We start from the raw sequence: 57,671 nt of genomic DNA on the forward strand, positions 1-57,671 counted from the left end.
GAGGATTATCAATTCACCCCGTTGGGGCGTGTAGCGCGGCCAGCGGGGCAGGGCGCGGCAGTTGGGGTTACCCGTGCGCATGAATTGCAGCAGGGCGTCGGCCATTTTGCGGGAGAGCTTGCGGGGGGCGCTGCCGCCGCCCGTATGTGTGACCATGCGGTCGGTGTTGAGCAGCCAGAACCCGATGTCTATGCAATGGAAAGCCCGGTGGCGTCCGTTGAAAAGCGGCGATTCCCAGCCGAACCACGCCATGTAGACCGGCGACTGCTGATTGCATTTGGCGTTGGCCGTCCGTATTATTCCCTGCCGGTTCGAGGCAATCATCGCCCAGATTTCGATGGGACGGCAGGCCGGGAAGGCTTCGGCATATGCACGGACGATTCTGGCGGTACGCGCTCCGTATTGGGGCGTGAGCCGCTCTATGACCCCTTCGAAAGAGATGCTTTCCAGTTCCGGGTTGTCCCGGTCGGGGTTCCATTCGTGGAACGTCGAGCAGAGCAGCAGCGGGACGTCCGAGCCCGTCGTGCGGTTTTCCCCCTCGAAGAAGATACCCTTCGGGATGTCTATGCCGTCGGCCACGGGAGCGAATCCGCTTCGGGAGCCCGGGTCTTCGGCCGCCATCCGCTGCCGCGCCCGGTTCGCCAGTTCCAGGTATTGTTCCCAGGGAACCGACTGGAGCGAGTCGACCTGCGAGGTATCCAGCCCGGCTTCGTGCAGGATGGCATTGCCCAGCCGTTCGGCATAGTCGGCATTGTTGGCTTTTACGGTATTGCCGCTTAAGGCTACTGCTTTGTGGAACAGTCCTTTGGCTGCGGGCATTGCGCACAGCAGGCAGACCTTCGAACCGCCGCCGGACTGGCCCATGACGGTGACGTTCGAAGGGTCGCCGCCGAAGTTCGCGATATTGGCCTGTATCCATTTCAAAGCCGCCACGATGTCCAGCATCCCGGCGTTGCCCGAGTGGCGGTACTTTTCACCGCCGGCGCCGGCCAGGTCGGAAAAACCCAACGCTCCGAGGCGATGATTTACCGAGCAGAACACAATGTCGCCGTAGCGGGCGATATTCTCCCCGTCGTAGCTGTCCTGTTCGATGCCGTTACCCTGCGTGAAACCCCCGCCGTGGAGCCATACCAGTACCGGACGGCGTTTGCCGTCGGCAAGGCCCGGCGTCCAGATGTTGAGCCGCAGGCAGTCTTCGCCCATCAGGTCGTAGTTCCAATGGTCGACAAACATCGAGTAGGATTCGGGCCGCCGGTCGTAGAAGGGTTGAGGTGATGAGGCCCCGAAAGCTACCGCAGGCCGGATTTCCTGCCATGCGTGCGGCGGTTGCGGCGGCATGAAGCGGTTTTCTCCGCCGGTGTCGTCTCCGTAGGGAATGCCACGGAAGGAGTAGATGTTGCGCAGGAGGAATCCCCGGACGGGGCCGTATTCGGTGTCGGCTTCGGCGATTCCTTCGCCGATGAAGAGCTGCTGCTCCGATGCGGCGGGGGGTCTGTTTTTGGCTTGCGCATAAGCTGCTGCAAGCAGGCAGATGGCCGTGACGAGAACCTGGGTTCTCCGGGAAATGGAAGAGGAAGGGTTCATTTTTGGTTAAAATAATATAAGTGGGTCGGCAGAAAAACACAAACGGATCGGCCGGTTTTCAAAATTACATATTAAGAATACTATTTTCTTGTACTATTTTAATTGAATATAATCTTATTTTGCGGTTTCTGGATTGCCGGACGGCTTGCGTCGTTAAAAAAAGAGAGTTGCATTAGATTATGAATTAATGAATTATGAATTCATGACCGGTTTTATATATAATACATAGGTGTTGGTAAATTTAGTGTTTTTTTGCGAATTGTGAGAATTATTTAATTTTGTAACCGGAACCCTCTTAAAAGTCCGACATATGGAAATACTGCGCGAGAGCACACCGCTCACCGACAACGACTGTTTCATGATTTTTTCGCGGAAGAAGAGCTGCTTCGACTTCCCCCTCCACACGCACAAGGAGATGGAACTCAATCTGGTAATCAATGCCGCGGGAGCTTCGCGCGTAATCGGCAACCATGTGGGGACGATCGGGGATATGGAACTGGTGCTGGTGAGCGGCGATACGCCCCATGCCTGGTTTACGGATCGCTGCAAATCGGAGGAAATCCATGAAATAACGCTCCAGTTCAGTCCTGATTTGCTCGATGACAAGTTCCTGAACCGCAATCCGATGGGAGCGCTCAAACAGCTTTTCGATGAGGCCCGCCGGGGCGTGCTTTTTTCCCGCGAGACGACCGAGTTGCTCGCTCCCCGCATCCGTGAATTGTACGAACAGGGGTCGTCGGGCGGCATGAAGCCCGTGCTGGACATGCTGATGATTCTCAACAGCCTCTCCCTTTGCCAGGAGCGCCGCCTGCTTTCGGACACGACCTTTATCCAGAAGAAAATGAAGTCCCACTCAGCACGCCTGGAGACGGTTTTCGCCTATATGAACCAGAATTTCAACCGGCAGATCTCCCTCTCCGAAGTCGCGTCCGTGGTCAGCATGTCCGACGTGGCATTCAGCCGTTTCATCAAGAAAGTCACCGGGCAGAGCTTCGTCGATACGCTGACCGAGATCCGCCTGGGGCACGTGGCGCGCATGCTGATAGACACCGATATGACCATCGCCGAGATCGCTTACTGCTGCGGATTCAACAACATGGCTAACTTCAACCGCATTTTCAAACGCAAGAAAGGCATGCCGCCTCATAAGTTCCGTATCTTGTTCATTCCGAAAAAGATTTACGTCTGATACCGTCGGGCCCGGAAATGTTCCGTTAAGGTGCTATATGCATCGGATTTGGTTAAAAACGTATTAAACGGGCGTGTGGGTTTTGTATAAATTTGCATTAGTGAATGGTGCGACCTTTTTCCGGCGGAATCCGACTGCCGGAGCGGTTCGCGGCCGGACATGGCAAACTAACCTAACAACCAAAATCCTATGCAAAAATCTATCCTTCTTTTCCTGTGTGCCGTGTCGGGGACTCTTCTTGCCGGATGCTACGAAAACGATTCGTCCGGCCCCGATATGGTCGATCCCTGGTTACGCGAACGTACGCCGTTGGGCTTTCGCGTGGAGAGCCAGGTCGGGGAAGCGGTCATTACCGACGACTGGCGCCACGACGAAACCGGTACGATCCGTTTCCAACTGGTCACGGGCGGAATAGCCGACATGACTAAAGTCAAAGTCGAAGAAATCACCTTGCAATACAATGCGAAGGCCTCGGTTCAGGCCGGCTCGACGATCGATTTGAGCTCGGGTTCCTGCGACATCGTGGTGACGGCCGAAACGGGTGAAACCCGAACCTATACGGTCTCCTACGACCCCTTCGTGGAGCCCTTCGAAGGGGTTTACGACATGGACTACGACGTCAATAACCATGACGAATCGCAGTATGAGAACGGCAACGCCTTCGCCCTGTGGTTTTTCGGCGGCAGCAACGACGGATGCTACTGCCAGTCGCTGATGTGGAAACACTGGAACTGGAACGGCGGTTACAAGCCGATGGTCGAGGATGACAACGTGTTGACCATCACGCTTACGAGCGTCGATTCGCAGACGGGCGACACCTACGGCACCTGTTACAACGATGCCGGCCCCGATGGCAAATATGCCGATTTCAAATGGAATTCGAACGGGGGCCATGACCTGAAAAAATTCTACCGCTGCATTCCCGAAGGGGAGAGCACGTGGCGGAAAGACGGAAAGACGGGGCTGGTTACCTTCACGGCCTCCGACGGCACGGCCCATACGGCGACTTTCTACAGCGAGCCCACGACATTGACCTACGAGCAGAGCGGAAAGTCCTTCTCTTGTCAGATCATGAACCAGGGCCTGGAGTTTCCCGTTGCCGGAACCCCCATGCCGGGTTGGTCGGACTATTCGGATTTCGACAAGTATGTGCAGAATCCGCAGCGGTTCATCGTAAAGATGAAAAAGCGCCAGCAGTAACCCGGGGATCGCCATGAACCGCTTATTCCTGTTGTTTGCAAAGGCATTCTGCTGCATTGCCTTGTGCTGTATTGTTCCCGTCTCGTGCGGCGGCGGAGACGTCGAAATTCCGCCCCCTCCCTCCACGGCTCCGGGCGGGGGCGATGATAATCCCGATGACGATGAACCGAAGCCCGATCCCAATCCCGATCCGGACGAACCGACCCGGCTGAAAATCGTCGACCCGCAGGCGACGGATCAGACCAAAGCACTCTATTCGAACCTGTGGGCGGTCGCTTCCAGGGGATTCATGTTCGGACACCACGACGATCTGTGGTACGGCCGTTACTGGTACGATGTGCCGGGCGGTTCGGATACTAGGGCTGTTTGCGGGGACTATCCTGCTGTCTTCAGCGTCGATCTGGCGCCTATCATGGACAATCGCTCCGACTATGAGAGCGACCGGAAGGAGAATGCCATCCGCCGGCGTGTCATGCTTGAAGCCTACGGCCGCGGCGAGGTAATCGTTGCCTGCTGCCACCTGAACAATCCGCTCACGGGCGGGGATTCGTGGGACAACGGCAACACGGGTGTCGTTCGGGCGATTCTCGATCCGCAAAGCCCTCAGCATGCCCTTTACCAGCAATGGCTCGACCGGCTGGCAGACTTTGCGCTCAATCTCAAAGGTGCCGACGGGAATTTGGTTCCCTTTATTTTCCGCCCTTATCACGAACACACCCAGGAGTGGCCCTGGTGGGGTTCGAAATGCACGACCGAGCAGGAGTTCATTGATTTCTGGCGGATGACCGTGCGATACCTCCGCGATACCAGGGGGGTGCACAATCTCATCTATGCGATCTCACCCCAGATGGACTCGGAATATTCCGATGCGCGGGGACGTCTGTCGTTCCGCTGGCCGGGCGACGAATGGGTTGACTTCATCGGTATGGATTGCTACCACGGGCTCAACACGGCGGCCTTTACTTCGAACCTGAAGGCGTTGACGCAATTTTCCCGTGAAAAGTTGAAGCCCTGCGGCGTCACCGAAACGGGTCAGGAATCCTTCACTAAGGCCGATTACTGGACACAATGTATCCTTGCCCCGCTGACTACCCAACGTGTTTCGATGGTGGTCATGTGGCGTAACAAGTATGTCTCCGACGAATCCGATAAACATTATTACTCGGTCTATCCGGGGCATGTATCGGAGGCGGATTTCAAGATTATGTACGACCGTCCTCGATCCTTGTTCAGCTCCGATCTCCCTGCGATGTACCGGCAGGCCGAGGGGGTCGTCGTCGAATGATATCAAACTGCAAAACCTAAAACAACTTTAATCTTATGGTAAAATTCTTCAAAACGTCCCTGCTGTACGGTTTGCTGATTGTCCTGAGCAGTGCCCTTCCGCAATGGGCGGCGGCGCAGTCCCGGGTTGTCTCCGGAACCGTAAAAGATGAGAAGGGAACCGGTTTGCCGGGAGTTACGATCATCGTGAAGGGTACCGCGGGCGGTACTACGTCGATGGCCGACGGCCAGTATTCGGTCAAGGTGTCGACCGGGGATGAGCTCGAATTTTCATTTATCGGCTACGCATCCCAAACGGTCAGAATCGGCGCGCAAAGCGTGGTGGACATTACCTTGCAGGAGCAGTCGCTTCTTGCGGAAGAGGTGGTGGTTACGGCTTATGCTGTCCAGAAAAAGGTGAATGTCACGGGTTCGATTTCCCAGGTGAAGGGTACGGATCTGGTGGCCACGCCCGTGGCGAACATCTCCAATGCGCTGATCGGCAACACGCCCGGTGTAAGCGGGCTGCAGACTTCGGGCGAACCGGGGCATAACGCTGCGAACATCCGCATCCGGGGTATCTCGACCTACGGATCGGCCAGCCCGCTCATCGTCATCGACGGCGTGGAGCAACCTTCCGAGCAGGCCATGTCCGAGCTCAATGCGATGGACGCCAATGAAATCCAGGGTATCAGTGTCCTCAAGGATGCGTCTTCGACTGCCGTTTACGGTATCCGCGGTGCCAACGGTGTGATTATCGTCACTACGCGACGCGGCAACACGGGAGCCCCGACAGTGAATTTTTCGATGAACTACGGCTTTACGCGGGCTTCGAATTTCCAGAAGGGCACCTCTTCCTATGAGTATGCCCTGCTGCGCAACGAAGCCATCCGCAACGAGCAGCGCAGCTTCGCAGGAACGGAGAGCCTTTCAACCTACATTTTCGACGATTACGATCTCTGGAAGTTCAAGAACAACCGCGATTATACGCCCGTAGAGGTCGATGCCAAGACAAACCTTTCGGCCGAAAAACGGGAGCTGCTCAAGAAGCAACCCGCACTTTACTATGCCAACCGCGACCTGTATAAGGAGATGTTCGACCGCAATGCCCCTCAGATGCAGGTCAACCTCAACGTGGCGGGCGGCACACAGCGCGTAAAGTATTTCGTATCGTTCGGCTATTTCTCGCAGGCCGGCATCACGCGGGACGTGCACTACCATGACGCCAATACGGGTTCGAAGTTCAACCGCTATAATTTCCGGTCGAATTTCGACATCTCGGTGGCCAAGAACTGGAAGATCTCGATCAATACGGCGGGGCAGTTCGGTGAAACGCAGGGACTGGGCAGCGGAAGCGACCCCTATGACCTGTCGTCGCGTTACAAAAGCATCATGCAGTATATTTACGAGGGCAACCCCTTCATCTCTCCGGGTATGATCGACGGCCGCCTGGTAAACGGGTTTGCCGGCACGGCGGGTTCCGAACAGAATCCCCTGGCCGTGAAGACGGGCAGCCAGCTCGGTTCGCAGAACGCTATCGTAAGCCTGCTGACGGCTGGGACGAACAGTATTTTCAACTCGTTGCTCGACAATACCATCAAGTTGGAACATACGATGGACTACCTGCTGGATGGCCTGCGTATCTACGGCACGGTCAATTACCAGGACAACTACAACCGTATCGTCAAATATAAACCCTCGATCCCGACCTACTCGGTGCAGCGCAATCCCAATGACCCGACCGTGCTCGATTTCTTCGGCGGCGGCATGGGTGCCGGTTCCTTCGAGTCGTGGGGATACAGCAACTGGAACAAGCTTTACCTCGATGCGGGCATCGACTGGCATGGCAGTTTCAACGGGCATAATGTTTCCGGGCTGGTGCTCGCCAAGGCTTCCCGCTATACCATGCCGGGCGATTCGTACAATGTGGCTTCGGGCGTCATGGGCTTCGTGGGTCGTGTGACCTACAACTATAAGGATCGTTACATGGCCGAGGTCAACGTAGGTTATAACGGAACCGAACAGTTTGCCAGGGGACGCCGTTTCGGCTGGTTCCCGGCCTATTCGATCGGTTGGGTTCCCTCTTCGGAAAAATTCTTCCCCGAGAACGACATTCTGACGTTCCTCAAAATCCGCGCGTCGTATGGCGAGGTCGGTAACGACCAGTTGGGAGGCAATCGGCGGTTCTACTACCTGCCGAATACTTATAACCTCAATCAGGGCGGCTACTGGCTGGGCAACTCCGACGGTTCGTCGCAGAATCCCTATTGGGTCGGCGCTACGGAAGGGGTGATCGGCAATCCCGACATTACCTGGGAGCGGGCCAAGAAATACGACGTGGGTATCGAGGCGCGGTTCTTCCGCAATCGCCTCTCGCTGGTGGCTGACTGGTTCCGCGAAGACCGCCGCAACATCCTCACCACGCTGGGAACCATTCCGATCATCTACGGCGTAAGTTCCGACAAGGTTCCCCCGGTAAATGTCGGTATTACCAAAAACCAAGGCTATGAACTCCTCCTTTCGTGGGAAGACCAGATCGGCAACTGGCGTTATTCGCTCAGCGGCGACGTGAGCTATTCGCGCAACAAGATCGTCTACAAGGCCGAAGCCGAGAACCCCTATCCCTGGATGAACCAGACCGGATTCTCGATCGGACAACGCTTCGGACTGGTCAGCGACGGCTTTTTCAATACCAACGAGGAGCTTGCCAATCGTCCCTACAATACCTATACGGCCAACCGGGCTACGCTGGGAGACATCCGTTACGTAGACCTCAACGGCGACGGCCTGATCGACAATAAGGACATCGCGCCGATCGGTTATCCCAACTATCCCGAGTACCATTTCAACGTCAAAGCGTCGGTCGGGTGGAAAGGCTTCGACCTGCGCGTGCTCTTCATCGGTACGGCCAACGGCTCCTATTACCTGAACAGCGGCTACACGATGCCGTTCTTCAAGCGGGCGGGCAACGCCTGGAAATGGATGTACGACGGCCGTTGGACTGCCGAGCGTTATGCTGCCGGCAAGAAGATCACCTTCCCGCGGATGACGTTCGATACGACGAGCAGCGACAACAATTACCTGACGAGCGATTTCTGGATGAAGTCGAGCAATTTCTTCAAGATCAAGAATATCGAATTGGGCTATACGTTCGATATGACGCGCGGCCGGCTGGCTCGCAGCCGTATCCGTGCCTTGCGCGTCTACTTCAATGCCAACAATGTCTATACATTCAAGAACGAACTGACGGATATTGGCATCGACCCCGAAACTACCGACGGAAGCACCTATATCTATCCGCTGACGAGCGTTTTCAGCTTCGGTATAAACCTGAAATTCTAATCCGCACCGAACTATGAAAAAGATAATCGTTACTTTACTGATATCGGCATCGCTGGGCCTTTCCGCCTGCCAGGATACCTTCCTGCAGATGCCGGACACGACCGGAACGGTCGACCTGAACGAGGTTTACGGGTCGGCTAAAAATGCCAAGAGTGCCCTGATGACCTGTTACCGCGAAGCCCTGATCCACGGTCTTCCCGGCGGTTGGGGCGTCGGTCACGGCACCTTGGGAGCCATCAGCGGCGAGATTTCGCGCGGCTATTCGTGGCACGGAACCTATACGATCTCCCAGTCGGGGCTCGACGTGAACGGGACGGACGGCTCGGATGCCGGCTCCGACCACTTCGGTAACAACTGGGCGTATATCCGCCACTGCTTCACCGTGCGGGAGAATATCGACCGGGTTCCCGACATGAGTGACCAGGAGAAGAATTACGTCAAGGCCGAAGCTACGGCGCTGGTGGCCTACCGTTACATGGGCATGTTTTACCGCTACGGGGGCCTTCCCATCGTCCGCGGGTCGTTTTCTAATCCTGCCGACCCGGGGGTTTTCGCCGGCCGGGCATCGCTCCAAGAGACGCTGGAGTATATTCTCGAACTATGCCAGCAGGCCTACGACGGGCTTCCCGAAGGCGACTGGGGTGCTGCCGACCAGGGGCGGATGACGCGCGGCGCCGTGCTGGCCATCAAGGCCCGTACGCTGCTGTTCGCAGCCCGGCCGCTTTTCAACTCGGCGACTCCCTACCTGAGCGGAGGACATGACGACCTGGTGTGTTTCGGCTCAAAGTCGGACGACCGTTGGCAGGATGCCATCGAGGCCAACGAGGCCGTGCTGACCTGGGCTGCCGCCAATAACTACGCCCTGCTCAATACCGGCGGTGCCGGTGAGGGCAACCCTAACCCCAAGGCCTTCGAAGACTATGCTACGGCAACTTCGACGCCTGCCAACCGGGAGGTGCTGCTGGCCTACAAATGCGACGAGACCGGTCAGTGGACGTGGCCCGGAAGCGCCATCTTCTACTACAATAACTACTCTCCGGTTTGGACGAACAACCGTTGGGATACCGATGTGAGCGGTGTATTGACCAACTTTCTGAAGCTCTATTACAAAGCCGACGGATCGGAATTCACGAACTGGCCTGGTGTGAACGAAGCCGCTCCGCGGGATGCTTCGGAGTGGATTCAGAATATCGGGGACATCGAGCCGCGCGCCAAGGCCGATAATATGTTCGTAGGCTTCGACGCCTTCAATAACCCGGGCCATTCGAGCTGGTCGGCCAACAACTGGGGCCGTCAGGTGTCGAATGCCGGCAAGAAGACCAATTTCCCGGCCGCCATCGAGGCCGGTAAGGGGTGCGCCGCGCCGGTCAAATTTTACTATAAGGCTGGAACGCGCGTCTGGTTCGAGTTCCCGCTCTTCCGCCTGGCAGAAACTTACCTCAACCTTGCCGAAGCCTATAATGAGAAGGGCATTGCCGCCAAGGCGCTCGAGAATCTGAACAAGGTGCATAACCGGGCAGGCCTGCCGAAGGTCACCGAGACCGACCAGGATGCCCTGCGCAAGATTATCCGCCGGGAGCGTGCCATCGAGCTGTACCGCGAGAACAACCGGTATTATGATGTCAAGCACTGGAAGGACGAGAATATCGGTAACGGTATCATCGGTGGCAACATGCACGAGTTGCAGTTCAAGATCAAGGAGAGCCATTCGGGCAGCTTCAACCTCGCTTCTGGCCTCGAATCATACTGGGATGCAGTGGTTTACACCTCGTACTGGAATCCGAAAATGTATCTCGAACCCATTCCGCAGTCGGAGATCAATAAAGGCACGCTGGTGCAGAACCCCGGCTACTAATTTCCGCAGGTTTTTCCGCTAAAAACAAATACGATTATGAATAAATTCATCATTATACCATTGCTTCTTACGGGAGTCGTTTCGCTGACCGCCGCAACGGCCGCCGGGACGATCCAGGAGCCGGCGCCTGCCGATTCGGCTTACGCGGCGGAGCCTGCGGTTCCGGGGGCATTCTTCGGGACATCCCAGGCTCGCACGACGGGGGCCGTTTCGACCGTCGACGGGGTTTCCCTCGGCAAGACGACCGCACCCAACCTGACCAACAGTTTTGCCGGGCAGTTTTCGGGTCTGACACTTTTTCAGGGGTCGGGCGAGCCGGGTAACGATACGGCCAGCTGGCTGATCCGCGGTATCGGGTCGTATGGTAATGCCGGTTACAATACGGCTAAAATCTTTGTCGACGGCTTCGAAGTGAATGCCAGCTATATTGCCTACCTCTCGCCGGCGGAGGTCGAACGCGTGTCGATCCTCAAGGACGGTGCTGCGTTGTCCGTTTTCGGCGAACGGGGTGCCAACGGCGTGATTTGGATTGAAACCAAACGCGGCAGGATTGCCCCGGCAACCGTCAGTGCCTCGGTGCGTTTCGGGCTTCAGCAGGCCACGACCCTCGCCAAGCCGCTCGATTCGTACGGTTATGCGTCGCTTTACAACCAGGCCGTCAGCAACGACCAGGGGCGTTGGTCGCCTGCCTATAACGACGAGCAACTGGAGGCTTACCGGAATGGGACGGGTACCGATGTCGATTGGTACGACGAGGCATTGCGCAATGCCGGTTATACCATCGACGGCGATGTCTCCTTTCGCGGCGGTACCGAGGTCGCCCGCTACAACGTGATGTTGGATTACCTCAATCAGCAGGGTCTTTACGATGTGAAGAACAGCGATTCCCGGTCGAACCGTACCTACGAGCGCTACAATCTGCGTGCGAACCTCGACTTTACGATCTTCAAGTTCATCGAGGCGCGTGTCGACCTGGGCGGGCGGATCGAGCGTGGCAAGCGGCCCAATATCGCGACCGACGACCTGTTCTATAACATGGCACGCTATCCCTCGAACATTTACGAGATATGGGACGATGCCGAGCGGACGCACTATTCCGGAACTTCGGTCTACAACAGCAATCCCGTGGCGTCGCTCAATGCCCTGGGGTGGCGCCAGACCCAGTCGCGCGTATTGCAGGGCAATTTCCAACTGGTCGAGAAACTCGATTTCATCACCGAGGGGCTCTACCTGCGCGAAGCCTTCTCGTTTAACACCTATACCAAGAGCGGCTATTCGAAGACCCGTAACTACGCCCGCTATCACAACGGCGAGCGTACTACCACCGACGAAGATACATCGCTGCAGGCCAGCGGCTACGGCTCGGACGGCATGGAGGACTGGAAGCAGGGCCAGATTTCGCTGGGCTACAACCGTACGTTCGGCCGCCACGCCCTCGACGGTGCCGTGAATTTCCACATATCGGGCTATAACGGCGACGGCTATTTTTCCTATAAGTACCACTATGCGAATCTCAACGGCCGCATCAATTACAGCTATGACGACCGCTATGTCGCCGAGTTCGGGTTCTCCTATTTTGGTAACGATGCCTATGCCAAAGGCAACCAGTGGGCGTTCTACCCTTCTGTTTCCGCAGCTTGGGTGCTTTCCAACGAGGCTTTCCTGAAGGATTCCAAGGTCGTCGACCTGCTTAAGCTGCGTCTTTCGTACGGCCGTAGCGGCTTCGCCGATTCGGGTGCTACCGGCGTATTGTCGAACTACTCTTCCAATGGACGCTATCTGTTCAAGGACTATTACACCAATTCCTATGTCGGCTCCTTTTACATGGGCTCCGGCGAAGGAGTCTGGCAGAGTTCGCTGGTGCACATGTTCCTTGCGAACGCCGGCGTGCATGCCGAAAAAAGCAGCAAGTACAACGTCGGTATCGACGCCGAACTTTTCGGGAAACTGCATCTGTCGGCCGATGCCTTCATCGATAAACGCACTGACATCCTGACCCTCGATAATTCGATGATGGGCTATTACGGCAAAAATTATTATTTCGACAACATCGGCAAGATGACCAACAAAGGGGTCGAGCTCTCCGCCGTGTGGAACGACCAGCGCGCCAACTGGGGATACAGCATCAACGGGTCGGTGTCGTTTAACCGCAACAAAATCGATTACATGGCCGAGGTGGCCCCGGCGTACAGCTACAACGCCCAGACGGGTCGTCCGTACGGGACGCTGATCGGGTTGGTCGCCGACGGTTTTTACGATGTGGACGATTTCAATGCCGACGGTTCGCTCAAGGCCGACCTGCCGCAGCCGATGTTCGGCGCGGTGCAGCCGGGTGACATCAAGTACCGCGACCTGGATCGGAGCGGTTTTGTCGACCAGAACGACGTGACCAAGGTCGGCAAATCGCCCTATCCGGAGTGGACGTACTCGCTCGGTGCCGCCTTCAACTACCGGGGTTTCGATTTCAGCTTCCTGTTGCAGGGTATCGCCGGCGCATCGTTCAATCTGCTCGACAATGCGGTACAAACCCGGGCCTTCGTTGACAACGGCAATGTTTACCCCATCGCCCGCGGTGCCTGGGCCTACTATCCCGAACAAGGGATAGATACCCGGGCCACGGCGACCTATCCGCGCCTGACTACCCAAAGCAACGAAAACAACTACCAGCTGAGTTCGTTTTGGGTGAAGAGCCGTAACTTCATGCGCGTGCGCAATATCGAGGTGGGTTATAACTTCAGGCACCACGCCAAATTCCGCGCGGCGGGTATCTCCAACTTCCGGATCTACCTGAATGTAACCAACCCGTTTACCGTCAGCAAACTGATGTCGGATTACGACCTGGATCCCGAGTTGCTCTCCTACCGTTATCCGGTGCTTAAGTCCTATAACATCGGTGTAAGCCTTACTTTCTAATTAAACTATCGAAGCCATTATGAAATTCAGACTCATATCCAAGACGTTCCTGCTGTCGGCTGCTGTCGCGGCCGGTGCCGGATGCAGCGATTTCCTCGACACCAGTCTCGACCAGAACGAAACGGGGGAGTCGATCGAGACGACACTCGGTACGTTGTGGAAATTCGGCAATGCTTTCTACACCCCGATTGCTTCCGGTTATACTACGCTCGACTCCAATCTTTTCGCAGCGGCGACCGACGAGGCACAGCAAACCAAAGTGCAGTGCAATGCCAGCTATTTCAACAAGGGGGTCATCAACGCCAACCTCAACCCGATTTCGAATCTTTATACCGACTGCTACGAAGGGATCCGTGCCGCCAATTTTTTCCTTGACTACACAGCCAACGGCAAAGGCGAGTACATGGTGGGCATGAACCGCGATACGATCAACGACCGCCCCAACTATGAACGGGACTTGGCCTCGCTGCACTGGTACCAGGCCGAAGCGCACATCGCACGGGCTTATTACTATGCCGAACTGATCAAGCAGTACGGCGGCGTTCCCATCGTCGAGAGCCAGTATGCCGCGAACAAGTTCATCCCGCGTTCCTCCTACGACCAGGTAGTCGAGTACATTGTCAAGGAGATCGATGACCATAAGGGAAAACTGGCTGTCGACTGGGCGAGTTTCTCCGAGCGCAACGGCCGCTTTACGCTGGGCGCCGCGCTGGCCATCAAGGCGCGTGTGCTGCTCTATGCCGCCTCGCCGCTCCACAATCCCGACAACGATGTCGAGAAGTGGAAAAAAGCCGCCGCGGCTGCCTACGATATTATCAGCAACCCGGATTTGAACTACTCCCTCGACAGCGATTACGGGGCTTATTTCCAAGGTAACCGCAGCCTTTCCAGCCCGGAAACCATCTATGTCGTACGCCGCGAACAGTCCAATGCGATGGAGAGCAACAACTATCCGATCGCTACGCCGGGCGGTGCGTCGGGCGTGACGCCGACGCAGAACTTGGTCGAGGCCTATGAGTGGGTCGGCGATCCCGTTGCCGGGGATCCCTATGCCAACCGCGACCCGCGTCTGGCGGCAAGCGTCGTGACCAACGGCAGCACCTGGAACGGTCATGTGATCGACCAGTCACCGGGCGGTAGGCACGACATGTCCGCCCCGAATGCAAGCAAGACGGGATATTACCTTAAAAAGTTTTTGACCGACAACCTCGACCTGACGCAGGGCGCCAAGGTGCAGCATAACTGGGTGTCCTACCGCTATGCCGAGGTGCTGCTCAACTATGCCGAAGCGATGAATGAGGCCTATGGCCCCGACCAGGCTCCCGGCGACTATGCGCTCACGGCGCTCGATGCCCTGCAACTGGTGCGCGACCGTGCCAGTCTGCAGCTTCCGATTGTCACGGCGGCGACCCGCGACGAATTCCGCGAGGCCGTTAAGCACGAACGCCGCATCGAACTGGCCTTCGAGGATCATCGTTACTGGGATCTGCTGCGGTGGAAGGATGCGATGGAGGTACTCAACAAACCCGTCCGCGGTGTGAAGGTAACGAAAACAGGAGAAGGCAAGTGGTCGTATACGCAGACCGAAGTGGCTACGCGCACTTTCCTCGAACGCAACTATTATATGCCTTTCACCCGTTCCGAGGTTGAAAATTCGAATCATACTCTCGAACAGAACCCCGGTTATTAGTTCCGGGATGCAAAAGAACAATGAATTATGAAAAACAAGTTGATCCTGCTCATCGCATTTCTTTGCACATGTGCCTTTGCAGCCTGCGAGGGCGACGGCGACGCCGATTACGGATTCGGTAAAGTATATATGCCCCAGGCCGTTTCGACCGGCGGCCTGAACAACTCCTATGCCGTACCTTCGGGCGGTGGTGACTATACCTACAATTTCCGTGTTGAAAACGGTACGGTTCGAATAATCCTGGGTGTCATACGCTCGGGAAAGCTCTCCGATAAGAAAGGGTATACCGTCGATGTCTACACTTCTGCGGAGGACACGGCGGCCGCCGTGTCCGCATTCGGCGGCGAAGCCATGCCCGAGGGACTTTATTCGCTGCCTTCGACGGTCGTGGTGCCAGACGGGAAAACCGGTGGGACATTCTACCTCGATATTCCCGTGCTGGCGATTTCGAGGAGCGAATACGCCGGCAAGAAACTGGTGCTTTCCGTCGGAATCCGGAATCCGTCGGCATACGAACTTTCCGATGCGGCGACCAAAACCGCCGTTATCGTGAATATCGATGCCCTGAAGGCCTTGCTCTAAACATCTTAACCTGTGAGAACGATATGCCTCTTGTCGGAGAGGCATATCGTTTCTCAAAATCATGACGACCTATGAAAAAAGCCATTCTGATCCTCTTTGTACTCCTCTCCGCGGCCGGGATACGGGCGCAGATCCGTTCCGTGGAATGCACTGCGCCCAGGCCCGGCCTTTACGAGCGTACCGATTTCACGATCCGCTTGACGGCCCGTTACGACAATGCCTATCTGCAGGAGCAGGTTGCTCTCGACATGCTGATTACCACGCCTTCGGGCGCCGAACGGATGCTGCCTTGTTACTGGGTCGAGGGGGCGTCGGGTGCCGAGTCGCGCTGGGAAGCCCGTTTCACGCCTCAGGAAGAGGGACGCTATGCCTGCCGCTTCCGCCTGAGCGAACAGGGCCGTGAAACCTCCCGCTCGAAAACCGTACACCTCGATGTCGGCCCTGCCGCGGATTCCCGGGGTATTCTGCATGTGCGCGATTACTGGACGTTGGTTTACGACGACGGAACGCCGTTCCGGGGTGTTGCTGAAAACATCTGCTGGGAATCGCGTGCCAACGACGATTCGCGCTTTTTCAAGGCCCTGCACGAACAGCACGACAAATATAACTACGACTACATGCTGCCGCTCTTCGCCCGCAACGGCGGTAATTTTATTCGCGTTTGGATGTGCGGGTTCAATTTCCCGATCGACCAGCAAGACCATTTCAACAACATACGCTACGAGGCATCCGATGCATACTATAATCCCAGCGCCATCGCCCGTCTCGACCATTTCGTCGGGCTTTGCGAACGGCTGGGGATACACGCGATGCTCTGCATGGGACAGGGTGCCGTGCATGCCGACCGGGCGTTTTTCACCGGGGAGCCGCAGGCCCGCCGCTACATGAACCGCCTGCGCTATATCGTCGCACGCTGGGGTTACAGTCCGGCGATCGGTATGTGGGAGTTCTTCAACGAGATCGACAACATCCAGTTCCGCGATGCGAAGAACCCGATCCCGGCCGAAGAGATCGTCGCCTGGCATGCCCGCATGGCCAGGTACCTGAAAAGTATCGACCCTTACGGACACCCCGTCACCACGTCGATTTCCCACCGGGATCTCGAAGGGCTCAATTCGGTGCCCGGGATCGACGTCAACCAGAAGCATATCTATTGCAATACGGGCATTATTCCGGCCGAGATACTCCGCTATGAAAACCGTTTCGGCAAACCCTACGTTATCGGCGAGTTCGGCTATGAGTGGGACTGGTCGAAGAACTTCGATGATTTTGGCGCGGATATGGATCGCGATTTCCGCCGGGGACTTTGGTACGGCATTTTCTCGCCCACGCCTCTGACGCCGATGAGCTGGTGGTGGGAGTATTTCGAGAACCGCGGTATGATGGCCTATTTCAGGGGAGTGCGGCAAATATCCGACCGGATGCTCGCCGACGGCAAGGGCTCTTTTGAACAGATGACCGTAGCGTGCAACCCGGCAGAAGCAATGGGCATCCGGTGTGGCGACGTGGTCTATGTTTACCTTTATAACAATTCTGCCGAGCACATCAGGGAGGCAGGACTCACCGTCAATCTGGGCTGTAATGGCAGCTATGCGGTCGAAGCGTTCGATCCCGCGACGTGCATTAGCACGGCGCAGGGCAACCTTCCGACCCCGGGGCGTTTCGTACTCGAAAAAATCACGCTCGCGCCATATGCCGAGCGGATCTACATCTTTACTCCCGAATCCGTTAAATGACCGGTTTATGCGTCTTAAAACAATTGCCATGATGCTGACGCTGGGCATCGCTGCGGGCGGGGAGGCCCCGGCCCAGCAGGCTGCGCCCCTCAATCCTACCAATTTCGGGCTCGTGAGCCCGCAGCCGCAGTCCGAATTGCCGCACTCCGCGACACCGCCCCAACAGGCCGTGCGTAAACCGAAGCGACCTGCCCAAGCCCGTCTGGTGCCGTCCGGCGCGGATTCGTGGGTGCTCTCCGACGGCTGGGAACTGGCCCAAACGGATCGGTTGGTCGGAAGCGACGGTTCGCTTTTCGATTCCGCCTACGATACTTCGGCCTGGTACAATGCCGTCGTTCCCGGAACGGTGCTGACTTCGCTGGTCGAAGCGGGCGTTTACCCCGACCCCTATTACGGGCTCAACAACCTCTCCATCCCCGATAGCCTCTGCCGCACGGAGTGGTGGTACCGGATACGTTTCCCACAGCCGCGGGACGTCGCGGGACACCGTGTCTGGCTGCGTTTCGATGGAATCAACTACCGCGCCGACGTGTGGCTGAACGGCCGGAAGGCAGGTACGGTCGATGGGGCGTTTACCCGGGGCGTGTTCGATGTGACCGGGTTTTTCTCGGCCGAAAACGTCCTTGCCGTGAAGATCCGCCCGCCGCACAACCCGGGGATTCCCCACGAGCAGTCGAAAGCCGCGGGGCGGGGCCCCAACGGAGGACAGTTGTGCCTCGACGGGCCGACTTTCATCAGTTCCGAAGGCTGGGACTGGATTCCCGGCATCCGCGACCGTAATATCGGCATCTGGCAGGATGTGACGCTCGAATTTACAGGCGATGTGACGCTTGCCGACCCGCAGGTAATCACCGACCTGCCGTTGCCCGATACGTCGTATGCCGACCTGACGATCCGTGCAGAGGTTACGAACCACGCTGACGAACCATGCCGGGCGGTGCTGCGCGGCACTTTGGACGGCGGTATCGGTTTCTCGCTGCCGGTCGATCTCGCTGCCGGGGAGACCCGCACGGTGAACTGCACGCCGGCCGAGTGCCCGGCCCTGCGGATTGAGGAGCCCCGCCTGTGGTGGCCCAACGGCTACGGGCCGCAGGAACTCTATACGTTGCAGTTGGCGGTCGAGCAGGACGGAGTCCGTTCCGATGCGGAGCAGGTTCGTTTCGGCATCCGGGAACTTACCTATGAGTTGAGCGTGGATACGCCTTCCGGGGAGGAGTTGCGCATCGACTTCGCCCCGACGAACGACCTGTGCGGTGGTGAAATGCCTTTCGACAGCTTCCATCGCCGTTCGGCGGGTGACGGGGTCGTTGTCCCGGCCCTGAAGGCGGGGGTCGATGTTTCGCGCTTGCGCCGCATCGAAAAAGACGGTGCCGCGCCGTTTCTGGTACTTCGGTGCAACGGGGTGCGGATCTTCTGCCGCGGCGGTAACTGGGGCATGGACGACGGGATGAAACGGGTTTCGCGCGAACGGCTCGAACCCGCTTTCCGCCTCCACCGCGAGGAGGGTTTCAACATGGTGCGCAACTGGACGGGCGAATCGACCGAGGAGCTTTTCTATACGCTTTGCGACGAATACGGTTTGCTGGTGTGGAACGACTTTTGGCTCTCGACCGAGGGATATAACCAGAATGTCAACGATGAGGAGTTATTCATGGCCAATGCCCGTGAGACGGTGCGTCGCTTCCGCAACCATCCGTCGCTGGCCGTGTGGTGTCCGCGCAACGAAGGCTATGCTACCCCGACGCTCGAACCGCGGTTGGCCGCGCTGATAGCCCGGGAGGACGGCACACGCTTTTACAGTCCCAATTCCCGCTATATGAACCTGCGCACGAGCGGCCCGTGGCATTACCTGGCCGATGAGTCGGAATATTTCCTCCGCCATGCCTTCGGGTTCTCCACCGAGTTGGGAACTCCGTCGGTGCCGACCGCCGAGTCGATGCGCAAGTTCATTCCCGAGGCGGACAGGTGGCCTATCAGCGATACGTGGTACTACCATGACCTGCATTTCGGGCTGCCGGAGTACTGCGGGGCTGTCGATGCACTCTACGGGAAGGCCGAATCGCTCGATGATTTCTGCCGCAAGGTACAGCTGATCAACTATGATAGCCACCGGGCCATGCTCGAGGCGTGGAACAGCCGTATGTGGAACTCCACTTCGGGCGTGCTGCTGTGGATGAGCCATCCTGCATGGCCCAGCCTCGAATGGCAGACCTATTCGTGGGATTTCGAGACCCACGGCTCCTTCTACGGCTGCCGCAAGGCCTGCGAATCGCTGCACGTGCAGATGAACCCTCATGACGGACAGGTGTTGGTTGTCAATACGACCCGCGACGCCCTTACGCACGGCCGGGTGATTGCGACATACTACACACCGGCCGGAAAACGCCTCGGCCGGCAGCGTGTTGTGCTGGAGGAAATTGCCGCCAATGCCGTGACGCCGGCCATGTCGGCCGCCCTACCCGAGAACCGGGACTGCTACATGGTGCGGCTCGAACTGTATGTCGGTGGCAGGCGGGTTAGCGTGAACGATTACCTGCGCAGTCCCGGCCGGGATTTCACGGCGTTGAACCGGTTGGCACAGGTTCGGCTCCGGGCGCGCCGCGTAGCGCGGCAGGACGACGGACGTGCCACGACGGTGCGATTTGAAGTGTCGAATCCCTCGGCCACAACCGCCCTTGCGGTGAAATTCAACGTCCGCGACGGGCGGACGGGCGAAGCGATCCTCCCGGCCTATATTTCCGAAGGGTATATCCATTTGCTTCCGGGTGAAAAACGGACGGTCGAAGCCGAATACGTTTCATGCGGCGGAGCCGTTCTTTCGGCCGAGGGTTATAATCTGGAACGGCATACATTGTTGGAACTCTGAATACCGCAAATGCGAAAGGAGCCGTGAAACTGATGTTTCACGGCTCCTTTTTTGTGTCTGCCTGTCGCTCCGAACCGAAGGTCGGGGATGCTTGCGGAGCAGCCGGCGTGCCGTAAGGCGGAGAAGTCCGGTCGTGCCCCCGGCTACATGAGAAAACTCCCTCGGGCACTGCAAAGCCCTGTTTTTATCGTGCGGAAGAGGTTTCGTTGTCCGGAATATGCGCGGCGATCTCCATGCACATGCGGCCGTTGTGATAGGGGCATTTCCAGAATCCGGCCTTGTCGTCCGTTCGGTTGACGCTGCCGTCGGGGAGAATGCTCCACCACCATTCGCCTCCCGTGCGGTCGATGAGGTGTGTCTTGATGTAATCCCATGTTTTCAGGGCGGGCTCCAGGGCCTCCTTGCGGCCGTGGAGCCGGTAGAGATAGAAAAGCCCGATGACGCACTCCGCCTGCACCCACCAATGACGTTCGAGATTCCGGGTGCCGTCGGGGTGCCGTTCGTAAATCATGCTCCAGTCACCCATATAGCCTTCGAGGGCCGCATTGGCGATGGCGTAGCAGCTGGTGCGGGTGCGCTCGTACAATGCTTCGTCGCCGAGCGTCGCTGCGGTTTCGAGCAGCAGCCACGAAGCCTCGATGTCGTGGCCGTAGGAGAAGCAACCGGCGCTTTTCAACTGCCATCGGTCGTCGAAAAATAGTCCCAAGTGGCCGTTTTGCGGCTGCACGATCCGCGAGAGGAAGATTTCCAGCAGGTTGCGGGTCTGCCTGCGCAGCCCCTCGTCGGGCCAGATGCGGAGCAGGTTGGTATAGGCCTCCAGGATGTGGAGGTGGGTATTCATCGTCTTTTTCTCGTTGGCGTCCTTGTCGCTCAGGCGCACGTCGTCGATCGGTGACCAGTCGCGGGCCGCCGCCTCTTCATAGCCGTTGTTAACGGCGTCGTAGGAGTGCTCTTCGATAGCCCGGAAGAGTCCGATTGCCTCCCGAAGCGCCCGCTCGTCGCCTGTCGCCCGGGCGTATTCGCTCAGTCCGTAGATGGCGAACCCGAGGGCGTAAAATTGTTTTTTCGTGTCTGCAGGGTTGCCCGCAGCGTCCACCGACCAGTAGACGCCGCCGTAGGTTTTGTCGAGGAATTTGTCGAGCAGGTAGTCCCGTGCGGCTGTGGCTGTTGCCAGGTATTGCTCGCAACCCGATGTCCGGTAGGCTGCCGAGAAAGTCCACAGGATGCGGCCGCAAAGGATTGCACTCCGCCCGGCGTTGGCTATCAGTTCGCCCGTTCCGGTCATGCGGCCGAAAAATCCTCCTCCCGGGTCAACCATTTGCCGCGCCCAGAACGGGAGGATATTATTGCGGAGCTCTTCGGTGAGCTCGCGCTTGAATTGTTGTTCGCGGTTCATGTTCATTTGTTTGCGGCCCTGCGCAGGGCCAGTTTTTCTCCGATTTCGCTTATGCGGGTTTCGTTGAGCGGATAGATTGCAACCAGCAGCACGGCCAGCGCGCACCCTGCCGCCGGCAGCCAGCTCATCAGCATCCGCAGTCCGAAGATTGCCTCGCCGTTCTGCACCGCGGCGCCCGAGGTGTCGTATCCGTAGGAAGCCAGCAGCCAGAGGATCAGTGCACTGCCGAATGCGCCGCCGAATTTCTGGGCCATCGACGACGACGAGAATATCAGCCCCGTCGAACCGTGGCCGTGCTTCAGCTCCGAATAGTCCGCCACGTCGGCATACATGCTCCAGAGTAACGGGAAGGTGATGCCGGCTGCGGCTGAAATCACGATTTGCAGTACGACCATCGCCCAGCATCCGGCAACGGTGGCCGGCATGAAAAAGAAGACGATGCTCAACAGGCCCGATACGGCCATGGCCCAGATGTAGGTCATCCGCTTACCGATGCGCAGCGAGATGGGTACGGCCAGTACGACCCCGAGCATGTTGGCGATTTCGCCGATGGCGAGGAACGCTCCGCAGGAGAGTATCATACTGCCGCCCAACAGGTTGTCCTCCCCGATGAAATCCTTGAAGTAATAAGCTGCCGCCCCGCCGCGGATCGAGTTGAAGAGCAGCGCGGCCACCGCCACGCCCAGCAGTATCCACCACGGCCCGTTGCCGGCGAGCGATTTCATGTCGGACAGAATCGACTGTCCGCCCGCAGACGGGCTTTCGACCGGGGCGACGCGTTCGCGCGTCAGGCGGAAGCAGAGCAGGAAAAGCAGCGCGCAGATTGTCCCGACGACGATCATGGCCGCCTGCCATCCGTCGGCCTGCGCGGCGACGGCCCGCGCGGCGTCCATGTCCCCGGTGTCGGGGGTGAAGAGGTCGCACAGGGGTTCGAAAATCGCCAGTGCCAGGAAGCTGCCCCCGTAGGCGAAAAACATCCGGTAGGAGGAGAATACCGTCCGTTCGCGCGAATCGTCGGTCACCACGCCCAGCATCGCCCCATAGGGGACGTTGATGGCGGTGTAGACGGTCATCATCAGCAAGTAGGTGGCGTAGGCCCATATCAGTTTGGCCGAATAGCTCCACGTGGGTGTCGTAAAGGTGAGGATGCCGGCCACGGCGAAAGGAACGGCGACCCAGAGCAGGTAAGGTCGATAACGTCCCCAGCGGGAAGTCGTACGGTCGGCGATCAGGCCCATGACGGGATCGGATACCGCGTCCCAGAGTTTGGTGACGAGCAACAGTACGGCGGCATGTTCCAGGCTCAACCCGAAAATGTTGGAGTAGAAAAACGGAAGATAATAGGAGAATATTTTCCAGAACATGCTCGACGACATGTCGCCCAGCCCGTACCCGATTTTTTCCGACCGTGCAGCTGCCATTTTAGCGTTTGAGGTTTTTGTCGATGAGTTTTTTGAGCGTTTCGACGCTGTGCCCGGTCGTAAACCCGTCGGCAGGCGTGTGCAGGCAGTAGTCGACCAGCTGCCCGACGGTCGAGGTCGCTACATGCATGCGGGTATCGCACGAGGCGTAATAGATGCAGACCCGTCCGTCGGGATCGGCGATCCAGCCGTTCGAGAAAAGCACGTTCGACACATCGCCCGTGCGTTCTTCGCCGAGGGGGCCGAGCAGCATGCCCGCGGGCTCGGCCAGGGGTATCCAGGGGCGTTCGAGCTCGGTCATGTAGAGGTAGAGCACATAGCGCAGCCCCGCGGCGCAGGTTCGTACGCCGTGTGCCAGGTGCAGCCATCCCCGGGGTGTTTTGATCGGATGGGGGCCTTCGCCGTTTTTCGTCTCTTTGATCGTATGGTAGTAACGCCGGTTGATGATCGACTCGCCCGTGACTTGGGCGTGCGTGATGTCGTCGATGAGCGCCCAGCCGATGCCGCCGCCGTTGCCCGTGTCGATAAACCCGTCCTGCGGCCGGGTGTAGAGGGCATATTTCCCGTCCACGAATTCCGGGTGTAGAACCACGTTGCGCTGCTGGCTGGAGCTTTTCAGGTCGGGGAGCCGCTCCCAGTCCACCAGATTTTTCGTGCGTGCGATGCCAGCCGCTGCAACGGCGGACGACAGGTCGCCCGGAGCCGCTGCCGGGTCTTTCCGTTCGACGCAGAAAATCCCGTAGATCCAGCCGTCCTCGTGTGCCGTCAGACGCATGTCGTAAATGTTGGTTGCCGGTTCCCCGTATTCGGGCATGGTGACGGGATAGTCCCGGAAACGGAAATTGTCGATGCCGTTAGGCGACTCCGCCACGGCGAAAAACGATTTGCGGTCGGCACCTTCCACGCGAACCACCAGGAGGTATTTGCCGCCGAATTTGATGGCTCCCGAGTTCATCACGGCATTTATCCCTATCCGTTCCATGCAGTAGGGATTGGTCGCAGGGTCGAGGTCGTAGCGCCAGAAAAGCGGCGTGTGCGCTGCCGTGAGTATCGGATGGCGGTATCGGGTGAAGATACCGTTGTAGGCATCGGTTGGCATATTTTTGCGTGTCAGGAGCTGCTCGTGCTGCAACTGCAACCGGTGCATCGTTTCCTCAAAGTTGGTCATTGTCGAAAATTGAGTCTATATTGTTTGTTATTGAAAGGCGTTGGCTGCATCGGCCGCGAATAACGTCCGTGGCGAAGCATAGAACCGGTTGAAGTCGGCCTGCGAGACCTGTCCGGGATAGGGTGCGTAAAAATGCCCGGGTTTTAGCGTCTGTAAGGCATTCCTCCATACCAGTACGTATGCGGGACGCTGCTCCCCGATGCCCTGCATCAGTACCCCCGTCCACCAGTCGGCACGCGGAATACCCTCCATGCCGGTTTCCGATACGGCATAGGGTTTCCGGTGGTCTCGGGCGATCTGATCCATGATCCCGAGCGATGCCCCGAGCCGCGTGACGAATGCCCCGGCATCGCTGCTGTGGTAGGCATCCAGCCCCAGTATGTCGACCCATGCATCCCCCGGATAACGCTCGAGGTATTCCAGTCCTGTGACGCACGGGTTGGGCGAATAGACGGTGAGCATACGTACGCCCCTGTCGCGCATGCGTTCGACGGTCATTTTCCAAAGTGCTTCGTATTCGGCGGCCGAACAGAGCCGTTGTCCCCACCAGAACCAGCTCCCGGTGTGCTCGTGCCAGGGACGAAACAACACCGGAACGGTCGTGCCGTCGTTCGTGGACAGGGAGTTGAGAAAATCGGCCGCAAGATCCACCCATCCGAGGAATTTCGCATGGTTTCTGCCGCCCGGCAGTACCGAACGTACGGTGCCGGGGTCGCTCACATCCCATGCGTCGCCGCCTGTTAACGGGTTGCGGGGATGCCAGCTGACGGTCGTCAGCCCGCCGCGTTCGTATTGCCGGACAATTTCGCGGCGCATCGTGTCGAAGGGTACGCCGTCGAGATTATGCCCCGTCCCGAGCTCGATTTCCCCGAGGTCGCAGCCCAGCACGGCCGGATAATCCCCACAGCATGCCTTCACGTCGCAACAGCCGGGCCGGTAGGCCCAGTCGCAGCCGTAAAAGGGGAAGTCCTGCTGCCCGAACAACAGCCGGTTCCGGGCGGATGTTTCCCGCAGGAGCCGGAGCAGGGCCGCCGGGGTTCCGTTGCCGGGTGTCGCCGTAAGCGCTTGTGCATGGAGGCCCAGCGTGCGATTTGCCGCCGTGATCTCCCGCAAGGTAGTATGGTCGTTGTCGAAGACCGAATTAAGCCCCTGCTCTTCCTGTGCCGGGTCGCCGCAGTAATCGTCGCCGGCTTGCCAGCTGAGGTGTACGGGGCGTGCCGCGCCGCCCCAGCCCCAGAAATTGCATCCTGCCACGATGTCGCCGGCCGCTGCACTGCGTATGACCTGCTCGAAGATATGGCGGTAGTAGGCGTCGCGGGCCGTCGTAGGAGAGCCGGGCTCGAAGGCGAAGCTGTCGCGCGGGTAGCCGAACTCCTCGATGACGAGCGGTTTGCCCAGCTCCCGTGCGATTTCCGCATGGCGGCGGATGTATTCGGTCGTTTTTTCGCAGGCCACCGTGAGGTCTCCCCCGACATTTTCCTGGCTGATCCACCGCCAGTTGTAGGGCCAGATGTGTATGTTGGCGTAGTCGATCTCCGGCAGGGCGTGGATGCGCCGCCATAGCCCGATGTCCCCTTCGCATCCCATTTCCCCTTCGCTGCCGGTCGAAACCATGTGGTTGGGGTCGAGTTGCTTGATGAGTTTCGCCGTGCGGGCGACCCAGGCGAAGAAGCGTTCCTTGTTGTCATCCGAGAAGGCCCGCGGCTCGTTGGCGATCTGCCAGGAGAAGATGGCCGGGTCTTCCCGGTAGGGGCGTCCCGTATAACGGTTCGTACGGGTGACGATATGGCGTATGTGTTTTTCCAACAGTATTTTACAGCTGTCGGTGGCCTCTGCTTCGTGGAACTGCCGCACGTAAGCCATGAAGGTGTCCCATCCGGTTAGTCCCGGAACGGGATAGGTGCCCCGGCCGCTCCATTCGAGGTACTGGCTGTATCCGCCGCTCCATTCCCAGGCATTGGTGAGGTAGAGCACCGCCTGCATGTCCCGCTTTCCCAGTTCGGACATCAGGAAATCCAGCCCGTCGAGTGCGCGGTCATCGTAAACTCCGGGTGCGGTTTGCAGGATCGGTTCGACTTTCGATATGACTCCCGTGTTGCCTTCCGACCCGACCAGGACACGCAGGTTGCCGATACCCGATGCCTTCAGCCTGTCGAGTTCGCGGCACAGGCGGTCACGGTCGCGCCCCGGCCCTTCGGTGGCCAGCAGAGCCCCGTACCAGAAGTTGGCTCCGACGAAATAGCCTGAATTGGCGCTTCCGCCGACGAAACGTCCGTTTTCCACACGGATGAACTGGGGCTGGGGCTTGTCCTGACATCCGGACAAGCTTAGCGTAAGGGCTCCGAGCAGCGGCGTAAGCAGGTGTTTCATGGATTCGGGTTTAGTCGGTTTTCAGTTATGCAAATATACGAACGGAGGCGACTGTGAAAAGAGTAGTATTTTAACAGATATTTATACTTTTTTGTTTTTTATGTAACTTCCGGGGTTGCTTCCCGGTAGTGCTTGTGCCGATTGTCGGCAAACGATCTGTTTCTGTTAAAAAAGTATTACATGCGAAAGCTTTGGGCGGCTTATCTTTATCTTCGTAACCGAAAATATCCGGACGATGGAAAAAAGAATTGTGCGATATGCTTTATTTGCAGTTGTTTGTGCGGCTGGAACCGCATGGGCCTGTGCGCGGGGCAACGCTTCCCCGCCGGAGGGGACGTCGCCTGCTCGGGGCGTGCTGACATTGAGCGGCAGGGTGATCGACGACGCCTATATCGGCAATGGCGTCCAGTGGGATCCTTACGAGGTGCATGACGTCGACGGCCGGTTTTCTGCGGCCGACCGAAAACGCCTTACCGACAGGCTGGAGTACATGCAGCCCCGTTTCATCCGCGTGATGGGCGGTATCCGGTCGTATCTCACGGACGGGCGGTTCGACCCGTCGCGGAACATGGAGGATTTGCACATGATTCTCGGGTTCTGCAATACGCATGGCGTGACGGTATTGCTCGGCGACTGGGGCGGAAGCTTGGTCGATCGGCAGGCGCAGACCGTCGACCAGGCGCTGATCGACAGTAGCGGAGAGATGGTGCGCTACTTGGTCGAAGAGTGCGGTTACGATTGCATCCGTTACTACAATATCGTCAACGAACCTAACGGCTCGTGGGCTTCGACCCGGGGCGACTATGCCCTCTGGCTCCGCGCCGCACGCGCCATGGATGCTTCCCTGCGGCGGCACGGCATGGCCGGCCGGGTGAAGCTGGTCGCTCCCGACGCGGCGGTATGGACGACCCTCGAAACACACTGGGTAAGTAATTCCGTCCGGGATCTCGGCGACGCCGTGGGGCTTTACGACATCCATACGTATCCTTCCAAGGCCCAGGTCAATACGGGGGAGTATTCGGCGATGATTTCGGCTTACCGTGCTGCGGCTCCTGCGGGGACGAAGATGATCCTCGGCGAGCTGGGGTTGAAATTCATCGACGAACGCGATGTCGCCTATGCCGCCGAGAACGAGCGGCGGATTGCTGCCGACCCCGATGCATCGCCCGGCGATTCGCAGATGTTCGTCTTCGACCACATGTACGGTATCGACGTTGCCGATGCCGTCATGCAAACGGCCGCATGCGGCTATTCGGGCTGCGTGGTCTGGATGCTCGACGATGCGATGCACATGAACGAACCCGGGAAACTGAAAATATGGGGGTTCTGGAACATCCTCGGCGAAGAGCGCTACGGCGCCGGCAAGGAACGGATCCGCCCCTGGTACTATGCCATGTCGCTGCTGTGCCGCTATTTTCCGCAAGGTGCGCAGATTCTCGCCTCCGGAGTGTCGGGCGTCGGTGGAGTCCGTTCGATGTTCGGACGCACCGAGAAGGGCGTGACGTTGGCTGTGGTCAATACGGATTCGGAGCGGACGGTGGAGTTGACGCTGGAAAATCCTCAGCCCGGACTTTCCGATCTCGCGCTTTATGTCTACGCCCCGGGGCGGCTCAGGCTCGGGGGCGAACGGTTGCTTCCCGTGGAGCGCGGGGTGGCGCTTGCGCCCGGAAGCCGGATCAGCCTGGCCCCCGAGACGATGCTCGTCTACACCTCGATGGAATGACCGGGCATTTTTCCCTGAACCGGAAAAACGAATCCCGCCTCTTTCGGGGAAGCGGGATTCTGCCTTTTCGGACGGGGATTACTCTTCCGGTTTTTGGCCGATGTAGAAGACGTAACCGTAGTACGCTTTATATTTTTCGTAATGGGCGATCTCGTTTTTCTGCATTTCGGCCAGCAGGAGTGCTTTTTCACTGTGCCCGTATTGCTCGAGGAATCCCGGGATGCGTGCGCTTGCATGGGCGAAGTAGTTTTCCGTCCAGCAATGCTCGGGCAGCGCGAAATGCGCCAGCGGTGCATATCCGGCCTCTTCGAGGATGCGCAGTTTCCCCGACGGGCTGTCAATGTCGGGGAAATAGTCCGAGATGAACTTCGACGTCAGGCGTGCGCCCGAGAGCCACGAGCACTCGGTCACGGCGATTATGCCGCCCGGTTTGAGGTATTGCCGCCACTCCCTCAGCCCGCGTTCGAACCCGATGTTGTAGATCGAGCCTTCGGCCCAGATCACGTCGAATTCCCCGGGGCTGAAGGGCAGTGCGTCCATCGAGCCCTGTATGGCCGTGACGCGGTTTTCCAGCCCGGCCTTTTTTATCCGGGTGCGGAATTCTTCCAACAGTTCCGGCAGCAGGTCGACGGCCGTTATCGTACAATCCCTGTTCCGGGCGATCGTGATGGTCTGCCCGCCGGTGCCGCATCCGATGTCGGCGATCCGCAACCCCGGCCTGTCGGGCACGAATTCCAGGGCGCGGAGCGTCTGCTCCACGCCGCCGGGCCCCTGCCTGTCGAGTTCCCTGAAGAAATCGGCGATCATTTTTAAATCGAAATCGAAGATCTGTTTATTTTCCTGTTCCATGGTTGTTTGTAGTTGAGGCCGCGCGCGGGATGGATTGGGAAATCCCGTGCATGGCGAATTTTTTAAAATAAGACAAAATGAATATCCGCCCGGGCAGAATGCCCCCGGGAGGGAAGAATGGGACGGAATCCGTGCTGAGGGACGGATTCCTACAATGCCGAATCCAAATTAAACATCCAATGGTTTTAGTCGTTGTAAAGGTAGGTACAATTTCCCGAACCTGCAAATCCGCCCAGGGAAAGGGCTCCCGGGAAAAGGGAACCCCGATCCCTTTTCAGGAACCGGGGCACTCCACAAGAGGCGCTTTCCCACTCTGCGTCAGAATGATATACCGACGCGTATGCCGAAATTATTGAGGTTGTTGACCGAGTAAGTCAGGACGTCGCCGCTGTTGGTGGCATAGCTGTAATAGAGTGCCACATGGAACCCGAAACGGTAGTCGGGGCGCGGGAAGATGCTCACGCCGATTTCGGGCGAGAGGTAGAATCCCCACGTGTCGTTGTACTGCTTGACGACGTAGTAATAGGACGAAAGCTCGGCGTAGTTGGCACCCAGCTTCAGGCCCGCATAAGGCTGGAATACGCTGTCCGTAAGCCAGGTGTAACGGCTGGTGACGCCGAACGGCAGCTGGAATACGGAGTGCTTCTGGTTGACCGTGAGGGCCGAACCGTTGCCCAGGTCGAGTGTCTGGCGCGGGATCGTTTCGAGGTTGGTCTGGTACGAGATGAACGGGCCCACGGCGATGGCCGGCGTGATGAAATAGCCGCCTTCGAAGTTCATGCCCCAGCCCGAGGCTTTGTCGGCCAGGCTGCTGCCCAGGGGCACGCCTACCTGCCAGTCGACGTTGATGTAGCTGTTCGGGAAGACCTGTGCTTTGCCCGTGCGCGCGGCGGCGAGCAGGACGACACAGAGTGCGATGGTTTTTAGAACCTGGTATTTCGATGTTTTCATAATCGGACGTGTTTTTACGGTTAAATTATTTTTTCAGATAAGGCGACTGGTCGAACGCCTGTTCTACGGCGTCCACCGTGCGCTGCTGGTTGAGGCTTTCCGACGAGGTGAGCAGGCCGCCGATGTAGCTGTCCCAGATGACGGGAAGTTTCTTGCCGCTCTGCTGGTCGGCTTCCAGATCCAGCATCTCGATCAGCAGCGAACCGGCCGTATAACCGTAATATACGCGGTAGGGATAGTGCCATCCCAGCCAGTCGCCCCAGTATCCGGGCGTCCAGTAGTAGGGGTAATACCACCACCAGTAGGGATAGTCGTAACCCACGAAATAGGTCACTTTCTGCACGTAGCTCAATTGCAGTCCGACATTGGCCGCCTCCTTGTCATCGGTGCGGGTGTAGCCGGCGGCGTTCATGCGGCCGGCGACCGTGTTGACGATCTCCAGCGCATTGTCGTCTTTCCAGTATTCCGTCTTGTCTGCGGCGCCGATCAGCAGGATGCTGTCGGGGAGGTAGTAGGTGTCCAGCGCACCGAAGTCGGCTTCGGTGTCGTAAGCGGTGTAGACCAGATAGTCTTTGTGGAGGCCCGATGTCGAGGGCTCTTTCTGGCACGCGCAAAACGCAACTGCAACGAGTGCGTATGCGAGGTAACGTAATTTTTTGACGGTCATGATTTTGATTTTTTAGTTTGCTGTCTCGGAGCATGTTCAAAATTCGTTCCTTCCACACCCTTTTTGCGCATGGAAACCCGATCGGGGTATAAAAAAGCGGTTTTGCGATACGGGAGGGTGCCGACGGAGTGTTTTATGGTCGGGCACAGGAATTTACCCCTGTGTGAAACGGCCCTTAAAGGGTCTCTCGATACATCCTCGGGCTGAAAGAGCGTCTTTGCGGGCTTTTCCTGCGCCATTTTTGAAAGGTAATCGCGCCGCATTGCGGCCTGAAGTCATCCTTCCGAACGGGATCGTTGCCGTGCCGGTCGTAATCGTTGGGGGTACGGCGCCGATTTCGGCCGGAAAATGGTTCGTCATTCGGAAAATATATTACTTTTGTAACTATCTATGCATAATGATCACAAGGTATGAGCCGATACGATAACTGTTCCCGTGAGGAGCTTCTCCGCAGGATCGAAGAGCTCGAAGCACAACTCGATACGCCGAAGGGTTCCGGGAGCCGGTTCCGGGAGCGTTATGCCTGTAAGATTCTCGATTCGATACCCGACATGCTGACCGTGCTCGATCGCGACGGGACGCTGGTCGAACTGGTTTCCGCGGATGAGACCAACCATGTCGGGGTTCCGGGCGGAGAGCTCGCCGGGCAGAACATCCGCACGATGCTTTCGCCTGCGGCCTGCCGCAATGTGAAGAACAACCTCGACAATGTTTTTGCGACGGGGTGCGGCTCTTCGTCCCACCACGACATTACGCTCGACGGCCGAACCCGCAACTACGAAAACCGGATTTTCCCGCTCGACGGGGAGCATGCCCTCTGCATCTGCCGTGACATCACCGAGGCCGAAGCTGCCAAGCATGAACTGGAGATGGTCAAATATGCACTGAACAATGTCGACGAGGAGATCTACGCCTGCAGCCTGGACGGTACGATGGAATATGCCAACGAGCAGTTCAGGGTGCGGCACGATGTCGAAGGCGACCTTTCGCAACACAAGGTTTACGATTTCTGGTCGTACGAAGGTTCCCGTTTGCAGTGGGAAGCCCGGCTGGCGAAAATACGCCGCGATAACGGCTCGCACAAATACACCGTCCGCTTCAAGAACGAGCAGGGACGTATCGTGGCGTGGGACATCGTGGCCTACATCATCTACGACTATTTTCAGGAGCGCGAGATCGTCTGGTTCTTCGGCCGGGACGTGACGCAGCGCATCGAACACGAGAACAAGGTCAAGGAGATGAACTCCATCCTGGAGTGCATCCTCAACAACATTCCGGTCTATCTGTTTGTGAAAGACCCGGGCAACGAGTTCCGCTACCTCTACTGGAACCGGGCGTTCGAGGAATATTCGCGGATTCCGGCCTCCAGGGCGCTCGGGCATACCGATTACGAGATTTTCCCCAGCCCGAAGGATGCGGAGCATTTCCGCCAGGACGACCTGACGCTGCTGCGTACGGGTGAACGCCAGACCTTCATCGAGGAGTACGTCTCGGCCACGGGCGAGACCCGTATCGTCAATACTTCCAAGTCGCTGGTGCCGGTCGAAAACCGCCTTCCGCTCATCATCGGCGTCTCGTGGGACATCACCGACATGAAGAATGCCGAACTGGAGATCGTCGAGGCGCGTATCCGCGCCGAGGAGTCCGACCGTCTCAAATCTGCCTTCCTGGCCAACATGAGCCACGAGATTCGCACGCCGCTCAATGCCATCGTGGGTTTTGCCAAGCTCATCGGCGAGGTGGAAACCGAGGAGGAGAAACAGCAGTTCATCGACATCATCGATGTCAATTCGGAGTTGTTGCTGCAACTGATAAACGATATCCTCGACATTTCGAAGATCGAAGCCGGGACGCTCGAATTCCGCTTCAGGCCGATGAACCTCAACGACCTCTGCCGCTCGGAGCTGGAAGTCCACAAACCCCGCGTCAAGCCGGGCGTGGAACTGGTCTTCGAGGAACGGGTCGCGAACGTGGAGATCGTCTGCGACCAGAACCGCCTGGCACAGGTCATTTCCAACCTGCTGAACAACGCCGGCAAGTTTACCGAAGAGGGGGAGATCCGCTTCGGGTTCGACCTGAAGGACGGGTGTGTGGAGTTCTTCGTCCAGGATACGGGCATGGGCATACCGCCCGAGAAGGCGCGCAATATCTTCGACCGGTTCGTCAAACTCAACGATTTCGTGTCCGGCACGGGACTCGGGCTGGCCATTTCGAAGATGATCGTCGAAAAACTCGACGGAACGATCGGCGTGGATTCCGAACCCGGGAAGGGCACGCGGTTCCATTTCTCGATCCCCGTCGTCCACCGGGACGGCAGCAAAAACGACGAGCAGCTTTGTGCCGCCCCGGGCCGGGACGACGGCAAGTCGTGGGTGCTGCTGGTCGCCGAGGATTCGGACACCAATTTCAGACTCATCGAAGCCGTCCTCAGCCGCCGCTTTAGCCTCGTGCGTGCCCATACGGGAGCCGAGGCCGTGGACATGTTCGGGACGGTACAGCCCGATGCCGTGCTGATGGACATCCGCATGCCCGTGATGGACGGCCTTGAGGCTACGCGGCGTATCCGCAGCGTTTCGGCGGACGTCCCCATCATTGCCATGTCGGCCTATTCATCCGGCAGCGAGATCGAGAGCGCCCGCAATGCGGGGTGCAACGAATTTCTCGTCAAACCACTCTCGCAGTATTCGCTCCACCGGGCGCTGAATGCCGCCCTGGTGGAGTTCAAGGGTAAGGGCAAATCATAACCGGGTCGCCCCCGGAAACGGAACGTCCCGCAAGCCGTGTGCTGCGGGACGTTCCGTTTTATCGTGCGGCGGGTCTACCGGTACCGGTGCGAGATCAGGGTCATGAATTCTTCGCGCGTGCGGTGGTCGGAGAGGAAAATCCCGGTGAAGGCCGAGGTCGTCGTCGCCGACTGTTGCTTTTCGATGCCGCGCATCTGCATGCACATGTGGCTCGCTTCGATCACGACGGCCACGCCCATGGGGTTCAGCGCCTCCTGGATGCAGTCGCGGATCTGCACCGTCAGCCTTTCCTGTACCTGCAGGCGGCGGGCGAAGCACTCCACCACACGGGCTATTTTGGAAAGCCCCGTGATATGGCCGTTGGGGATGTAGGCGACATGCGCCTTGCCGTAGAACGGCAGCATATGGTGCTCGCAGAGCGAATAAAGTTCGATGTCCTTCACCAGCACCATCTGCTTGTACTCTTCGCGGAACGTCGCCGAGCGGATGATCTCCAACGGGTTTTCGTCATAGCCTTTCGTCAGGAACGACATTGCCTTGGCCACCCGTTCGGGGGTCTTCTGCAACCCTTCGCGTGCGGGATCCTCGCCCAGCAACCGCAGTATTTCGGTGTAGTGGTGCTTCAGCCCTTCGATGGCCTTGGCGTCGAAACGCTCCTCCTTGTTGTAATTTCTCTCTTCCATAGGAACGGCAAAGATAGTGCAAGCCGAGGGCAAAAGCAAGTTTACTTGCAATTTGCCGAGGCGCCGCCTGTCTAAAACAGGGTTAAAGACGATGCAAGCCGGGCGCAATGCCGAATTTATTCGGACATTGCCGGGGCGCCGCCTGTTTTTCGTAAAGACGCTTATTTCTCGACGGAATGCAAATACGCGGCGAGTTTGCGTACGGCACGGGCCCGGTGCGACACTTCGTTTTTCTCCCCGGTGGTCATCTGCGCGAAGGTTCGGTCGTATCCGTCGGGGATGAACAGCGGGTCGAACCCGAATCCCTCGTGCCCCGTTTCCCGGTCGATGATGCGCCCCTCGACGATCCCTTCGAAAAGGTGCTCTTCGCCGTCCAGGAGCAGCGATATCACCGTGCGGAACCGTGCCCGGCGGTTGGCCTGCCCTTTGAGGTTTTTCAGCAGCAGCCGGTTGTTGGCCGCGAAGTCGTGCCCGTCGGTGGCGTAGCGTGCCGAGTGTACGCCCGGGGCCCCGCCCAGCGCTTCGACTTCGAGCCCCGTGTCGTCGGCGAAGCAATCCATTCCGGTGCGTTCGTGCAGGTAATGCGCCTTCTGCGAGGCGTTGCCTTCGAGGGTATCCTGTTCCTCGGGGATCTCCTCCGTCACGCCGCAGTCGCGGGGTGTCAGCAACTTGTATCCGGGCCCCAGTACGGCCTGTACCTCGGTGAGCTTGTGTGCGTTGTTGGTTGCGAAAATAATGTCCATATTCTCTTTTTCCGATGCTTGAATCTTTCGTCGGGATGCCCGGCTTTCCTCGCTGCCCGTCTCCGGGGGCGTCCCGGGCATATCCGCTTCCCGTCCCGCTGGCCGGGTTATTTCACGACTTCGAGTTTTTCGAGCCTGTCGTCCAGGTCGATCTTGTCGATGATGGTTTTGACCAGGATGTCCATGTCCGAGCCTTCGGAATAGTCGGCCGGGCAGACGTGGCTTACGCGGTTGTCGTGGATCAGCGAGGCCATCTCCTTGCGGGCACCCTTCTGGTCGGGGTTGTAGACCGCGATCGAATGTCCGCCGGAATTTTTCACCAGCCGCATGCAGGGGATGTCGGTCGTCCCGTCGCCCACGTAGATCATGTGCTTGAACGGCACGGGACGTTCGTTTTCGGGGATGTAACGATTCACCATCTTGCTGTCGAACACCGATTCGACGCCTTTGTTGATCTTGAAGATGAACTGCGTCTTGTTGGTGTAGTTGACCGCCACGGCGGGCCAGTAGGCGATGCCGTCGACGTCGTAGAGAAACGAGCAGGCATAGATCTTCCGGAACTCGTGTGCGATCTGAGTTCCTTCGATGATCTCCTTCATCCCTGACGAGTTGATGTAGTGCAGGATTCTTATCCCGTGTGCGGCGCCGTAGGCGTTGATCCGCGCAAACCACTCCTTCACGCCCTTGTAAAGCGTCACGCGGCGTCCCGAATCCTGAAATGCCTCGCGCCGCAGCGACAGCCCTTTCGACTTGGCTTCCTGTAACATGCGTGCCATATAGGTCAGTACCATGTCGGCATCCTGTTCTTCGGCCAGCGTGTTGGCCTCCGTCCAGAATTCCTTGTTGCTTTTGCCCACGGCGGGTATGAAGTCGTACTCCTGCATGTTGCCGGGGGCGAGCGTGCCGTCGAAATCGTAGATAAGGGCTATGGTGAATCTGAATTCCATCGTTTTCAAAGTTTTGAAGATCAAATATGTATAAATGAATAGGTCAAAAGATATCTATGGAGTTTGGATTGGTGTAGACAGCGTACTGCATTCCGAATTCATGTATCTGTCCGGTTTTGGTTACTACTTTCACCCTGTATGAGAAAAAAGGATTGTTTTCGAATGTCGTATAATCGAAAAAGTAGAGCTTATGATAAGAGTGATGGTACCGATTAATACTTCCATTGTCTACGAAATGATATAAACATTGATGGAAGTTTCTTTTGATCCCCTTCTTCCTTGCTAATTTAAGCAACAGACTTTGTATCTCTTTATTATTGCAATAATCTGCGTAATCCGACGTATTGTCGAGTGGAATCCCGTTCAACAGTATCTTTCCTTTGAAAAATTTTGCCGGAACATCGGCCGGATCCGGATCGTCATAGTCGTATTCCTTTTCTTTAGGCAGGTAATCCCAATGCAGATTGAACTCCATTACTTCTTTTTCGGGGGAGACTAAAGCTGTAAAGCCTATCGTGTCCCAGAAATAGCGGTTGTATCCTGTATTGTAATCTTTTCCGTAAAGGATTCTCTCGCAAGTTCCGAATATCTCGATAAGCGAGTCAATGGGTATGTTTATCGAGAATGTCCGGCCATTGTAAGTAGCACGCTCCTCCGTAAATACGAACAGATGCTGGGTATTGACTCCCTTTGCGTCTAATTCCTCCTTTGTATAGCCGGAACCCATGTATCCTTCGTCGGCAACTTCGCCTGCTCCGCTGCATGCGACGGTGAAAATACCTAATAGAAACGAGAGGATTATATTTTTTATTTTCATCATTTTAAGTAATAGGTATTTCTGTGCTTCCCGGTTGGGAGTGCTGTATGGAATGTATGGCTGATTTTGTTGCATTCCTTTGCCTGGATGCGGTGAACGTTTGGTTCGGTAAATAATAGTTCGGTATATCGGATTGCGAATCCTGCTGAAATATTATCAATTTAACAAAGATAGTTTTTTTTCACTATTTTTGCAAAAGAGAGGCCGAAAACACAAAATATAAAAACAGATGGAATTCAAAGAGTTGATCGAAAAACGCCGCAGCATCCGCAAATTCTCGGAGCGTGCGGTGCCGCGTGAGGTCGTAGACCGCATCCTGCACGAGACTCTGTCGGCGCCATCGGCGCGCAATACCCGTACGACGCACCTGGTGGTGGTCGACGACCCTGCCCTGGTGGCCCGCATGGCCGACATGCGCGATTACGGTTCGGCGTTCATGAAGGGTGCCCCGCTGGCGATCGTCGTGCTGGGCGATACCACGAAAAGCGACCTGTGGCGGGAGAACGCCGCGATCTCGGCGACCATCCTGCAACTGGCGTGTGTCGACGAAGGACTGGCTTCGTGCTGGGTGCACATCAACGGCCGCCCGCGCCGCAAGGACGAGCCCGGCGGGGAGACTGCCGCTGGCTACCTGCGCAGCTTCCTGCCCATCCCGGCGGACTGCCAACCCCTCTGCGCCGTTGCGGCGGGGTATTCCGACTTCACCCCCGCCCCGCTGCCCGGGTCGGACGACGATGCGCGGATCATCCGCCTGGAGTAAGAACGGATACGGGCACCGATGAAAAAGGAAGCTCCCGACGGGGCTTCCTTTTCCATTTAAATCAGCGTCATGCGCTTGCGAAGCATGTCGAGTACCTGTGTTTTGAGTTGCCGGGCGTTGATCGGCTTGGGCATGTAGCCGTCGAATCCGCTCGAGAGTACCTTCTGTTCGTCGGATGCGAAGGCGAAAGCCGTCACGGCGATGATTGGCACGTCGGCCGATTGTTTGCGGATCTCGGCCGTGGCTTCGTAGCCGTCCATCACGGGCATGTTGATGTCCATGAGCACCAGGTGCGGTGTGTGCCGGTTGAATAAATCGACTGCTTCGCGGCCGTTCCAGGCGTGTACGAGCTTGTATTCATGGCGCAGGATCGACTCGAAAAGACGGTAATTGCTTTCGTTGTCCTCGGCGATGAGGATTACGAGCTTGTCCTTCTCGACCGTCGGGATGGCCTGAAGTATCTGTGCCGGGGCCTCCGCCTGTTCCGATTGGCCGGGGACGTACGGAAGCGTGAACCAAAAGGTCGAACCTTTGCCCTCTTCCGACTCTACGCCGATATTCCCACCCAGATGCTCTACGATCGTCCGGCAGATGGAAAGCCCGAGGCCCGTGCCCTGCTTGAACGAGTTGAGTTTGACGAAGCGTTCGAAGACCGCGTCCTTCCGCTCGGCGGGGATACCGCAGCCGGTGTCCGCAACCCAAAAATAGAGCTGCCCGGCACGGAGCTCGTAACCGAAGCGGATCGACCCCCGGTGTGTGAATTTAGCGGCGTTCGTCAGCAGGTTTATCATCAGCTGCGAAAGGCGGTTGCGGTCGGTGCGGACGTGGCAGGTTTCGTACCGCTGCTCGAAGACCAGCTCCACGTTCTGGTCGGTTTTCAGCCTCATGACGTTTTCTTTCTCGCGCATCAGTTCATTCAGTTCGAAATCCGTATGGACGAATTCGAGCGTTCCGGCCTCGATTTTCGAAAGGTCGAGGATATCGCTGATGAGTTGCAGCAGCAACGTATTGTTGCTTTCGATGATCGACATGTATTCCTGCTTCTCTTGTTCTTCGTCCGTCGAGGCAAGAATGCCCGAAAACCCGACGATGGCATTGAGCGGCGTGCGTATCTCGTGGCTCATGTTGGCCAGGAATGCCGATTTCAGGCGGTTCGACTCCTCGGCGCGGTCGCGTGCGGTGAGCAGCTCCTGCTCCATCTGTTTGCGTTCGGAGATCACGAGCGATGTTCCGACCAGCGACAGCGGCCTGCCGTTAGTGTCGCGGGTTTCGACCGTGGCCTGTGCCTCGACCCACTCCATGTGCCAGTGTCCGCTTTCGTTGGATACGACGCGGAACTCTTCGCAGACCTTCTCCGTACTCCCTTCGATCAGGTTCCGGTAAGCCGTGCGGACGCGTTCCCGGTCTTCCTTGTGGACTTTCGAGAAGTAGCACTCCTCGTCCACCGCAAGCGAGAGGTTGTTTGCCAGCGACATCCCGGAGGCTATCTTGGCCGCCTTGTTGAGGTCGCACAGGATGGTGTGGGTCGTGAGATCCCATTTCCAGGGGATGATGTTGGCTACGTCGAGCGCCAGTGCGAGTTTCCGGTTCACCGAATCCACCTTTTTCTGGGCATCGTGCAGGGCTGTGCTGTCGATGCAGAAAATGTCGACCGTATCCTGCTGGTACGAGGGGCAGATGACGACCTCGTAGAAAATATTCACCGGCTTGTGGTAATAGGGGAAGGTAACGCTCCGCTTTTCTTTCAGTACGATGTCGATGATCGGCATGAACTGGGGCATCGACTCCGGGAAAACCGTCGACCCGGATTTGCCCGCCACTTCGTCCAGGGGGTAGAAGGAGCGTTCGAAGTGGGCGTTTACATCGACATAAACAGTGTCTATGGCCGTCCCCTGTGCGTCGAATACGACCCGTTCCTGCATGTACAGGATCGGCATGTTGTTGAACAGGTGCGAGTATTTGGCCTGGGTTTCCATTTCTTTCTGGTGGGCTGCGTCGACCTTGCGCAGGACGGCGATCCTCCATTGCTGGAAGATGAGGAATAACAGGAATATGCTGCCGCAGACACCTATCTCGGTTTTATACCGCTCCATGAACGAGGACGGTTTGTCGAAAAACAGGGTATTTGTCGGGCAGGCGTTCGGGGAGATGTTGTGCCGGAGCAGTACCGGGTAGTTGAAGACGGGTTGTACCCGGACGGGGGTGTAAAAGGGAATGTCGCGCGGCTGCTTGCCCTCCAGCACTGCGTTTACGGTAGCTATCAGCCGGTCGGAATATTCGTTTTCGTCGTATACGTAACCTCCGATCATGCCGCTGCTCTTGAGTCCCGTCGGACGCAGCGAGAACAACGGTACGGACGAACTGGCGATGATCTTGAACGGGTTGGTCATGATTTCGTTGCGCCCGGACATGTTCTTCAGGTAATGCCACGAGGAGAAGAGCACGCCGGTGCGTTTTACGTCGACCGTACTCAGCGAATCGAGCAGTTGGTCTATCCCGATCTCATCGGCCGAATAAACCGTGTATTTTATGCCGCCGTACTTCGAGTCGAGCAGTTCCGCGAGGTCGTGTTCCGTTTGCCGGTTGACGTAGCGTGCGTCGTCTATGAATATGAGCCGATCCATGCCGGGCAGTATGCGCTTCATCAGGTCGATACTCTGGTCGAGATAGGCCGGCGAATAAAGCAGGGTCAGATTGTCCCGGTCTGCCAGTGTCCGCAGAGGTACCTGTTCCGAGGCCGGAATGGGAAGCCTTTTCTGGTAATATTTATCCGGCCCGACAAAATCCTGTTCTGCGCATACGATGGTCGGAATGCCTTTCCATATGCTGTTAATGAAATTGCGCAGCAGCGCCGTAGGGGTTCCGATCAGCACCAGGGCCCGGGGTGGTTTTTTGCCGTATTCTCGCAGGAGGTTCGTCTCGAAGGTCTCGATTTCCCGAGGGGAATCTACCAACAGCAGGTTTATATGCTCGGTGTAGAGTTCCAGGTTTTCGATCTGCTCGACGCGCGCCGTGATGTCGGTAATAATGCCTCTGCTCCACGGGGTCGATTCCGCATAGGTGTTGATGACCAGTATATAATCGCGCTTGTCGCCGGAAGGGCTGCTGACGGCCGGTGCGAGGGGGTATGCTAAAATGCAGCCTAAAAGTAAGACCCATATGAAGGGCCGGGGCCGGAGGCCGAGCCGGGTGGTCGGGATGTTCATGGGAAAAAGGGACGCAAGGGAGTAGTGCATGACGCAAAAATAGCGGGAGGGGGCTGCCGGAAGACAGCCCCCTCCCTTCTTATGTAAAGTTATCGGTTCATGACCGGTTTGATGTCCTTGATGCGGAGTTGGGTGGTTACCGTCCCCCGGTAGTGGTTCTCTACGATCTGGTAGCATACGTCGATCGGGCGTCCCGAGCGCACCCATTCGTAATGCGTGGGTTGCTGGAAGGCGATCGACTGGATCTTCGTGTTGGGTTTCTGCCGCTGGATCAAATCCATGCGCAGGTGCTCGCACTCCATGCCGACCAGTTTGGCGTCGCCGTGGTTGCTTACGCCGTAGGTCGCGAAGACCGGGGCGGTGTTGCCGGGGCCGAAAGGCTGGAAGCGGTTGAGGTCTTTGCGGAACGCGGGGGTGATGTCCGAGAAGAGCAGTTCGCTGTCGATATCCACCTGCGGCATGAGCATCTGCGGGTCGATGTTCTCCTCGACATAGGCGTTGAACCTGCGCGTGAATTCCTCGACGTTCTCGGGTCGCATCGTCAGCCCGGCGGCATACATATGCCCGCCGAAGTTCTCCAGCAGATCCGAGCACGACTCCACGGCCTGGTAAAGGTCGAAGCCCGGTACCGAGCGTGCCGACCCCGTCACGAAGCCGTTGCTCATCGTCAGCACCACCGTCGGCCGGTAGTAGGTCTCGATCAGGCGCGAGGCGACGATTCCCACGATGCCCTTCATCCACTTGGGATTGTAGATCACCGTGCTCTTCAGCTCTTTCATTGCGGGGTTGCGCTCGATAAAATCGTGCGCTTCCTGCGTCACCGAACGGTCGATCGACTTGCGATCCTGGTTGTAGGCGTCGATGACGTTCCCGAACTCCGCGGCGATGCTTTCGTTGCCTTCGATCAGCAGCTCGACGGCCGCGTGCCCGCCCGAGGGCGAGGCGTTTTCGTCGTTCTCGTCCATCCGCATGCGCCCGGCGGCGTTGATACGCGGCCCGATCTTGAAGACGATGTCGTCGATGGTGATGTTGTGCTTGTCCAGGCCGCAGATCTTGATGATCGACAGCAATCCTTTCGACGGTTCGCGGTTGAGGTCTTTCAACCCGAAATGGGCAAGGATACGGTTTTCGCCCACCAGGGGTACGATATCCGAAGCGATGCTCACGACCAGCAGGTCTAACAGCGGGCTGATCTGTTCGAACGGGATCCGGTTTTTCTGCGCATAGGCCTGCACGAGCTTGAAGCCCACGCCGCAACCCGACAATTCGTCGAACGGATAGGAACAATCGACCCGCTTGGGATCGAGGACAGCTACGGCACGGGGAATTTCCTCGGCCGGGAGGTGATGGTCGCAGATGATGAAATCCACGCCCTTCGTCTTTGCATAGACTACCTTTTCCGTGGCTTTGATACCGCAGTCCAAGGCGATGATAAGACCTACGCCCTTGCGGGCTGCCAGGTCGATGCCCTTGACCGAGATACCGTAACCTTCGGTATAGCGGTCGGGGATGTAGAACATCAGGTTTTTATGCCCGATCTGGCGCAGGAACTTGTACACCAGTGCAACGGCCGTACAGCCGTCCACGTCGTAGTCGCCGTAAACCATGATCTTCTCATTGTTACGAACGGCCTGCTCGACCCGCTCGACCGCCTTGTCCATGTCCTTCATCAGGAACGGGTCGTGGAGGTCGGCGAGACTGGGTTTAAAGAACTTGTCCGCCTTTTCTACGGTGTCTATGCCTCTCTGTACGAGCAGGTTCGCCAGCACGGGAGAAATCCTGAGCACGGCAGCGAGCTTCGCCACCGCCTCGGAATCGCCCTGCGGTTTCACTACCCATCGTTTTTCTATAGGCATACGATTTACTATTTATATATTCTAACATTTAATATCTCACTTAAAAATTTGACAACGAGCGACTTTACTTCGCCCATCGGGGCCTTGCGACCCGTTTCCCGTTCGATCGAGGTCACTCCCCGGTCGGTAAACCCGCAGGGGTTGATGCGCGTGAACCACCCGAGGTCGGTCGTGACATTCAGCGCGAACCCGTGCATGGTGATATAACGTGACGACCGGACGCCTATTGCGCAAATCTTGCGCGGCACCTTTCCGAATGCGCGGTCACCGACGCCGATTTCGCTATCGCAGATTCTGCCGCTATCGCAGGTTCCTGCCTCGTTGCGGTTTTCGCCGCTGTCGCCGCTTTTGCCGCCGACGCTTTTGTTGCCGCAGTTACCGCCGATGTTGCAGTTGCCGCCGCCGTTATCTCCGCGGCAGGCGGTTGTCCGGCTCCCTGTTTCCCCGCCGATTCCGGGGCCGATCCAGACCCCCGAGGCGCCTGCCATGCGGCCGGCGGTGATGCCGTATACCGCCACGGTACGGATGACGGCCTCTTCCAGTGCCCCGATGTAGTCCCTCAGCCCGATGCCCAGACATTCGAGGTCGAGGATCGGATAGCAGACCAGCTGCCCCGGGCCGTGGAAGGTGATGTCGCCCCCTCTGTCGATGTGAAAGAACTGTGCGCCCATCGCTTCGAGCGCTTCGCGGCCTATCAGCAGGTTTTCGGCATGGCCGCTTTTGCCGAGTGTGTATACCGGCGGGTGTTCCACCAAAAGGATCGTGCCTGCGCTGGCGGAGCCTTCTCCGGTGGCGCCTGACGGTTCGACGCCCTCTGCTGCGGATACGCTGCCCGTTGGGGATTCCAACCCTTTGCCGGATTGCGTTCCCGCCTTGCTGGGCATTGCCTCTGCCGATCGCTGTGCCGGTTCCCGCGCGGATGCCTTACTTGCTTCCGCAGTGCCGGCGTTTGCCGCCAGGGGTGCCGCCACCTGTTTCGTTGCGCCCTTGCAGGCTGCCTTGCGGGCTACCAGGGCATCGAACAGTCCCTGCTGCAATTCCCAGCAGGTTTTGTAGTCCATCAGTCCGAGATCCCGGCAGGAAGCTTCCATCGCTACAAACTTTTGACGCTCTTCAGGGCCTCTTCCGCCATGTACGACGAGCGGACTAAGGGTGCGCTCGCGCAGTAGCTGAAGCCCATTTCCAGCGCTTTCAGTCTGTACCATTCGAATTTTTCAGGAGTGATATACGCCGCAACGGGGTAGTGCTCCAGAGTGGGACGAAGGTACTGACCGAGTGTTACGATCCCCACGCCTGCGTCGCGCAGATCGTGCAGGGTTTGTAATACTTCATCATCGCTCTCGCCAAGTCCGACCATCAGTCCGCTTTTCGTTGCGACACCCTGTGCGCTCAGGTAGCGCAGGGTTTCCAGGCTCGTACGGTACTTTGCCTTGGAACGCACCACCGGGGTCAGCCGCTCGACGGTTTCGATGTTGTGCCCGATTATATCGGGCTTCGACGCGACGACCACGTCCAGCGGGGCGGGCTGTGCGTCGAGATCGGGAATAAGGAGCTCAATTACGGCGTCGGGATTCTGTGTGCGGATGGCGCGGACGGTTTGGGCCCAGTGTGCGGCACCGCCGTCCGGCAGGTCGTCACGCGTCACAGAAGTAACGACGACATACCTCAGTTTCATCAGTGCGACGCTTTCGGCGACCCGTCGGGGTTCCTCGGCGTCGGGGGCAAGGGGGTGTCCTGTTTTCGTTGCACAGAAGCGGCAGCCTCGGGTGCAGATGTCTCCCAGGATCATGAAGGTTGCGGTTCTGCGGCTCCAGCATTCGGCCTTGTTCGGACACATGCCGCTGCTGCAAATCGTATGCAACGCATGTTTGTCGACTATTTGCTGTACCTCGGCATATTCCGGGGTGCGGTGGAGCCGGATCTTCAACCATCCTGGTTTTTTCAGTACATCTACCTTGTCATAAAACTTCGGCATTTAAGTTCATTATTTTCCAATTGATGCAAAAATACGAAAAAATAATTGATAATTCCTATGAATGCCCTATTTTCTTTCGGCATCTCGTTCCTGATACGCCTCTTCGCGGGTTTGCCTGCTCCGGGCCTTTCCCCGGGCTGTTTTCGGGTTTCGCCGGCGGCGGTATTCGCAGTATGCAATTAAAAAAATAAAAAATGCGGCCTCGAAAATCGCAATTATTCAATATCGGATGCTGCCGGAGGACTTTTTTGCACAGAGAAAGGGGTTTGCTGCCTGGCAGTAGCAAACCCCTCTGGTTAGGTTAGTTAGGTTAATGAGAGTGGGAGAATCCCACGTTTTGTTATACAAAGATAAATGGAAAATCACAATCTTCCAAATCTTTTGTAACATTTTTTTAACCTAACCGAAAAAAATCTGTTAAATTATAATTAAAATTTTTAAAATACTAACGGTTTTGTAAGTTGCGAACTATAACGCCTCGCGGATTTCCTCGGTTTCCTTAGCGGCGGGCTGCGCCTCGGGAGCGAGCGAAGTGATGTGGCGGTTCCGGTAAGCGGCCGGCGTCATCTGGTACTCCTTTTTGAAAAGTTTAATAAAGTGCGACGTGTTGGGGAATGTACAGGCATTGCCGATTTCCGAAATTGACTTCGAAGTCGAGATCAGCAGCAGGCGCGAATGCATCAGGCGCTGGCGGATGTACCATTTGTGCGGCGGCATCATGAAATGGCGCCGGAATTCCTTTTTGAACGAGGTGAGCGAACGGTTCGTCAACTTCGAGAGTTCTTCGATCGAAATATCCTTGAAGATGTGGTCGTAGACGATCTGTTCGAAATTCTCCTTGGCTGCATCGACGTTGCTGAGCAGTTTGCTCTTCAGGCAGCAGTCTTCGTGCGAGGCGATGAGGTAGATCAATTCGGTCATCTTGATGTTCTCGGCCGTCTCGTCGCGGTGGAAATCCTCGTCGCGCAGGTAGTTGTTGGTGTTGACGAAAAAGTTGCGGATCGAATTCCAGGCAGGCATAGAGACGTGCGAACGGTTGCGGCAGTTTTCGCACGAATGTTCGTTCGAAATGTTCAGTCCGTAGGTGATGTTCAGGTGCAGCAGTATCCGCTGGAGGTCAGCCGGCGTATAATAAAAGAGCACTTGCTCGAAGGGTTGTCCGTTTTCCGGGAAGTTCTCGATATAGTGATGCCCGATGCCGAGGTAGAATACGTCTCCGCGCGTAAGGGTCTGGCGCTTATCCCCGTCGTAAATATACTTCGTGCCTCGGAGGATGTAACCGATTGCGTAACGTGAAAGCGCCTGAGACTGGATTCCGTTGTGAAGGGCTTCTACGTACTTCACAATCATCGGCTGCTGGGCCGACGAATTTAATGAATTCTTCATATCAAATCGTATTTTAAGTTTTTTTGAACAATGAGTTGCGTCACCGATTGCTCATTTCAAAAATACAATTTAATATTTGTTTTATAAAATAATGAATAGTCTAAAAAGGCACAAACAGGCAAATAAGACTAAAGATACCATAATAATGACTAAATATAATATTGTAAAAATATTCCAGCGAAGGCTGCCGCCAGAAAAATCAGGTATACGGGCAATGCTATTCCCCTGTGTATGCGGACAAAAAATACCGGGATCAGTATGGCCGACGGGACAGCGAGCAGGGCGAATGCCTCGGGTGTTGCGGCGGGGCTGCATAGCACAGCCAGAGTCAATATCAGTATACCTATATTATAAAAGAGGATGAAGCGGGGTTTGGTGCCTGCGGCATAGATGTCGGCCAGGAAAAAGAAAAGCGCTGTCAGGTCGAGCAGCACGATCCCGCCTGCCATGACGAGTGCGGGGAGGGGAATATCCAGAAAGAGATGCAGCGGCATACCTTCGATGGCGGATTGCCCCAATTTGATCAGGGGAGCCGTGAATTCCGCCCCGGTGCCCCAGCTGACATAGCAGGCCGTGAAGACCGGCAGCAGCAGTCCGGCCGTTGCTACCGCGACTTCCCGCAAGGTACGCCGGAAAAGCAGTACGGCCAGCGGCAGGAGCAGCAACAGCGGCAGTGCGGGGGCATATATCAGCGGCATCAGCCCCAGGTAGAGTGAGGCACGGAAGATGGCGTCGAACCCGTACCCGTTGCAGAAGGCGCGGCAGTAATTTTTCGTTGCCAGTGAGAGCAGCATCGACGCTGCGAATCCTGCGAGATAATTCCCGCCTGTTGCGATCCCGCAGGCGACGATGGCATAGAGGGGAATCGGGAGGCAGGTGCCCACCGTATAGAGGTTGTAGCGGATCGTGATCCGTCCCGCACACATTCCGGTGAAGAGCAGCATGAACCCGGCGGCAAACTTCGACCATACCGGATATGCCGCCTGAAACCGGGCGAGTTGGCCGCCCAGAAGCGGGAGCGCATCGCGCACCGCTCCACTGGTATCGGACACGGGGATTCCAGCACACATGGCCGCAACGGCGAGTGCGAAGAGGGTCATGAAGGCTGGTACGAGCGGCTGCCGGGCGATGTCGATTTTCATGTCGGAAGGCTTTTTTCCTCGGGCAAAATTAGCGAAAAAAGCCGGAATAATGCGTAACTTTGTGGTACGATGTTAGAAAACCAGTACCAATACGAGTTTCGGGAGGCCGGTTGCGACGAGGCCGGCCGGGGGTGTCTGGCCGGGCCTGTGTTCGCCGCTGCGGTGATCCTTCCGCCCGATTTTCACGACCCGTTGCTCAACGATTCGAAGCAGATGACCGAGCGGAACCGGGACAGGCTCCGCCTGATCATCGAGCGTGAAGCCGTGGCCTGGGCCGTCGAGGCCGTTTCCGCAGCCCGGATCGACGAGATCAACATCCTGAATGCTTCGTTCGAGGGGATGTCGCTGGCGGTCGCCCGCCTCGATCCGCCGCCCGAATTCCTTGCGATCGACGGCAACCGCTTCCGGACACGCCTTGAATTACCCTACCGTTGCGTGGTCAAGGGCGACGGCAAATATGCTGACATCGCCGCAGCTTCGGTGCTGGCCAAAACCCATCGGGACGAGTACATGTTGCGCCTCGCGGAGGAATATCCGCAGTATGGCTGGAAAAAGAACAAGGGGTATCCGACCCGCGAACACCGGCTCGCAATCCGTGACTACGGACTTACGCCCCATCACCGCCTGACGTTCAACTACGGGATCGGCCAGTTGGAGCTGCAATTCTGAGCAGAAATTGCCTTTGCCCGATTGCCCGGGACGTTCCGAGGTGATGCTATCGTATCTGCTCCCGCTCTCATCCTCCCCCGACCTGAATTTACCCTGCCGTCTTGCAGTGGCGGGCATCCGTTTGAAGATGCTGGAGACCGTATAACTATCGGTATGGCTCATAAAAAAAGGGCTGAAGTCCTACTTCAGCCCTTTTTCGATATGACTCGGGATTTAGTATCCCAGCGACTTGGAAGCGGCGTAGGAGACCTTCAGTGCATTGGCACGGCGAAGTTCCTGCTTCACGTCGGTTACGATACCCATCTTGGTTGTCTGGTCGGCCTTGAGGCAGATCGTCATCGAGGCACGGTCGGCCTCGCTGAGCTTGTCGCGCTCTGCGGCTACGAAATCCAAAATATCCTTGGTCGTTTTGTACGAGTCGTTCAGCTGGATACGGGGTGCAGTACCGAATTTGGCCTGCATCACCAGCGAAGGCTGTCCGATGTGGATGTAGCTTACGAGCGATTTCTTCTCGAGCTTTTGCACTTCGGTTGCCTCGGGGAGTTTGTACCTCACGAGCAGTTCCTGGTCGCGCATGGTGGTCGACACCATGAAGAAGAAGAGGATCATGAAGATCACGTCAGGAAGCGATGCTGTCGAGATAGGGGGCAAACCTTTATTGCCCTTCTTTTTCATTACTGCCATAACTTACTTCTTTATATTACGCGGTTCGGCCTCCGAAATCTTCAGAGGTACTGCTTTGGATACTGCATTGCGCTGATCCTCGGAAAGCTCCGAGAATTTTGCTCCGAATTTCTTCATGGCGACTTCGTCACGTACCTCGTTGAAAGCGCGTGTGAGTTCGTTCTGCACCATGATGTAGGACTGATAGCCCGTATCACGGGTGGTCTGTAACGAAACAACGCCCTGGCTTTCGGGATATACCCACTTGCTGCCGTCGGCCAACTCGATTTCCTTTTCGGTTTTCTCCGGGAGGTTCTCGTCGTCCATCGGGTTGAGGATGAATTCCTTCGTCTTGTCCTTGAGTTGTCTCAGGTCGATGATCTCCTGTTTGCCCGAGGGCCCGGCCATGATGTTGCCGCTGCCCGAGATGAGCACCAGGAAGAGGTTGCGCTCCTTGACCTTGATGTCCTCCTGCTTTTGGTTTTCGGGGGGCATCGGCGGAAGCATACGCACCAGACCGGTGTCGACATTCATCGTTGTGGCCACAAGGAAGAAAATCAGCAGCAGGAAGGCGATGTCGGCCATTGAGCCGGCGTTGATCTCCTGTATTTGTCTTTTATTTCCTGCCATTGTTCGTTGTTATTTGAAAGCGCCGTAAATTTCGGTTGCGATAGCCGTCACGAACGCAGCGACCAGGGCAACGTACGTTACCAGGATGCTGGTGTCGGTCAGGACGGTTTCACCTTGGGAGAAAAACCCGCCGTTGGCGAGGTCGGGGATCTGGATGTCATGTCCCGAAGCCACGAAGTAAGCCACGCCCACGATCACGATGATCAGCGCGAGCGAAATAATCGTGCCCTTGATTCCCGCTGGGTTCTGGATCATGCCGAAGACCGCGCAGAAGATAGCTGTGAACACCGCAAGAGCCAGCAGGAAATAGCACCAGATGAGGTTCAGGCTGATAGCCGCCTCGGAGCCACCCGTAGCAATTGCGTATATTCCCAGTACCGCCATCACGGCCAGCAGAATACCCAATATGATATTTAAAATCTTTTTCATAATTGCCTTTAACTCTTTTTAAATCGTTGGGATTATTTCTTGCTGTAAGCCGTCAGGATATCCATCAGCGTGATGGACGAATCCTCCATATCGTTTACCAGCGAGTCGATCTTCGAAACGATATAGTTGTAGAACAGCTGAAGAATAACCGCAGCGATAAGACCCATGAGGGTCGTCAGAAGGGCGACCTTGATACCGCCTGCAACGAGGGTCGGGCTGATATCGCCGGCAGCCTGGATGGCGTCGAACGCCGCGATCATGCCGACAACGGTACCCATGAAGCCCAACATAGGCGAAAGGGCGATGAACAGGCCGATCCACGTCAGGCCCGACTCCATCTGGCCGGTCTGAACCGAACCGTAGGAAACGACAGCCTTCTCGACCGAATCCAGACCCTGATCGTAACGGTCGAGACCCTGGTAGTAGATCGAAGCGATCGGGCCGCGCGTGTTGCGGCAAACTTCCTTGGCAGCTTCGATGCCGCCGTTCTTCAGGGCTTCTTCAACCTTGGTGATGAGTTTCTTCGAGTTGATCGTCGACAGCGAGAGATAGAGGATACGCTCGATGGCAACGGCCAGACCGATAATCAGGAAGATAAGGATCGGGAGCATCCATGCCCAACCACCCTCGAGGAACTTCTGCATCATCACGTGGTGCAGGCTATCGCCGGCGAGTTGGGTTTCGGCAGCTGCAGCAGCCTCCTGCGCGAAAGCGTTAACAGTACCCAATGCGAACAGGGCCACTGACAGAATCAAAAAAAGTTTTTTCATAGTTGTGATTAGATAAAATTAAATTTGTTTAGTTGTTTTTTATTGTTGTGTTTTTAGGTATTTCACGATATTTTTCCGGTTTCAATGGTATTTCGTCAATTCTACCGGGGTTAAAAAAAATCCTAAAAAAATATTTTTTTTATCCTTTCCGTATCCTTGCGGCATCTTTATTACCCCGATCCATGGCTTTCCCCTGCCGGTTCCGCAAGTACGGGCAAATTCCGGAAATTTCACTCCGAATTGACCCAAACATTTGTTTGCCAGCGAGTTATGCCTCTATTCCTCTTCGTGTTGCCCCTCTTTGGCGACCCGATAAGGTACGTTAGCAGTGCGAAATATAGAAAAAAAAATCGTTCCGTGCAACGTCTTAGGCTGTAAATTCGCCTCGCAGAGGGCGCCGCAACAATGCGCGGGTCTGTTCGTCGGAAAGCCCCAGTCCGAGCACGTACATCAGCTTCGTGACGGCCGCCTCGGTGGTCATGTCGTGGCCGCACAGGACGCCGATCTTCTGCAGCCTCAGCCCGGTTTCGTAAAGTTCCATCGAAACCTTGCCCCCGCCGCACTGCGTGATGTTGAGGATGATGACCCCGCGGTCGATCGCCTCTTTCAGTACGCGGATGAACCATTCGTTGGTCGGGGCGTTGCCCGCGCCGAATGTCTCCAGCACCACGGCCCGCAGCCCCGGAGCCGAGAGCATCGCCCGCAGGATATTTTCGCCCAGCCCCGGGAAAAGCTTGATGACTTCGATTCCGTCGGCCAGGCGGGTGGCGATGCGCAGTTCCGGCGAGATTTCCGTCGGGTGGAGGATCGCCGCGAGGTTATAGGCGATGTTGACCCCCACCTCGGCCAGGGGCGGGTAGTTGTAGGAACGGAAGGCGCTCAGCGCCTCGGCGCTGCGCTTGGTGGTACGATTGGCGCGGAACAGCCGGTTCTGGAAATAGAGCGACACTTCGGGTACCTCGGGGCGTCCGCCGATGTGCGCCCCCGCGATCTCGATGGCCGTGATGAGGTTTTCGCGGCCGTCCGTGCGCAGCACGCCGATCGGGATCTGGCTGCCGGTGAAAACCACGGGCTTGGCCAGGTTTTCGAGCATGAAACTCAATGCCGATGCGGTGTAGGACATGGTGTCCGTGCCGTGCAGTACGACGAACCCGTCGTAGCGGGTGTAGTTGTCGCGGATCAGCTCGGCCAGCGCCGCCCAGTTTGCCGGGGTGACGTTCGACGAGTCGATCACGGGATCCATCGTCAGCACGTCGATGTCCACGTTGAGCCGCTTGAGCGAAGGGAATTCATCGTAGATGCCGCTGAAGTCGAAAGGCACTAGGGCGCCGGTTTCGGCATCGTTCTTCATGCCGATGGTACCGCCCGTATAGATGATCAGGATCGAAGATTTCATCGTATGGTCTTATGGTGTTATATTCCGAAAATACGTTTGGCGTTCGCCGTCGTTGCGGCCGCCACTTCGCCGGGGGGCAGCCCTTTCAGTTCCGCGACTTTCTCGCACACGAACCGTACGTAGGCCGACTCGTTGCGCTCGCCGCGGTGGGGTGCGGGTGTCAGGTACGGGCAGTCGGTTTCGAGTACGATGTCGTCCAGTTCCATTTCGCGCACCGTATCGGCCAGCTTGCTCTTCCTGAAAGTCACCACGCCGCCGATTCCGAAGGCGAAATCGCCGCAGGCTTTCAGTTTCTGGTAGGTGTCGGTATCCTCCGAAAAGGCGTGGAACACGCCCCGCAGCCGTAGCCCCGTCTCCGCCGCGGCCTTCGCCTCTTCCCCGACGATCCGGCACATGTCGTCCCATGCCGCACGGGTGTGGATCGCCACCGGAAGCCCGAGCCGTGCGGCCAGGCGGCATTGCGAAACGAAAGCCTCGACCTGTTCGGCGACGAACTCGCCGCTCCAGTAGTAGTCCAGCCCGATCTCGCCCACGGCGCAGAAACGTGCGATGCCCTCGGGCGGGGCCGTGAGGTAACGTTCGGCGAGCGCCAGCTCCTCGCGCCAATGCGGGTTGTCGTTCACCGAGGTGGGGTGCAGTCCCATCATCGGGACGCATTGCCCCGGGTGGCGGCGGCAGAGGTCGAACAGCGCTCCGTGGCTTTCGGAGTCTATGCCCGGGAGCAGCAGGTGTTCCACGCCCGCCGCCGCGGCGCGGGCCAGTGCCTCTTCGCGGTCGGCGTTGAACGCCGTATCGTACAGGTGTGAATGTGTATCCGTCAGTTTCATCGTGTTTTCATATATCGGTTGCCGGGCAATTGCCGTACGGCTCCCGCCAGTTCCAGCCCTACGAGCAGGGCAGCCAGTTCACCCGGGTCGAGCCCGCTCAGTTCCGCGAGCGTTTCCACCGCCAGCGGGTCGTCCGTGCGGAAACAGCCCAGCAACCCAGCTTCGTCGGGCGTAAGCTCCAGCGTGGACGGTTTTTCCCGGAATGCTGCCGGTTCCGGGCCGAGATCCCACATCAGTTCGCGGACAATATCGTCGGCGGTCATCACGAGCTGTGCCTTGCGGTTGCGGATCAGGTGGTTCGTCCCCGATGACATGCCGTCCGTGGCGCGTCCCGGTACGGCCATTACCGAACGGTCGTAGCCGTCGGCGCAATGCGCCGTGGCGAGCGACCCGCCGCTGTCGGGCGACTCTACGACCACGCAGCCGGCACCCAACCCTGCGATGATCCGGTTGCGGGCCAGGTATGCCGTGCCGTTCTGCCGCGTCTGCGAGTGGAGCTCCGTGACCAGTGCCCCGCCGTGGTCGAGGATGTCGCGCGCCACGGCCGTGTGTTGTGCCGGCATGACGCCGGGGAGCGGGTTCGCCAGTACCGCGACGGTTCGTACCCCTGCGGCCAGGGCTGCCCGGTGTGCCGCGACGTCGATGCCGAACGCCAGCCCGCTCACGATGCAGAGCTCCGGAACCTGTGCCGCGAGCCCCTCCACCAGCCTGTTGCACATCGTCTGCCCGTAGGGTGTTGCCCGGCGGGTGCCGACCATCGCGACGCAGCGTGCCGAGAGGGCGGCGGCGTTGCCTTTCAGGTATAGTACATGGGGATAATCGGGTATTTCACGCAGCAATGCCGGGAATTCGGGGTCGGTCGAAGCGATCGCGGAGATCGAATTGCGGCGGCAGTAGCCGAGTTCCTTTTCTGCGGCGGCGAAGCCTTTGCGGTGGACGATATTCCGGATAATGTCTTCCCGCAAGGCGGCTTTCATAGCCAGCTCCTCGGGTGCCGCCGCGAAAATGCCCCGTGCGTCGCCGAATATTCCGAGCAGGTGCACGGCGCCTTTCACGCCGATGCCCGGGGTCATCTGCAAGGCGATATCCTCGATGGTCATAACCGCAAAATGTCGTTTATTATCTTGTAAAGGTAAATATTTTTGGGAAATAGCGCAAAGTTGGGTCGAAGTTTTGCAGATTTTAGAAATGTTTGTATATTTGCACTCCCGATGCGCCTGAAAATAAACCGGATGTTTCCGGCGCGGCATGCAATCCGGAAGCAACGGACTTGTAGTTACGGAATGAAAGCTGAACAGGAACCTGTCGGGGAACATATGGTCTGATGGCCGAGTGGCTAGGCAAAGGTCTGCAAAACCTTGTACAGCGGTTCGAATCCGCTTCAGACCTCACTTAAACGCCGTTGTAGTAATCTACAACGGCGTTTTGTTTTGTACAGTATTTGTACGGCAGAGAATTTAAAGCTCTTCTTTAAAGAAAAGTTGATAATAATATAATCCAGTTTCTTCGTCATATCCTTTTTTGATATATTGATTATTTCCATGCACATAGATATGGAAGTTTTTATCTAACTTAATAACGCTTTTCAATATTCTTGACTGTTTTTTTACTGCATTGTCTGAAATAGCAAAACTATCCGCTATTTCAACGTCGTGGTCTTTCTGATATTCGGATTTATAACTGTAGAAACTGTTGATTACTTCTGGCTGTGTGATTACTTCATTTGTGAATTCGTCTATATTGAAAGTTTCTTTTTCTTTGAAGAATTTTACGGACTTATTTAGTAAGTTTGCTTGATCAGCTTTCGATACTTCAAATTGTTGCGGCAATTCCTTTGTCACAAAGTTTTTACATAAGGATAATACGTTTTGAGTATTATAATATTCATCTTTGCGTTGACGCACATGGAGAAAATCATCTATCCAATATTGAGTGTCATTATTATGCTTGTCGATGACTAAAATAGTAGGCTCTGTTTCTGTGAAAATAATTAAACTTGCTTTATCTATTTTATTAGAAATAATTCCTTGTTTAATTTCAACATTGATATTGTTCTTTTCGTGGGATGTAACCTCTATAAATTTATCTTTTGTTTCAATCTTATAGATTCCGACAGCCTCATAATACTTTTCTTTATATAGAACATCTGCAAATTTGACAATGAATAAATCTCCATCTTTGATGTTTGGATGTTTAGATACTGAATTTAGATGCTGAAATATTTCTTTGGATTTTACGATAAAATCTTCTTTATCATAAATCCCTAAAGTCAGTTTCCTTAATGTGTTAAGAGTTATGTCAAATTCATGAATGAATTCGTATATTTTATTTTCAGTAATAAATGGTTTTAATAAGATTTCTTTTAGAGCCTCCGAATCGAAATCTTGTTTAGAAATATCACTTAATGAAGATGTGGATATGTTATTGGAAGAATCTGCACTAAATCTATGACATATTATGCAGTCTGTATATGTGTCTTTAATATCAATCATTTTGTCTGTTTCTTTTTATGGTCATCATATTTATAAGACTACTAATGGCATATAATGTATAGTAGAAGATATGTATTAAGTAATAAAATATAAAAAACCGTATGCAAATTACGATAATTCCTTGTACAAATATCCAAGTTGAAGTAATGGAAATATAAGTAAATTCGTAATCTAAAAGATTAAAAGACATTAAGGAATCAAAACAAACACAAAACAATATAAGTATTAATACAAAAGTACATAATATGACATTATAGCCTAGAATATAGATGAATTGCTTGGCAAAATTATATTCTTGTGTGTCTTTTAAAATATTAATTGCTTTTGGAGAAATTTTTTGATTTTCTTTTTCTTGTTTAATACCAATTTTATCAAAAGCAAATAATAATGCAGTAATAAATAAGCCTATAAAGATTGATAAGATGCATCCTGTGAAATTAATAAAGCGATCGGAAACACCTGTAAGTCCACTTGAAAGTAATACTACTGCAATGCTCCAGATCACAACTCTTTTTAGTACAATCTGATACCTGTCGATATTATCTCCATTAGCATCGAGGCTTTCGTATTTTATTGCTTTATTCTTAATATTCTTAATGTACCTAGTCAAATTTTTTAACATATAGATCCTTTCTTATTTCAGGTAATATCTCGTTATTAAATAAAGACATTGTATAGGTTTTAAGTGTGTCGAAATCTGGTGTGCCATCAGTATAATATTTGATATCTGTCAGCCCTTCAAGATAGACTACAGGTGTAAATTCCTTGTCTTTTGTATCCCACGAGAAACTTTTAGAGGATTTAGCACCTTCGTTGTGGGTTTTCATTCTCACTTTGTCGAAATCCTCTAACTCTTTACTCCCTTTATCTCCTTTAAATTGATGTTTCCCGATGATAGACATCAGTTTCTCCGCAGCATTCCATGGTATTTGTGCCTTTTTTGAGGGTGTAATTGTAATGTTAATATCAAATTTATCAATCTCTTGCAAGATCGGATCGTCTGATGGAATTGTGTCAAGAAATGTTGTTTTAAAGTTGAAGCTAGTTAATAGAGCTCCATTTTTAAACTCGTCTTGAAATTTTTTCGGACAAAATTTAGATACAATAGGGCGTTTGTATTCTCCTTTAGTAAATACTGTCGCAATATAATCTCTAAATATGTTAGTTATCGTTTCTTCATGGCTATTTGAATGTATCATGAAAAAACCTTCATTGTGATTTATTGGAAGATATACAAAGATATAAAAATATTTTAGTACCGGCTTTTTGCGACCTAATACTTGACATTGATTTTTATCTTCCATATTTGACAGTATACCATCTTCCCCGTATTTGCCTCCTGTAATAACTCCTGCAAATACATTTTCACTTGAAAATAACGAAGGTTTTTTGTCATAGTGAATATTGACATCTTTATTGTTTATCCAAGTTAAAACTTTTTTTAGTCGATCGTTTTCGGCAAAACCACTTTCAGGTATACTCATAAAGTATTCAAAGCATGCTTTGAATACTTCTTGATCTGTTTTTGTTTTATCAACATCTAAACATTCGATGGCGAAATCTCTAAATGTTTTGTCTTTTTCTTTGTGATTCAATGGGAACGTGAAAAACTCTAATTTAGGATTGTACGACATGGTATAGTGGTTTTAGATTAATAGTGCTATAAATATAGCTAATTAATTTTATTTCATGTCGTATTGTGAAGAATATCATTCTATTTGTAAGGAAATATTTTAAATTTATTATTGCGGTGCTATAGACGAACATTACTAGTATCACTGATTAAAAAGAGTTGGTCGGCATATAAAAACTTTTCTTATCTTTGCCCCTGCGAATCATATGTTACTAAACCTGTTATCATGGTGCTCGGTAGAGCCACCACAAAAAAGGTATGCGCAGAGTCGTTGGGGAGCAATCCCGCGAACGGCACTCTATTGAGCCTGTAACAGGGTGATGTATGGTTCGCAGCTGCGCACCTTTTTTTGTTTTATGCGAACCATACATCACGTCAGCGTTCCGACGCAGACACGCCGTAAGGCCAGCCGCAGGCGGTTCCCGCCGTGCAACCTCCCGATTCGTTTCCATTTCCACCTGCCGGATTAGCAAATAGTTGCTAACCAAACCGTTATTCTCTTTGTTGTGCGTTGCGCACGATAAGGACAGCCCTCATTGTGTCAAATTTCTAACAATCAATTAAATGGAAACGAATCAAAACCCCGTGCAGGAACAGTCTGCACAGTACATAACCCCCGAAAACACCCAAGCCGAACAACAGCCCGTACCCTCTCCGGAACAGCCGACCGGGCAACTCGCTCCAAAGCCAGAACCGCAACCCGAACAACCAACGGAAAAACTCTACAATCCCGCCGAAGCCGCCCGGATCGTCCAAAGCCTGACGGAAGATTATTTCAACCCCGAATATATTCTGCTTTTCGGGAAATTGGTCGGCGGCACACGCCATAGCGACGCCATGACCTATGACTTGCTGATGGTCGTGCGGGAAACGCCCGAATACGACTGGATTCAGGCAAAACGCATCCTGCGTTACAAAGTGCCGTACAGCAGGCGCGAGATCACCTATATCAACCTCTACATTATGCCTTTGAGCTATGTCGAGTCGAATAAAACACCATTCCTCTACTTTGCACACTCCGAGGGCGAACTGCTCTATTGCAGCGACCACTGCCATTTCCGCCGCCCGAAACACCCGATCAACTTTGCCGCAGCCTATGCGGACGCCAAATTTCATTTCGATACGTTCCGGATGCTGG

General features: G+C 55.9%; 43 protein-coding genes, 1 tRNA gene and 2 pseudogenes (2 of these 46 cut by a window edge). 16 read left to right on the plus strand and 30 right to left on the minus strand.

The features are described from left to right. Positions 1-324 carry the 5' portion of a carboxylesterase family protein gene (locus DW189_RS14745; RefSeq protein WP_390613237.1) on the minus strand. 63 nt of this gene lie to the left of the window's left edge, so the window shows 324 of its 387 coding nt (coding positions 1-324); its start codon is at positions 322-324; its stop codon lies beyond the left edge, outside the window. A 165-nt stretch (positions 325-489) separates the two neighbouring features. After that, positions 490-1,584, minus strand: a pseudogene (locus DW189_RS06760) (carboxylesterase/lipase family protein); the annotation flags it as partial. A 310-nt stretch (positions 1,585-1,894) separates the two neighbouring features. On the opposite strand from DW189_RS06760, the gene DW189_RS06765 reads away from it, so the two are divergent. The 10 genes from DW189_RS06765 to DW189_RS06810 all read left to right on the plus strand — a co-directional run bounded on the left by DW189_RS06765 (position 1,895) and on the right by DW189_RS06810 (position 20,220). Further along, positions 1,895-2,773, plus strand: coding sequence for a helix-turn-helix domain-containing protein (locus DW189_RS06765; RefSeq protein WP_117507258.1), 879 nt, complete (start codon positions 1,895-1,897; stop codon positions 2,771-2,773). Positions 2,774-2,962: 189 nt separating this feature from the next. Next, on the plus strand, positions 2,963-3,973 hold the full coding sequence (locus tag DW189_RS06770) for a hypothetical protein (RefSeq protein ID WP_141417798.1): 1,011 nt from the start codon (positions 2,963-2,965) through the stop codon (positions 3,971-3,973). A gap of 13 nt (positions 3,974-3,986) precedes the next feature. After that, on the plus strand, positions 3,987-5,258 hold the full coding sequence (locus tag DW189_RS06775; protein WP_117507260.1) for a glycoside hydrolase family 26 protein: 1,272 nt from the start codon (positions 3,987-3,989) through the stop codon (positions 5,256-5,258). 35 nt (positions 5,259-5,293) lie between these two features. After that, on the plus strand, positions 5,294-8,578 hold the full coding sequence (locus DW189_RS06780) for a SusC/RagA family TonB-linked outer membrane protein (RefSeq protein WP_117507261.1): 3,285 nt from the start codon (positions 5,294-5,296) through the stop codon (positions 8,576-8,578). A 13-nt stretch (positions 8,579-8,591) separates the two neighbouring features. Further along, positions 8,592-10,433: a RagB/SusD family nutrient uptake outer membrane protein gene (locus DW189_RS06785; RefSeq protein ID WP_022332712.1), complete on the plus strand. Its 1,842-nt coding sequence runs from the start codon at positions 8,592-8,594 to the stop codon at positions 10,431-10,433. Positions 10,434-10,469: 36 nt separating this feature from the next. Then, positions 10,470-13,346 carry a SusC/RagA family TonB-linked outer membrane protein gene (locus DW189_RS06790; protein WP_022332711.1) on the plus strand — a complete coding sequence of 959 codons (2,877 nt, stop codon included), beginning with the start codon at positions 10,470-10,472 and terminating at the stop codon, positions 13,344-13,346. A 19-nt stretch (positions 13,347-13,365) separates the two neighbouring features. Then, complete coding sequence (locus tag DW189_RS06795) at positions 13,366-15,036, plus strand: RagB/SusD family nutrient uptake outer membrane protein (protein ID WP_117507262.1); 1,671 nt, start codon at positions 13,366-13,368, stop codon at positions 15,034-15,036. 27 nt (positions 15,037-15,063) lie between these two features. Continuing rightward, positions 15,064-15,618, plus strand: a complete 555-nt coding sequence (locus tag DW189_RS06800; RefSeq protein WP_117507263.1) for a DUF1735 domain-containing protein — start codon at positions 15,064-15,066, stop codon at positions 15,616-15,618. A 71-nt stretch (positions 15,619-15,689) separates the two neighbouring features. Further along, positions 15,690-17,354 (plus strand): cellulase family glycosylhydrolase, encoded by a 1,665-nt coding sequence (locus tag DW189_RS06805; protein WP_117507264.1) that lies wholly within the window; start codon positions 15,690-15,692, stop codon positions 17,352-17,354. Between the two features lie 7 nt (positions 17,355-17,361). Further along, positions 17,362-20,220, plus strand: a complete 2,859-nt coding sequence (locus DW189_RS06810) for a glycoside hydrolase family 2 protein (RefSeq protein ID WP_232045705.1) — start codon at positions 17,362-17,364, stop codon at positions 20,218-20,220. Between the two features lie 184 nt (positions 20,221-20,404). Here the strand turns inward: DW189_RS06810 and DW189_RS06815 are convergent, their stop codons facing one another. From DW189_RS06815 to DW189_RS14755, 5 genes and pseudogenes are all read right to left on the minus strand, one after another. Next, positions 20,405-21,616, minus strand: coding sequence for an AGE family epimerase/isomerase (locus tag DW189_RS06815; protein ID WP_022332706.1), 1,212 nt, complete (start codon positions 21,614-21,616; stop codon positions 20,405-20,407). A 2-nt stretch (positions 21,617-21,618) separates the two neighbouring features. Beyond that, positions 21,619-23,037 (minus strand): MFS transporter, encoded by a 1,419-nt coding sequence (locus tag DW189_RS06820; RefSeq protein WP_117507266.1) that lies wholly within the window; start codon positions 23,035-23,037, stop codon positions 21,619-21,621. A gap of 1 nt (position 23,038) precedes the next feature. Further along, a complete protein-coding gene (locus DW189_RS06825; protein WP_022332704.1) occupies positions 23,039-24,205 on the minus strand; it encodes a glycosidase related protein in 1,167 nt (388 codons plus the stop codon). A 27-nt stretch (positions 24,206-24,232) separates the two neighbouring features. Next, positions 24,233-25,318, minus strand: coding sequence for a glycoside hydrolase family 26 protein (locus DW189_RS14750; protein WP_409012329.1), 1,086 nt, complete (start codon positions 25,316-25,318; stop codon positions 24,233-24,235). Between the two features lie 3 nt (positions 25,319-25,321). Further along, positions 25,322-26,575, minus strand: a pseudogene (locus DW189_RS14755) (glycoside hydrolase 5 family protein); the annotation flags it as partial. Between the two features lie 235 nt (positions 26,576-26,810). Between DW189_RS14755 and DW189_RS06835 the strand changes: the two are divergent. Further along, positions 26,811-28,298, plus strand: a complete 1,488-nt coding sequence (locus DW189_RS06835) for a cellulase family glycosylhydrolase (RefSeq protein WP_117507267.1) — start codon at positions 26,811-26,813, stop codon at positions 28,296-28,298. Positions 28,299-28,376: 78 nt separating this feature from the next. Here DW189_RS06835 and DW189_RS06840 read toward each other — a convergent pair whose 3' ends face one another. From DW189_RS06840 to DW189_RS06850, 3 genes are all read right to left on the minus strand, one after another. Continuing rightward, positions 28,377-29,147, minus strand: a complete 771-nt coding sequence (locus DW189_RS06840) for a class I SAM-dependent methyltransferase (protein WP_117507268.1) — start codon at positions 29,145-29,147, stop codon at positions 28,377-28,379. Positions 29,148-29,465: 318 nt separating this feature from the next. Beyond that, positions 29,466-30,098, minus strand: a complete 633-nt coding sequence (locus DW189_RS06845; protein ID WP_022332700.1) for an outer membrane beta-barrel protein — start codon at positions 30,096-30,098, stop codon at positions 29,466-29,468. Positions 30,099-30,123: 25 nt separating this feature from the next. Then, positions 30,124-30,765 carry a DUF4136 domain-containing protein gene (locus tag DW189_RS06850; protein ID WP_022332699.1) on the minus strand — a complete coding sequence of 214 codons (642 nt, stop codon included), beginning with the start codon at positions 30,763-30,765 and terminating at the stop codon, positions 30,124-30,126. 410 nt (positions 30,766-31,175) lie between these two features. Here DW189_RS06850 and DW189_RS06855 point away from each other — a divergent pair, with 410 nt between their 5' ends. Continuing rightward, entirely contained in the window at positions 31,176-33,509 is a 2,334-nt protein-coding gene (locus DW189_RS06855; protein WP_022332698.1) for a PAS domain-containing protein, read from the plus strand. Between the two features lie 74 nt (positions 33,510-33,583). Here DW189_RS06855 and folE read toward each other — a convergent pair whose 3' ends face one another. The 4 genes from folE to DW189_RS06875 all read right to left on the minus strand — a co-directional run bounded on the left by folE (position 33,584) and on the right by DW189_RS06875 (position 36,702). Continuing rightward, entirely contained in the window at positions 33,584-34,192 is a 609-nt protein-coding gene (gene folE, locus DW189_RS06860) for a GTP cyclohydrolase I FolE (RefSeq protein ID WP_117507269.1), read from the minus strand. Between the two features lie 161 nt (positions 34,193-34,353). Beyond that, positions 34,354-34,935: an RdgB/HAM1 family non-canonical purine NTP pyrophosphatase gene (gene rdgB / locus DW189_RS06865; RefSeq protein WP_022332223.1), complete on the minus strand. Its 582-nt coding sequence runs from the start codon at positions 34,933-34,935 to the stop codon at positions 34,354-34,356. Positions 34,936-35,042: 107 nt separating this feature from the next. After that, the gene (locus tag DW189_RS06870) at positions 35,043-35,882 is read right to left on the minus strand and encodes an HAD family hydrolase (RefSeq protein WP_022332224.1); all 840 of its coding nucleotides are present in this window, start codon (positions 35,880-35,882) and stop codon (positions 35,043-35,045) included. Between the two features lie 43 nt (positions 35,883-35,925). Further along, complete coding sequence (locus DW189_RS06875; protein ID WP_117507270.1) at positions 35,926-36,702, minus strand: hypothetical protein; 777 nt, start codon at positions 36,700-36,702, stop codon at positions 35,926-35,928. A gap of 226 nt (positions 36,703-36,928) precedes the next feature. Here DW189_RS06875 and DW189_RS06880 point away from each other — a divergent pair, with 226 nt between their 5' ends. Next, positions 36,929-37,459: a nitroreductase family protein gene (locus DW189_RS06880; protein ID WP_022332226.1), complete on the plus strand. Its 531-nt coding sequence runs from the start codon at positions 36,929-36,931 to the stop codon at positions 37,457-37,459. A 56-nt stretch (positions 37,460-37,515) separates the two neighbouring features. Here DW189_RS06880 and DW189_RS06885 read toward each other — a convergent pair whose 3' ends face one another. From DW189_RS06885 to DW189_RS06920, 6 genes are all read right to left on the minus strand, one after another. Next, positions 37,516-40,665 (minus strand): ATP-binding protein, encoded by a 3,150-nt coding sequence (locus DW189_RS06885; RefSeq protein WP_117507271.1) that lies wholly within the window; start codon positions 40,663-40,665, stop codon positions 37,516-37,518. Positions 40,666-40,754: 89 nt separating this feature from the next. Next, positions 40,755-42,521, minus strand: coding sequence for a single-stranded-DNA-specific exonuclease RecJ (gene recJ / locus DW189_RS06890; protein ID WP_055201670.1), 1,767 nt, complete (start codon positions 42,519-42,521; stop codon positions 40,755-40,757). 8 nt (positions 42,522-42,529) lie between these two features. After that, positions 42,530-43,726 (minus strand): lipoyl(octanoyl) transferase LipB, encoded by a 1,197-nt coding sequence (gene lipB / locus DW189_RS14760; RefSeq protein WP_409012328.1) that lies wholly within the window; start codon positions 43,724-43,726, stop codon positions 42,530-42,532. Continuing rightward, positions 43,615-44,496, minus strand: coding sequence for a lipoyl synthase (gene lipA, locus DW189_RS06910; RefSeq protein ID WP_018695598.1), 882 nt, complete (start codon positions 44,494-44,496; stop codon positions 43,615-43,617). The genes lipB and lipA overlap by 112 nt, the downstream gene beginning before the upstream one ends. A 468-nt stretch (positions 44,497-44,964) precedes the next feature. Next, the gene (locus DW189_RS06915) at positions 44,965-45,882 is read right to left on the minus strand and encodes a helix-turn-helix domain-containing protein (RefSeq protein WP_018695600.1); all 918 of its coding nucleotides are present in this window, start codon (positions 45,880-45,882) and stop codon (positions 44,965-44,967) included. A gap of 149 nt (positions 45,883-46,031) precedes the next feature. Then, a complete protein-coding gene (locus DW189_RS06920) occupies positions 46,032-47,024 on the minus strand; it encodes a hypothetical protein (protein WP_117507272.1) in 993 nt (330 codons plus the stop codon). A 69-nt stretch (positions 47,025-47,093) separates the two neighbouring features. Here DW189_RS06920 and DW189_RS06925 point away from each other — a divergent pair, with 69 nt between their 5' ends. Beyond that, entirely contained in the window at positions 47,094-47,693 is a 600-nt protein-coding gene (locus DW189_RS06925) for a ribonuclease HII (RefSeq protein ID WP_117507273.1), read from the plus strand. A 213-nt stretch (positions 47,694-47,906) separates the two neighbouring features. Here the strand turns inward: DW189_RS06925 and DW189_RS06930 are convergent, their stop codons facing one another. The 7 genes from DW189_RS06930 to dprA form a co-directional block, all read right to left on the minus strand. Continuing rightward, a complete protein-coding gene (locus DW189_RS06930) occupies positions 47,907-48,377 on the minus strand; it encodes an ExbD/TolR family protein (protein ID WP_022332234.1) in 471 nt (156 codons plus the stop codon). 3 nt (positions 48,378-48,380) lie between these two features. Next, positions 48,381-48,986, minus strand: coding sequence for an ExbD/TolR family protein (locus tag DW189_RS06935; protein ID WP_022332235.1), 606 nt, complete (start codon positions 48,984-48,986; stop codon positions 48,381-48,383). 9 nt (positions 48,987-48,995) lie between these two features. After that, a complete protein-coding gene (locus DW189_RS06940) occupies positions 48,996-49,415 on the minus strand; it encodes a hypothetical protein (RefSeq protein ID WP_018695606.1) in 420 nt (139 codons plus the stop codon). Between the two features lie 32 nt (positions 49,416-49,447). After that, positions 49,448-50,185, minus strand: coding sequence for a MotA/TolQ/ExbB proton channel family protein (locus tag DW189_RS06945; RefSeq protein ID WP_022332236.1), 738 nt, complete (start codon positions 50,183-50,185; stop codon positions 49,448-49,450). A 367-nt stretch (positions 50,186-50,552) separates the two neighbouring features. Continuing rightward, positions 50,553-51,581 (minus strand): asparaginase, encoded by a 1,029-nt coding sequence (locus DW189_RS06950; protein ID WP_018695608.1) that lies wholly within the window; start codon positions 51,579-51,581, stop codon positions 50,553-50,555. Between the two features lie 17 nt (positions 51,582-51,598). After that, positions 51,599-52,408, minus strand: coding sequence for a TatD family hydrolase (locus DW189_RS06955; RefSeq protein ID WP_117507274.1), 810 nt, complete (start codon positions 52,406-52,408; stop codon positions 51,599-51,601). Next, on the minus strand, positions 52,405-53,508 hold the full coding sequence (dprA, locus tag DW189_RS06960) for a DNA-processing protein DprA (RefSeq protein ID WP_117507275.1): 1,104 nt from the start codon (positions 53,506-53,508) through the stop codon (positions 52,405-52,407). The genes DW189_RS06955 and dprA overlap by 4 nt, the downstream gene beginning before the upstream one ends. 218 nt (positions 53,509-53,726) lie before the next feature. On the opposite strand from dprA, the gene DW189_RS06965 reads away from it, so the two are divergent. Then, positions 53,727-53,797, plus strand: a tRNA-Cys gene (locus DW189_RS06965). Positions 53,798-53,865: 68 nt separating this feature from the next. Here DW189_RS06965 and DW189_RS06970 read toward each other — a convergent pair. Genes DW189_RS06970 through DW189_RS06980 form a run of 3 tightly spaced genes read right to left on the minus strand, consistent with a single transcriptional unit; the run spans position 53,866 to position 56,534 of the window. Then, entirely contained in the window at positions 53,866-54,900 is a 1,035-nt protein-coding gene (locus DW189_RS06970) for a nucleoid-associated protein (protein WP_117507276.1), read from the minus strand. Further along, on the minus strand, positions 54,893-55,510 hold the full coding sequence (locus tag DW189_RS06975; protein WP_117507277.1) for a hypothetical protein: 618 nt from the start codon (positions 55,508-55,510) through the stop codon (positions 54,893-54,895). Before DW189_RS06975 ends, DW189_RS06970 begins: the two co-directional genes overlap by 8 nt. Next, positions 55,503-56,534, minus strand: coding sequence for a hypothetical protein (locus tag DW189_RS06980; RefSeq protein WP_117507278.1), 1,032 nt, complete (start codon positions 56,532-56,534; stop codon positions 55,503-55,505). The genes DW189_RS06975 and DW189_RS06980 overlap by 8 nt, the downstream gene beginning before the upstream one ends. Positions 56,535-57,097: 563 nt before the next feature. On the opposite strand from DW189_RS06980, the gene DW189_RS06985 reads away from it, so the two are divergent. Continuing rightward, a protein-coding gene (locus tag DW189_RS06985) for a nucleotidyltransferase domain-containing protein (protein WP_117507279.1) crosses the window boundary here: on the plus strand, positions 57,098-57,671 show its 5' portion. It continues 404 nt past the right edge of the window; 574 of the gene's 978 nt are visible here — the first part of the coding sequence; the start codon lies at positions 57,098-57,100; its stop codon lies off the right edge, out of view.

Origin of the sequence: Alistipes sp. AM16-43 (genome assembly GCF_003435745.1) — a bacterium.
In the GTDB taxonomy this organism is placed as follows: Bacteria; Bacteroidota; Bacteroidia; order Bacteroidales; family Rikenellaceae; genus Alistipes; species Alistipes onderdonkii.

Coding starts and splice junctions, on each gene's coding strand:
- DW189_RS06930 (WP_022332234.1), bottom strand. CDS start 48,377: ATGGCAGTAATGAAAAAGAAGGGCAATAAAGGTTTGCCCCCTATCTCG.
- DW189_RS06800 (WP_117507263.1), top strand. CDS start 15,064: ATGAAAAACAAGTTGATCCTGCTCATCGCATTTCTTTGCACATGTGCC.
- DW189_RS06950 (WP_018695608.1), bottom strand. CDS start 51,581: ATGAAATCTTCGATCCTGATCATCTATACGGGCGGTACCATCGGCATG.
- dprA (WP_117507275.1), bottom strand. CDS start 53,508: ATGACCATCGAGGATATCGCCTTGCAGATGACCCCGGGCATCGGCGTG.
- DW189_RS06825 (WP_022332704.1), bottom strand. CDS start 24,205: ATGACCAACTTTGAGGAAACGATGCACCGGTTGCAGTTGCAGCACGAG.
- DW189_RS06870 (WP_022332224.1), bottom strand. CDS start 35,882: ATGGAATTCAGATTCACCATAGCCCTTATCTACGATTTCGACGGCACG.
- DW189_RS06880 (WP_022332226.1), top strand. CDS start 36,929: ATGGAATTCAAAGAGTTGATCGAAAAACGCCGCAGCATCCGCAAATTC.
- DW189_RS06885 (WP_117507271.1), bottom strand. CDS start 40,665: ATGAACATCCCGACCACCCGGCTCGGCCTCCGGCCCCGGCCCTTCATA.
- DW189_RS06785 (WP_022332712.1), top strand. CDS start 8,592: ATGAAAAAGATAATCGTTACTTTACTGATATCGGCATCGCTGGGCCTT.
- DW189_RS06810 (WP_232045705.1), top strand. CDS start 17,362: ATGCGTCTTAAAACAATTGCCATGATGCTGACGCTGGGCATCGCTGCG.
- DW189_RS06955 (WP_117507274.1), bottom strand. CDS start 52,408: ATGAAACTGACGGATACACATTCACACCTGTACGATACGGCGTTCAAC.
- recJ (WP_055201670.1), bottom strand. CDS start 42,521: ATGCCTATAGAAAAACGATGGGTAGTGAAACCGCAGGGCGATTCCGAG.
- lipB (WP_409012328.1), bottom strand. CDS start 43,726: ATGGTACAGACTGAAAGCGCTGGAAATGGGCTTCAGCTACTGCGCGAG.
- lipA (WP_018695598.1), bottom strand. CDS start 44,496: ATGCCGAAGTTTTATGACAAGGTAGATGTACTGAAAAAACCAGGATGG.
- DW189_RS06775 (WP_117507260.1), top strand. CDS start 3,987: ATGAACCGCTTATTCCTGTTGTTTGCAAAGGCATTCTGCTGCATTGCC.
- DW189_RS06925 (WP_117507273.1), top strand. CDS start 47,094: ATGTTAGAAAACCAGTACCAATACGAGTTTCGGGAGGCCGGTTGCGAC.
- DW189_RS06970 (WP_117507276.1), bottom strand. CDS start 54,900: ATGATTGATATTAAAGACACATATACAGACTGCATAATATGTCATAGA.
- DW189_RS06805 (WP_117507264.1), top strand. CDS start 15,690: ATGAAAAAAGCCATTCTGATCCTCTTTGTACTCCTCTCCGCGGCCGGG.
- DW189_RS06915 (WP_018695600.1), bottom strand. CDS start 45,882: ATGAAGAATTCATTAAATTCGTCGGCCCAGCAGCCGATGATTGTGAAG.
- DW189_RS06815 (WP_022332706.1), bottom strand. CDS start 21,616: ATGAACCGCGAACAACAATTCAAGCGCGAGCTCACCGAAGAGCTCCGC.
- DW189_RS06835 (WP_117507267.1), top strand. CDS start 26,811: ATGGAAAAAAGAATTGTGCGATATGCTTTATTTGCAGTTGTTTGTGCG.
- DW189_RS06840 (WP_117507268.1), bottom strand. CDS start 29,147: ATGGAACAGGAAAATAAACAGATCTTCGATTTCGATTTAAAAATGATC.
- DW189_RS06875 (WP_117507270.1), bottom strand. CDS start 36,702: ATGATGAAAATAAAAAATATAATCCTCTCGTTTCTATTAGGTATTTTC.
- DW189_RS06935 (WP_022332235.1), bottom strand. CDS start 48,986: ATGGCAGGAAATAAAAGACAAATACAGGAGATCAACGCCGGCTCAATG.
- DW189_RS06820 (WP_117507266.1), bottom strand. CDS start 23,037: ATGGCAGCTGCACGGTCGGAAAAAATCGGGTACGGGCTGGGCGACATG.
- folE (WP_117507269.1), bottom strand. CDS start 34,192: ATGGAAGAGAGAAATTACAACAAGGAGGAGCGTTTCGACGCCAAGGCC.
- DW189_RS06855 (WP_022332698.1), top strand. CDS start 31,176: ATGAGCCGATACGATAACTGTTCCCGTGAGGAGCTTCTCCGCAGGATC.
- DW189_RS06795 (WP_117507262.1), top strand. CDS start 13,366: ATGAAATTCAGACTCATATCCAAGACGTTCCTGCTGTCGGCTGCTGTC.
- DW189_RS06920 (WP_117507272.1), bottom strand. CDS start 47,024: ATGAAAATCGACATCGCCCGGCAGCCGCTCGTACCAGCCTTCATGACC.
- DW189_RS06780 (WP_117507261.1), top strand. CDS start 5,294: ATGGTAAAATTCTTCAAAACGTCCCTGCTGTACGGTTTGCTGATTGTC.
- DW189_RS06765 (WP_117507258.1), top strand. CDS start 1,895: ATGGAAATACTGCGCGAGAGCACACCGCTCACCGACAACGACTGTTTC.
- DW189_RS06790 (WP_022332711.1), top strand. CDS start 10,470: ATGAATAAATTCATCATTATACCATTGCTTCTTACGGGAGTCGTTTCG.
- DW189_RS06850 (WP_022332699.1), bottom strand. CDS start 30,765: ATGACCGTCAAAAAATTACGTTACCTCGCATACGCACTCGTTGCAGTT.
- DW189_RS06940 (WP_018695606.1), bottom strand. CDS start 49,415: ATGAAAAAGATTTTAAATATCATATTGGGTATTCTGCTGGCCGTGATG.
- rdgB (WP_022332223.1), bottom strand. CDS start 34,935: ATGGACATTATTTTCGCAACCAACAACGCACACAAGCTCACCGAGGTA.
- DW189_RS06770 (WP_141417798.1), top strand. CDS start 2,963: ATGCAAAAATCTATCCTTCTTTTCCTGTGTGCCGTGTCGGGGACTCTT.
- DW189_RS06845 (WP_022332700.1), bottom strand. CDS start 30,098: ATGAAAACATCGAAATACCAGGTTCTAAAAACCATCGCACTCTGTGTC.
- DW189_RS06980 (WP_117507278.1), bottom strand. CDS start 56,534: ATGTCGTACAATCCTAAATTAGAGTTTTTCACGTTCCCATTGAATCAC.
- DW189_RS06945 (WP_022332236.1), bottom strand. CDS start 50,185: ATGAAAAAACTTTTTTTGATTCTGTCAGTGGCCCTGTTCGCATTGGGT.